General features: G+C 66.3%; 24 protein-coding genes (1 of these 24 only partly in view). 14 read left to right on the top strand and 10 right to left on the bottom strand.

Annotated features, from left to right (window positions below; genetic code table 11):
• Positions 1–214, bottom strand: a 214-nt coding sequence (locus JV551A3_RS22205) for a sigma factor (protein ID WP_268939209.1), incomplete at its 3' end; no start/stop codon positions are given.
• A 400-nt stretch (positions 215–614) separates the two neighbouring features.
• Here JV551A3_RS22205 and JV551A3_RS22200 point away from each other — a divergent pair.
• Positions 615–13,568 carry a non-ribosomal peptide synthetase gene (locus tag JV551A3_RS22200; protein WP_133974245.1) on the top strand — a complete coding sequence of 4,318 codons (12,954 nt, stop codon included), beginning with the start codon at positions 615–617 and terminating at the stop codon, positions 13,566–13,568.
• Positions 13,569–13,920: 352 nt separating this feature from the next.
• Here JV551A3_RS22200 and dsbG read toward each other — a convergent pair whose 3' ends face one another.
• Genes dsbG through dsbD form a run of 3 tightly spaced genes read right to left on the bottom strand, consistent with a single transcriptional unit; the run spans position 13,921 to position 17,232 of the window.
• The gene (gene dsbG, locus JV551A3_RS22195) at positions 13,921–14,679 is read right to left on the bottom strand and encodes a thiol:disulfide interchange protein DsbG (protein ID WP_133974243.1); all 759 of its coding nucleotides are present in this window, start codon (positions 14,677–14,679) and stop codon (positions 13,921–13,923) included.
• Position 14,680: 1 nt separating this feature from the next.
• A complete protein-coding gene (locus JV551A3_RS22190) occupies positions 14,681–15,517 on the bottom strand; it encodes a TlpA disulfide reductase family protein (protein WP_133974241.1) in 837 nt (278 codons plus the stop codon).
• Positions 15,517–17,232, bottom strand: coding sequence for a protein-disulfide reductase DsbD (gene dsbD / locus JV551A3_RS22185; RefSeq protein WP_133974240.1), 1,716 nt, complete (start codon positions 17,230–17,232; stop codon positions 15,517–15,519). The genes JV551A3_RS22190 and dsbD overlap by 1 nt, the downstream gene beginning before the upstream one ends.
• Before the next feature lie 326 nt (positions 17,233–17,558).
• On the opposite strand from dsbD, the gene JV551A3_RS22180 reads away from it, so the two are divergent.
• The 8 genes from JV551A3_RS22180 to JV551A3_RS22145 all read left to right on the top strand — a co-directional run bounded on the left by JV551A3_RS22180 (position 17,559) and on the right by JV551A3_RS22145 (position 27,451).
• The gene (locus JV551A3_RS22180; RefSeq protein ID WP_133974239.1) at positions 17,559–20,390 is read left to right on the top strand and encodes a xanthine dehydrogenase family protein molybdopterin-binding subunit; all 2,832 of its coding nucleotides are present in this window, start codon (positions 17,559–17,561) and stop codon (positions 20,388–20,390) included.
• Positions 20,383–20,919 (top strand): (2Fe-2S)-binding protein, encoded by a 537-nt coding sequence (locus JV551A3_RS22175; RefSeq protein ID WP_133974237.1) that lies wholly within the window; start codon positions 20,383–20,385, stop codon positions 20,917–20,919. The genes JV551A3_RS22180 and JV551A3_RS22175 overlap by 8 nt, the downstream gene beginning before the upstream one ends.
• Before the next feature lie 2 nt (positions 20,920–20,921).
• A complete protein-coding gene (locus tag JV551A3_RS22170) occupies positions 20,922–22,133 on the top strand; it encodes a cytochrome c (RefSeq protein ID WP_133974235.1) in 1,212 nt (403 codons plus the stop codon).
• A gap of 2 nt (positions 22,134–22,135) precedes the next feature.
• Positions 22,136–23,107, top strand: a complete 972-nt coding sequence (locus JV551A3_RS22165) for an XdhC family protein (protein ID WP_133974233.1) — start codon at positions 22,136–22,138, stop codon at positions 23,105–23,107.
• Positions 23,104–23,667, top strand: a complete 564-nt coding sequence (locus JV551A3_RS22160) for a nucleotidyltransferase family protein (protein WP_133974231.1) — start codon at positions 23,104–23,106, stop codon at positions 23,665–23,667. The genes JV551A3_RS22165 and JV551A3_RS22160 overlap by 4 nt, the downstream gene beginning before the upstream one ends.
• Positions 23,668–23,849: 182 nt before the next feature.
• Positions 23,850–24,533, top strand: coding sequence for a response regulator (locus tag JV551A3_RS22155; protein WP_133974229.1), 684 nt, complete (start codon positions 23,850–23,852; stop codon positions 24,531–24,533).
• Positions 24,530–25,852, top strand: coding sequence for an ATP-binding protein (locus tag JV551A3_RS22150; protein WP_085691602.1), 1,323 nt, complete (start codon positions 24,530–24,532; stop codon positions 25,850–25,852). The genes JV551A3_RS22155 and JV551A3_RS22150 overlap by 4 nt, the downstream gene beginning before the upstream one ends.
• A 207-nt stretch (positions 25,853–26,059) precedes the next feature.
• Positions 26,060–27,451, top strand: coding sequence for an aspartate aminotransferase family protein (locus JV551A3_RS22145; RefSeq protein WP_133979123.1), 1,392 nt, complete (start codon positions 26,060–26,062; stop codon positions 27,449–27,451).
• A gap of 194 nt (positions 27,452–27,645) precedes the next feature.
• Here the strand turns inward: JV551A3_RS22145 and JV551A3_RS22140 are convergent, their stop codons facing one another.
• Positions 27,646–28,767, bottom strand: a complete 1,122-nt coding sequence (locus tag JV551A3_RS22140; RefSeq protein ID WP_133974225.1) for a cupin-like domain-containing protein — start codon at positions 28,765–28,767, stop codon at positions 27,646–27,648.
• A gap of 140 nt (positions 28,768–28,907) precedes the next feature.
• Between JV551A3_RS22140 and JV551A3_RS22135 the strand changes: the two genes are divergently transcribed.
• Positions 28,908–29,876 carry an alpha/beta hydrolase gene (locus JV551A3_RS22135; RefSeq protein ID WP_133979121.1) on the top strand — a complete coding sequence of 323 codons (969 nt, stop codon included), beginning with the start codon at positions 28,908–28,910 and terminating at the stop codon, positions 29,874–29,876.
• Positions 29,877–30,009: 133 nt separating this feature from the next.
• On the opposite strand, the gene pvdN is transcribed toward JV551A3_RS22135, so the two are convergent.
• The gene (pvdN, locus tag JV551A3_RS22130; protein WP_133979119.1) at positions 30,010–31,296 is read right to left on the bottom strand and encodes a pyoverdine-tailoring periplasmic protein PvdN; all 1,287 of its coding nucleotides are present in this window, start codon (positions 31,294–31,296) and stop codon (positions 30,010–30,012) included.
• A 17-nt stretch (positions 31,297–31,313) separates the two neighbouring features.
• On the bottom strand, positions 31,314–32,660 hold the full coding sequence (locus JV551A3_RS22125) for a dipeptidase (RefSeq protein ID WP_133974219.1): 1,347 nt from the start codon (positions 32,658–32,660) through the stop codon (positions 31,314–31,316).
• A gap of 345 nt (positions 32,661–33,005) precedes the next feature.
• Here JV551A3_RS22125 and pvdP point away from each other — a divergent pair, with 345 nt between their 5' ends.
• Positions 33,006–34,631, top strand: a complete 1,626-nt coding sequence (gene pvdP / locus JV551A3_RS22120; RefSeq protein ID WP_133974217.1) for a pyoverdine maturation tyrosinase PvdP — start codon at positions 33,006–33,008, stop codon at positions 34,629–34,631.
• 163 nt (positions 34,632–34,794) lie between these two features.
• Here pvdP and JV551A3_RS22115 read toward each other — a convergent pair whose 3' ends face one another.
• Genes JV551A3_RS22115 through JV551A3_RS22105 form a run of 3 tightly spaced genes read right to left on the bottom strand, consistent with a single transcriptional unit; the run spans position 34,795 to position 39,354 of the window.
• Positions 34,795–36,213 (bottom strand): efflux transporter outer membrane subunit, encoded by a 1,419-nt coding sequence (locus JV551A3_RS22115; protein ID WP_133974213.1) that lies wholly within the window; start codon positions 36,211–36,213, stop codon positions 34,795–34,797.
• 3 nt (positions 36,214–36,216) lie between these two features.
• Positions 36,217–38,181, bottom strand: coding sequence for a MacB family efflux pump subunit (locus JV551A3_RS22110; protein ID WP_133974211.1), 1,965 nt, complete (start codon positions 38,179–38,181; stop codon positions 36,217–36,219).
• Positions 38,182–39,354, bottom strand: coding sequence for an efflux RND transporter periplasmic adaptor subunit (locus JV551A3_RS22105; RefSeq protein ID WP_133974209.1), 1,173 nt, complete (start codon positions 39,352–39,354; stop codon positions 38,182–38,184). It abuts the gene before it with no gap.
• Between the two features lie 356 nt (positions 39,355–39,710).
• Here JV551A3_RS22105 and JV551A3_RS22100 point away from each other — a divergent pair, with 356 nt between their 5' ends.
• The 3 genes from JV551A3_RS22100 to JV551A3_RS22090 all read left to right on the top strand — a co-directional run.
• Positions 39,711–40,187: a sigma-70 family RNA polymerase sigma factor gene (locus tag JV551A3_RS22100; RefSeq protein WP_133974207.1), complete on the top strand. Its 477-nt coding sequence runs from the start codon at positions 39,711–39,713 to the stop codon at positions 40,185–40,187.
• Between the two features lie 168 nt (positions 40,188–40,355).
• Positions 40,356–40,835: a histidine kinase gene (locus tag JV551A3_RS22095; protein WP_133974205.1), complete on the top strand. Its 480-nt coding sequence runs from the start codon at positions 40,356–40,358 to the stop codon at positions 40,833–40,835.
• Between the two features lie 72 nt (positions 40,836–40,907).
• Positions 40,908–42,120, top strand: partial view of an MFS transporter gene (locus tag JV551A3_RS22090; RefSeq protein WP_133974203.1) — the 5' portion only. It continues 110 nt past the right edge of the window; 1,213 of the gene's 1,323 nt are visible here — the first part of the coding sequence; the start codon lies at positions 40,908–40,910; its stop codon lies off the right edge, out of view.

Raw genomic sequence — 42,120 nt, 5'->3', positions numbered from 1 at the left:
GCACGATCTGGAACAGGTAGCTCAGCTGCGCCTTGAACGACGAAGTGATCTGCGGGGCGGCGCTGAGTGGGAAAAAGGCGTCCTGCACCACATCTTCGGCGCGCGATCGGCAGCCGGTGATGCGGGCAGCGATCTTGACCAGGATGTTGCGGTTGTCGACGAAGGGCTGGAGTAATGGTGAATCGCACTTACTTGTGGATAGTTGTTCCGCCATGGAAATCACCTTGTCACAGAGGGGAAAGGACGCACCCAAATTTGGGAAGCTTCCTACGACGGGCGACAAGCTATTCAGAATGATAATGATTGTCAAATGCGAAATGTAATTGGTTTCATGTAATTTCAGTTCTAAGGCGCAGGGATCGCTGGGCGCATTGTCGGGGCATTTTCAGCGCCTGTGAGATCGAGCGCCGCCCGCGCGGCGCTGGATCTGCCAGGCGCCACACCTCTCAAGGCATAAACCCACCAACTTTCACACAACCCAAAACCCCCAACCCCGCTAATTTCTCCCCCCGCCCATCCGTTCCCCTGTGTACACCTCAGGCCGCCACATGCCGCTGCGCCCACGTTCGCGCAGCAGCCGGCCCGACCCAACCAGACACTGGCAGGAACACCCCATGACGGACGCCTTCGAACTCCCGCTCTCGCTGGTCCAGGCCCTGGCGCAGCGCGCCGCGCAGACCCCGGACAAAGTCGCCTTGCGCTTTCTGGCCGACGCGCCCGGCGAGCAGGCGGTGCTCAGCTACCGGGACCTCGACCAGCGCGCCCGCACCATCGCTGCTGCCTTGCAAGCCCGGGCCGGCTTCGGCGACCGCGCGGTGCTGTTGTTCCCCAGCGGGCCAGATTATGTGGCGGCGTTCTTCGGCTGCCTGTATGCCGGCGTGATTGCGGTGCCGGCCTACCCGCCGGAGTCCGCGCGCCAGCACCACCAACAGCGCTTGCTTTCGATCATCGATGACGCCGAGCCGCGCCTGCTGCTGACCGTCGCGGCGCTGCACGACAGCCTGCAGGGCCTGGAGGCCCTGACAGTGGCCAACGCTCCCGAACTGCTGGCGGTGGATGGCCTGGACCCGGCGCTGGCCGCGAAATGGCGCGAGCCCGCACTCAAGGGTGATGACATCGCCTTCCTGCAGTACACCTCCGGCTCCACCGCACTGCCCAAGGGTGTGCAGGTCAGCCACGGCAACCTGGTGGCCAACGAGCAACTGATCCGCCAAGGCTTTGGCATCGACCTCAACCCCGACGATGTGATCGTCAGCTGGCTGCCGCTGTACCACGACATGGGCCTGATCGGCGGCCTGCTGCAGCCGATCTTCAGCGGCGTGCCTTGTGTGCTGATGGCGCCGGGCTACTTCCTGGCCCGGCCGCTGCGCTGGTTGCAGGCCATCAGCGAATACGGCGGCACCATCAGCGGCGGCCCCGACTTCGCCTACCGGCTGTGCAGCGAGCGGATCAGCGAGGCCTCCCTGGCCGGGCTCGACCTCAGCCGCTGGCGGGTGGCCTACTCCGGCTCCGAGCCAATCCGCCAGGACAGCCTGGCGGCCTTTGCCGACAAGTTCCAGGCCTGTGGCTTCGACCCGCAGAGCTTCTTCGCCAGCTACGGCCTGGCCGAAGCGACCCTGTTCGTCAGCGGCAGCCGCCGTGGCCAGGGCATCGCCGCGCTGGAGCTGGACGCGCAAGCCTTCGCCGCCAACCGTGCGGAACCTGGCAAGGGCAGTGTGCTGATGAGCTGTGGCTACCCGCAGCCCGGGCATGCCGTGCGCATTGTCGAACCACAACGCCTGCAAGTGCTGGGCGACAACCAGGTGGGCGAGATCTGGGCCGGCGGCCCGAGCATCGCCCTGGGTTACTGGCGCAACCCTGAAGCCAGTGCCCGCACCTTCGTCGAGATGGACGGCCAGACCTGGCTGCGTACCGGCGACCTGGGTTTCATGCGCGATGGCGAAGTGTTCGTCACCGGGCGCCTGAAAGACATGCTGATTGTGCGTGGGCAGAACCTGTACCCGCAGGACCTGGAAAAAACCCTCGAGCGCGAAGTGGATGTGCTGCGCAAAGGCCGGGTGGCGGTGTTCGCCGTCGAGCAGCAAGGCGAGGAGGGCATCGGCGTGGCGGTGGAAATCAGCCGCAACGTGCAAAAGGCGATCAAGCCCCAGGAGCTGATCAATACCCTGCGCCAGGTGGTCGCCGACGCCTGCCGCCAGGCCCCGGCCGTGGTCCTGCTGCTGAACCCGGGCGCGCTGCCCAAGACGTCCAGCGGCAAGCTGCAACGTTCGGCCTGCCGTCTGCGCATGGACGATGGCAGCCTGGACTGCTACGCCCGTTTCCCTGAGGTGAGCGAGCCCGTTGCCAGGACGGTAGCTGGTGATGACCTGCAAGCGCGCATCGCCAGTGTGTGGCGCGACATCCTCAAGGTCGAAGCGGTGGCGGCAGACGACCACTTCCTGCTGCTGGGCGGCAACTCCATCGCCGCCACCCACGCCACCGCACGCCTGGCCGATGAGATGGGCGTCAACCTGGGCCTGCGTACCCTGTTCGAGGCGCCGGTACTGGCCGACTATGCCCAGGCCGTGGCCGCGATCATCGCCCAAGGCGGTGGCCGGGGCGGTGCCATCGCCACCCTGCAACGCACCCAGGCGCTGCCCCAGTCGCTGGCGCAGAACCGCCTGTGGCTGCTATGGCAGTTGGACCCGCAGTCGGCGGCCTACAACATTCCGGCCGGCCTGCAGTTGCGCGGTGAGCTGGACGAAAGCGCCCTGCAAGCGGCCTTCCAGGCGCTGGTGGCGCGCCACGAATCACTGCGTACCCTGTTTGCCGAAGAGAACGGCCAGGCCCTGCAGCGCATCCTGGTGCAGCAGCCGTTCGACCTTCGCCGCCTGGACCTCGAAGGCCAGGCCGCCGAGCAGGTCGCCGCCCAGCGTGAAAGCGAAGCTCGCCAGCCGTTCGACCTGACCCGGGGGCCGTTGCTGCGGGCGACCCTGGCGCGCCTGGGCGATGAACATCATCAGCTGTGGGTGACCCTGCACCATATCGTCGCTGACGGCTGGTCGCTGAACATCCTGCTCGACGAATTCGCCAAACTGTACGCCGCCCATTGCCAGGGCCTCGAGGCCAACCTGGCACCGCTGACCCTGGGCTATGCCGACTACGGCACCTGGCAGCGGCAGTGGCTGGCCGCAGGCGAAGCCGAGCGTCAGCTGCAGTACTGGCAGGCGCGCCTGGGGGAGGAACTGCCGGTGCTCGACCTGTGCACCGACCACCCGCGCGCCAGCCAGCGCGACCACCGCGCCGCCCGCTTCAGCCTCAAGGTACCGGCCAGGCTCACCGAAGCGCTAAATGGCCTGGCTCGCGAGCAGCAGGCCAGCCTGTTCATGGTGCTGCTGGCCGGCTGGCAGGCGCTGCTGCACCGCTACAGCGGCCAGGCCGATATCCGTGTCGGCGTGCCCAACGCCAACCGCCCGCGCCTGGAAACCCAAGGCATGGTCGGCTTTTTCATCAATACCCAGGTGCTGCGTGCGCAACTCGATGGCCGCCTGCCGTTCGACCAGATGCTGGCCCAGGTGCGCCAGGCCACCCTGGATGCCCAAGCCAACCAGGACCTGCCGTTCGAGCAGCTGCTCGAAGCCTTGCCCGAGGCTCGCGAGCAAGGCCTGTTCCAGGTCATGTTCAACCACCAGCAACGCGACCTGTCTGCCCTGCGCCGCCTGCCGGGCCTGCTGGCCGAAGAGCTGCCGTGGCACAGTCGTGAAGCCAAGTTCGACTTGCAGCTGCACAGTGAAGAAGACCACCAGGGCCGCCTGAGCCTGGCCTTCGACTATGCCGCCGAATTGTTCGATGCCGGCACCGTCAAGCGCCTGGCCCAGCACCTGCTGGCCCTGCTCGAGCAGGTGTGCGCCGAGCCGCAGCTGGCGCTGGGCGAGGTGCAATTGCTCGATGAGCCGGGCCGCGCGCAACTGCTGAGCTGGGGCGAGGCACCAGCTGTGACGCCGCAGCGGCTGCTGGTCGAGCAGCTCAATGACCAGGCACGCCTGACCCCGCAGCGCACCGCCCTGGTATGGGACGGTGGCAGCCTGGATTACGCCGAGTTGCACCAGCAAGCCAACCGTCTGGCCCACTACCTGCGTGATAAAGGCGTCGGCCCCGACACCTGCGTGGCCATCGCCGTCGAGCGTTCGCCGCAGCTGCTGGTCGGCTTGCTGGCCATTCTCAAGGCCGGTGGTGCCTATGTGCCGCTGGACGTCGATTACCCGGCCGAGCGCCTGGCCTACATGCTCGCCGATTGCAATGCGGGCCTGTTGCTGAGCCACAGCAGCCTGCTGGGCAAGCTGCCACAGGTTGACGGCGTCAGCGCCATCGCCCTCGACCAGTTGCACTTGGACAGCTGGCCAAGCCATGCCCCTGGCCTGCGCCTGCATGGCGACAACCTGGCCTATGTGATCTACACCTCCGGCTCCACCGGCCAACCCAAGGGCGTGGGCAATACCCACGCGGCACTGGCCGAGCGCTTGCAATGGATGCAGGCCAGCTACGCGCTGGACGACAGCGACGTGCTGATGCAGAAGGCGCCGATCAGCTTCGACGTTTCGGTGTGGGAGTGCTTCTGGCCACTGGTGATCGGTTGCAAGCTGGTGCTCGCCGGCCCCGGCGAGCACCGCGACCCGCAGCGCATCGCAGCGTTGGTGCAGGCCCATGGCGTGACCACGCTGCACTTCGTGCCGCCGCTGTTGCAGGTGTTCGTCCAGGAGCCGCAGGCGGGTGCCTGCACCAGCCTGCGCCGGCTGTTCTCCGGTGGCGAAGCGCTGCCCGCCGCGCTGCGTGACCGCGTGCTGCAAGTGCTGCCGCAGGTGCAGTTGCACAACCGCTATGGCCCGACCGAAACCGCCATCAACGTCACCCACTGGCACTGCCAGGCTACCGATGGCGAACGCTCGCCGATCGGCCGCCCGCTGGGCAATGTGCTGTGCCGTGTGCTGGACGACGAGCTGGAACTGACCGCCCCCGGTGTGCCGGGCGAGCTGTACCTTGGCGGTGCAGGCCTGGCCCGTGGCTACCTGGGCCGCCCGGGCCTCACCGCCGAGCGCTTCGTGCCCCAGGCCGACGGCAATGGCGAGCGCCTGTACCGCAGTGGCGACCGCGCCCGCTGGCAGGTGCAGACCGAGGCGCTGGAGTACCTTGGTCGCCTCGACCAGCAGCTCAAGGTGCGTGGCTTCCGGGTCGAGCCCGAGGAAGTTCAGGCCTGCCTGCTGGCACAAGCGGGGGTCGAACAGGCGCTGGTGCTGATTCACAAGGATGCCGTAGGTGCGCAACTTGTCGGCTACTACAGTGGCAGCGCCCAGCCTGATGCGTTGCTGGCAGTGCTGGCTGAGCGACTGCCGGCCTACATGGTGCCGGCACAACTCATCCCGCTGGCGCAGATGCCACTGGGCCCCAGCGGCAAGGTCGATCGCAAGGCATTGCCGGCCCCGGTGTGGCAGCAGCGGGAGCACGTCGAGCCGCAAACCGGGTTGCAGCAGCAGGTCGCCGGCATCTGGCGCGAGGTACTCAACCTGCCGCGCATCGGCCTGCAGGACGACTTCTTCGCCCTCGGTGGCCATTCGCTGCTGGCCACTCAAATTGTCTCGCGCACACGTCAGGCCTGCGATGTCGAGCTGCCGCTCAAGGCCCTGTTCGAAGCCAGCGAGCTAGGCGCTTTCTGTGCCGAGATCGCGCGTATCCGCGCTGCCGGCGAACGCAACCTGCAAGGCGCAATCGCCCGCGTCGACCGCCGCCAGGCGGTGCCGCTGTCGTACTCGCAGCAGCGCATGTGGTTCCTCTGGCAAATGGAGCCGGACAGCCCGGCGTACAACGTCGGCGGCATGGCGCGCCTGCGCGGCACCCTGCATGTGGATGCCTTCGAGCGCGCGTTGCAGGCGCTGGTGGTGCGCCACGAAACCCTGCGCACTACCTTCCCCAGCATCGATGGCGTGCCGTACCAGTGCGTGGCCGAAGACAGCGGCCTGCACCTCGACTGGCAGGACTTCAGCGCCTTGCCCGCCGATGTCCGCCAACAACGCCTGCAACAACTGGCCGACGACCAGGCGCACCAGCCGTTCGATCTGGAGCGCGGCCCGCTGCTGCGTGCATGCCTGGTCAAAGCCGAAGAGCGCGAGCACTTCTTCGTGCTGACCCTGCACCACATCGTCACCGAAGGTTGGGCCATGGACATCTTCGCCCGCGAACTGGGCGAGCTGTACGAGGCCTTCGTCGATGACCGCGAATCGCCGCTGGCGCCGCTGCCGGTGCAGTACCTGGACTACAGCGTGTGGCAACGGCAATGGCTGGAAAGCGGCGAGGGTGCGCGCCAGCTGGCCTACTGGCAGGCCCGCCTGGGCGACGAACACCCGGTGCTGGCGCTGCCTGCCGACCGCCCGCGCCCGGCAGTGCAGAGCCACCGTGGCGAGCTGTACCGCTTCGAGCTCGACCCGGCGCTGGTCGCCCGCGTACATGCCTTCAACAGCCAGCGCGGCCTGACTTTGTTCATGACCATGACTGCCACTCTGGCCGCCTTGCTGCACCGCTACAGCGGCCAGCGTGACCTGCGCATTGGCGCGCCGGTGGCCAACCGCATCCGCCCGGAAAGCGAAGGGCTGATTGGCGCGTTCCTCAACACCCAGGTGCTGCGTTGCGAGCTGGACGGCCAGATGAGCGCCGCACAGTTGCTGGAGCAGGTACGCCAGGTTGCCATCGAAGGCCAGTCGCACCAGGACCTGCCGTTCGACCAGCTGGTGGAAGCCCTGCAGCCACCGCGCAGCAGTGCCTACAATCCGCTGTTCCAGGTGATGTGCAACGTGCAGCGCTGGGCCTTCCAGCAAAGCCGCCAACTTGCCGGCATGCAGGTGGATTACCTGGTCAACGACGCCAGCGCCACCAAGTTCGACCTGTACCTGGAGGTGACCGACCTCGACGGCCGCCTGGGTTGCTGCCTGACCTACAGCCGTGACCTGTTCGACGAACCACGCATCGCACGCATGGCCGAGCACTGGCAGCAATTGCTGGCCGGCCTGCTCGACAACCCGCAACAGCGCCTGTGCGAGCTGCCGATGCTGAGCAGTGCCGAGCAGAAGATGCTAGCGGGCCAATTGCAGGGCGAGCCGAATTTCGCTCTCGACCAGACCGTGCACGGCCTGTTCGCCGCCCAGGCTGCGCGCACGCCACACGCTGGCGCGTTGACCTTCGCTGGCCGGCACATGACCTATGCCGAACTCGACCAGCAGGCCAACCGCCTGGCCCGTGCCCTGCGCGAGCGTGGCGTCGGCCCGCAGGTGCGGGTGGGCCTGGCGCTGGAGCGCTCGCTGGAAATGGTCGTCGGCCTGCTGGCCATCCTCAAGGCCGGTGGCGCCTACGTGCCGCTCGACCCCGAGTACCCGCTCGACCGCCTGCGCTACATGATCGAAGACAGCCGCATCGGCCTGCTGCTCAGCCAGCGCGCGCTGCTGCAAACCCTTGGGCAGCTGCCCGAAGGCGTGGCGCGCTGGAGCCTCGAGGACGACAGTGCCAGCCTTTCGGCCTACAGCGATGCGCCACTGGACAACCTCAACCTGCCGCAGCACCAGGCGTACCTGATCTACACCTCCGGTTCCACCGGCAAGCCCAAGGGCGTGGTAGTCAGCCACGGCGAGTTCGCCATGCACTGCCAGGCGGTGATCGACGCCTTCGGCATGCGCAGCGACGACTGCGAGCTGCATTTCTATTCGATCAATTTCGATGCCGCCAGCGAGCGCCTGTGGGTGCCGCTGTTGTGTGGTGCCCGGGTGGTGCTGCGCGCCCAGGGGCAGTGGGGCGCCGAAGACATCTGCCAGCTGGTGCGCGAGCAACAGGTGAGCATCCTCGGCTTCACGCCCAGCTACGGCAGCCAGTTGGCGCAGTACCTGGCCGGGCAGGGCGAGCAGTTGCCAGTGCGCCTGGTCATTACCGGTGGTGAAGCGCTGACCGGTGAACACCTGCAACGCATCCGCCAGGCCTTCGCGCCGCAGCAGTTCTTCAACGCCTACGGGCCGACCGAAACCGTGGTCATGCCGCTGGCCTGCCTGGCACCACAGACATTGTCGGCGGAGCTGGGCAGTGTACCGATCGGCCGCGTCATCGGTAGCCGCACGGCCTACATTCTCGATGAAGACCTTGCCCTGTTGCCGCAAGGCGGTATTGGCGAGCTGTATGTCGGCGGTGCCGGCCTGGCCCAGGGTTACCACGACCGCCCCGGCCTCAGTGCCGAGCGCTTCGTCGCCGACCCGTTCGGCAGCGAAGGCGGGCGCCTGTATCGCACTGGTGACCTGGTGCGCCTGGGCAGCGATGGCCTGGTCGAGTACGTCGGCCGCGCCGACCAGCAAGTGAAGATTCGCGGTTTCCGCATTGAACTGGGCGAAATCGAAAGCCGCCTGCAGGCGCATGCCGATGTCGACGAGGCTGTGGTGCTGGCCCTCGACCTGCCCGGCGGCAAGCAACTGGTGGGTTACCTGGTATGCCGGCAGGCCGCTGCCGATAGCGAGGCCCAGGGCCTGCTGCGCGACGCGGTGAAAGCCGATGCCCGCCAGCACCTGCCGGACTACATGGTGCCGGCGCACCTGGTGCTGCTCGACAGCCTGCCGCTGATGGGCAACGGCAAGCTCGACCGCCGTGCGCTGCCGCTGCCGGACCTGGAGCAGGCGCGCCAGCAGTACCTGGCGCCTGGCAACGAGGTGGAAGCGCAGTTGGCCCAGATCTGGCGCGACGTGCTCAACGTTGCCCAGGTTGGCGTGCAGGACAACTTCTTCGAACTGGGCGGTGACTCGATCCTGTCGATCCAGGTGGTCAGCCGGGCCCGTCAGGCCGGCTTGCAGTTCACCCCGCGCGACCTGTTCCAGCATCAGACCATCCAGACCCTGGCGGCCGTCGTTCAGCGCAGCGAAGCCGCCAGCAGCATCGAGCAGGGCCAGCGCCAGGGCCAGGCTGGCCTTACGCCGATTCAGCACTGGTTCTTCGACAGTGAAGTACCACAGCCGCAGCACTGGAACCAGGCTGTTCTGCTGGAGGCGCGCAAGCCGCTGGATGAGGAAGTGCTGGAGCAAGCCTTGGCCGCCCTGGTGCAGCACCACGACAGCCTGCGCCTGCGCTTCAGCCAGGCCCAGGGCCGGTGGCAGGCCGAATATGCTTCGCCTGCCACCGGCCAATTGCTGCGGACAGCCACGGTCGCCGACTTCGCCGATTGCCAACCGCTGTACACCGACCTGCAACGCAGCCTCGACCTGCAGCAGGGCCCGCTGTTGCGTGCCTTGCTGGTAAATGACGGGCAGGGCGGCCAGCGCCTTTTGCTGGCTATCCATCACCTGGTGGTCGATGGCGTGTCGTGGCGCGTGCTGCTGGAAGACCTGCAGGCGCTGTACCGTGGCCAGCCACTGCCGGCCAAGACCCACGCCATGGGCGACTGGGCCGCACGCCTGGCCAGCTATGCAGGTAGCGATTCGCTGCGCGACGAACTGGGCTGGTGGCAAGGCCAGTTGGGCGGTGTGCGCCGCGAACTGCCTTGCGATCACCCGCAGGGCGGCAACCTGCACCGCCACGCCCGTACCCTGGCCATCGGCCTGGATGTGGCGCAGACCCGGCAGTTGCTGCAACAGGCCCCGGCGGCCTACCACACCCAGGTCAACGACCTGCTGCTGACCGCGCTGGCGCGTGCCCTGTGCCGCTGGAGCGGCGACGAAGAAGTGCTGGTACAGCTTGAAGGCCATGGCCGCGACGGGCTGTTCGAAGACATGGACCTGACCCGCAGCGTCGGCTGGTTTACCAATGCCTACCCGCTGAGCCTGCGCCCGTTGCCAGGCGACGACGATGCGGCGCGGGCAGGCTCGATCAAGCGCATCAAGGAGCAGCTGCGCCAGGTGCCGCACAAAGGGCTGGGTTACGGCGTGCTGCGCTACCTGGCCGATACGGCCGGGCGCGAGCGGATGGCGGCCTTGCCGCAGGCACGCATCACCTTCAATTACCTGGGCCAGTTCGATCAACAGTTCGACAGCACGGCGCTGTTCCAGCCGCTGGACGCCCCGGCCGGCCTGGCCCACGATCTCGATGCACCGCTGCCCAACTGGCTGAGTGTCGATGGCCAGGTGTATGGCGGTGCCCTGCAATTGCGCTGGACCTTCAGCACCGAACGCTACGACGAGCGGACCATCGCCTGCCTGGCCGAAGCCTATCGCCAGGAGCTGCTGGCGCTGGTCGAGCATTGCCTGGCTGATGGCAACGGCAGTTTCACGCCCTCGGACTTCCCGCTGGCGCACCTGACCCAGGCACAGATCGACGCGCTACCGGTACCGGCCGCGCAAATCGAGGACGTCTACCCGCTGACGCCGATGCAGGAGGGCATGCTGCTGCATACCCTGCTGGAGCCGGGCACCGGCCTTTACTACATGCAGGACCGCTACCGCATCAACAGCGCGCTCGACCCCGAACGCTTCGCCCAGGCGTGGCAGGCGGTGGTGGCGCGCCACGAAGCGCTGCGCGCATCGTTCAGCTGGAACACCGGCGAGGCGATGCTGCAGATCATCCACAAGCCGGGCAACACACCGGTGGACTACCAGGACTGGCGTGGCCTCGACGATGACGCCCAGGAGCAGCGCCTGCAAACCCTGCACAAGCAGGAACGTGAGGCTGGTTTCGCCCTGCTCAGCGAGGCGCCGTTCCACTTGCGCCTGGTGCGTGTGGCCGACGAGCGCTACTGGTTCATGATGAGCAACCACCACATCCTCATCGATGCCTGGTGCCGCTCGCTGTTGATGAACGACTTCTTCGAGATCTACCAGGCCCTCGGCGAGGGGCGCCAGGTCCGCTTGCCGGTGCCACCGCGCTACCGCGACTACATCGGCTGGCTGCAACGCCAGGGCCTGGACGATGCGCGAGCCTGGTGGCAGGCCAACCTGGCCGGCTTCGAACGCGCCACCACCATCCCCAGCGACCGCCCGCTGCGCCATGACCATGCCGGTAGCGGCATGATCGTCGGCGACTGTTACACCCGCCTGGCGGTGAGCGATGGCGTGCGCCTGCGCGAGCTGGCCCAGGCCCACCAGCTCACCGTCAACACCTTCGCCCAGGCGGCTTGGGCACTGGTGCTGGCGCGCTACAGTGGCGACCGCGACGTGGCCTTTGGCGTGACCGTGGCCGGGCGCCCGGTAAGCATGCCGCAGATGCAGCGTACCGTCGGCCTGTTCATCAACAGCGTCGCCCTGCGCGTGCAATTGCCGGTGGCGGGTGAGCGCTGCAGTGTGCGCCAGTGGCTGCAAGGCCTTCTGGAACGCAACATGGAGCTGCGCGAGTACGAATACCTGCCGCTGGTGGCGATCCAGGAATGCAGCGAGCTGCCCAAGGGCCAGCCACTGTTCGACAGCCTGTTCGTGTTCGAGAACGCGCCGGTGGAAACTGCCGTGCTCGACCACGCCCAGCACCTGAATGCCAGCTCCGACTCGGGGCGTACCCACACCAACTTCCCGCTTACAGCAGTGTGCTACCCGGGCGATGACCTTGGCCTGCACCTGTCGTTCGACCAGAGGTACTTCGACTACCCGACCGTCGAGCGCCTGCTGGCCGAGTTCAAGCGCCTGCTGCTGGCGCTGGTGCAAGGCTTTGAAGGGGAGATGAGCGCACTGCCGTTGCTGGGTGCTGAAGAGCAGCGCTTCCTGCTGGAGGACTGCAACCGTACCGCACGCGCCTATCCGCTGGAGCAGAGCTACATTGCGCAGTTCGAGGCGCAGGTGGCCGCACATCCGCAACGTACCGTGGCCCGCTGCCTGGACGCCGCCTACGACTATGCCGGCCTGAACCTGGCGGCCAACCGCCTGGGCCATGCCTTGATCGCGGCGGGTGTGAACGTGGACCAGCCGGTGGCACTGCTGGCCGAACGCGGGTTGCCGCTGCTGGGCATGATCGTCGGCAGCTTCAAGGCCGGCGCCGGCTACCTGCCACTGGACCCGGGCCTGCCGGCGGCGCGCCTGCAAAGCATCATCCAGCTCAGCCGTACACCCGTGCTGGTGTGCAGCGCGGCCTGTGCCGAACAAGGGCGGCTGTTGCTGGATGAGCTGGAGCTGACGACGCGGCCGCAGTTGCTGGTCTGGGAAGACATCCAGGCCAGCCCGGTGGCCAGCCACAACCCCGGCATTCACAGCGGGCCGGAGAACCTCGCCTATGTGATCTACACCTCAGGCTCCACCGGCTTGCCGAAGGGGGTGATGGTCGAGCAGCGCGGCATGCTCAACAACCAGTTGAGCAAGGTGCCGTACCTGGCGCTTGGCGAGCAGGACGTGATCGCTCAGACGGCCTCGCAGAGCTTCGACATTTCGGTGTGGCAGTTCCTTGCCGCGCCACTGTTCGGCGCCAGGGTGGAGATCGTGCCGAACGCCATTGCCCATGACCCGCAGGCCCTGCTGGCGCATGTGCAGGCCACCGGCATCAGCGTGCTGGAAAGCGTGCCGTCGCTGATCCAGGGCATGCTGGCCAACGACCACCAGGCCCTTGATGGCCTGCGCTGGATGCTGCCGACCGGCGAAGCCATGCCACCGGAGCTGGCGGCGCAGTGGCTGCAGCGCTACCCCCAGATCGGCCTGGTCAACGCCTATGGCCCGGCGGAGTGCTCCGATGACGTGGCGTTCTTCCGCGTCGATGCCGCCTCGACCCGTGGCAGCTACCTGCCGATCGGCACGCCGACCGACAACAACCGGCTGTACCTGTTTGGCGAGGACCAGGCGCTGGTGCCGCTAGGTGCGACAGGTGAGCTGTGCGTGGCCGGCACCGGTGTGGGCCGGGGCTATGTCGGCGACCCGGTGCGTACGGCGCTGGCGTTCATCCCTCACCCTCATGGTGCTCCGGGTGAACGCCTGTACCGCACCGGCGACCTGGCGCGGCAGCGCCCGGACGGGGTGCTGGAGTATGTCGGGCGCATCGACCATCAGGTGAAGATCCGCGGCTACCGTATCGAACTGGGCGAGATCGAAGCCCGCCTGCACGAGCAGGTCGAGATCCGCGACGCTGCCGTTGGCGTGCAGGAGGGCGCCAATGGCAAGCACCTGGTGGGTTACCTGGTGGCGCATCAGGGCGTTGCAGCCGACGCTGCGTTGCTGGAACAGCTCAAGCAGCGCCTGCGTGCCGAGTTGCCGGAGTACATGGTGCCACTGCACTGGGGCTGGTTCGACAACCTGCCGCACAACGCGAACGGCAAGCTTGACCGCAAGGCCCTGCCGGCCATCGACATCGGTAACCAGCACAGCCAGGCCTACCAGGCGCCGCGCAACGAGCTCGAGGAAGTACTCGCCGGTGTATGGGCCGATGTGCTCAAGGCCGAACGAGTGGGGGTGCACGACAACTTCTTCGAGCTGGGCGGGCATTCGCTGCTGGCCACGCAGATCGCCTCGCGGGTGCAGAAGCAGCTGCAGTTGAACGTGCCGCTGCGGGCGATGTTCGAGTGCAGCACGGTGGAGGAGCTGGCGGTGTATGTGCGGGGGCTGCAGGGCAGTGTGCTGGATGACGCCAAGGTAGACCGGCTCAGTGACCTGATGGCTGAGCTGGAGGGGTTGTGACCTGAGCAGTTGAGGTCTGCGCCGTCCCTGGTGGGAGATTCTTGCCCCATCAGGTTGCCTCATTGCTCCTACTGGTCCTGTGCATGCCTGGAAGTCGGTGCTGACAATGTGGTAGCAACTGTCTTGGATATCTCCTCAAGCCAGCACTGGCCCTTGTAGGAGCGGCCTTGTGTCGCGATGGGCCGCGCAGCGGCCCCGGCTATCTTTGCTGCGAAGCTGAAACCCTGGGGCCGCTTCGCGCCCCATCGCGACACAAGGCCGCTCCTACAGAGACGGCGTTGTTCTCGAGTTTGGCGCTGCACCTGTGGGAGCGGGCATGCCCGCGAAGAGGCCGGTGCAGGCACCGTAACTTTCAACGCTTGCCGAGAATCTTCCCAAGCAACTCCGGCCGCGGCGCGCCTTGCTGGCTCTGCAGGTTGCCCTGGTCATCCTGATAGAAGATCGCCGGGGTCGCCTGCAAGCCCATCTCTTCCATCAGCGCCATGTTCGCTGCGAGCTTCTGCTGCACCGCCTCTGGCACCTGTGCCAATGGTTTCAGTGTGCTGGCCTTACCGGCCTTTTCATGTTCCTGCAGTGCCTTGGCCGGGTCTTTTGCCGCCAGCAGCGCCGCCGACTTGCCTGGGCTGTCCTCGCGGATGATGCCGACCATGATATGGCGCAACTGCACCTTGCCCGACTCCACCCACGGGCGCGCCTGTTCCCAGAACATGTTGCAGTACGGGCAGTTGGGGTCGCTGAACAGGTACACCTTGCGTGGTGCATCGTCCTTGCCGTCGGCGATCCAGGCGGTTTTTTCCATCTTGGCCCAGATTTCCTTGCTCATCGGCGCATACACCAGCTTTTTCAGCGGCTCGGCACTGAGGTCCTTGCCCTGTTCGTCGAACAGGCTGCCGACCAGTACGTGCTTGCCGTCAGGGGTGAGGTAAAGCGCCAGGCCGTTATTCTGATACTCGGCGGCATACCCGCGCAGACCGTTGGGGGCGTCGAAGCTGCCTTTGATCACGGCGCCCTTGGCTTGCAGTTGTTGAATCGCCTTGGGCAGCTCTTCGGCCTGTAGGGTGGGGCTAGCCAGCAGGGCCAGGGACAGGGGCAGCAGTGCAGTCAGTCGCATGTCAGTTTCCTTGTGCGGCAGGGGCGGGCGCGGTGGCCCGGTCGAAAGGCTCCAGGGCGTGGCGCAGGCTGGCCTTGGACAGCTCGCCCAGATGGCTGCCGACCAGGCGCCCGTCGGCGTCGTAGAACAGGGTGGTAGGCAGGGCCATGGAGCCGACGCGCTGGGCCAGCAGGCCGGTGCCGTCGAACAGCACGTGGGTCAGGCTCAGGCCGGTGGTGGCGAGGAAGGTGCTGACGTTTTCCGGGGTCTCGCCCTGGTTGACGAACAGGAAGGTCACATGCGGGTAGGCGCTTTGCGCCTGTTGCAGCACCGGCATTTCGCGTCGGCAGGGTGGGCACCAGGTGGCCCAGATGTTGATGACCAGCGGTTTGCCGCGGTAGCTGTGCAACGCCACGGATTGGCCGTTGGCCTTGCGCAGGCTCAAATCGGGTAGTTCGGTGCCCTTGCTGTACAGGTGACCACCGAGGCTGGCCAGGCCCCAGAACAGCGCGCCGCTGAACAGCGCCCAGCCCAGCGGTCGGCGCAGCCCCGGATGGCGCCAGCCCTGCCACAACGCGCCGAGCACGATGCCGGCAAGGCCCGACCAGAACAGGAAACCACCATCACGGATGTCGATGACCTGCAGCGGGTCGTCCTGGTACATCGGCCAATAGGCCAGCACGAAGCCGGCGCGTGCGCACAGCAGGCCGATCAGGAACAGGTTGAACAGTGCCGATTCCGGGCTCTCGCCGCCACGCCGGGCGACCCACCAGCCGACCATGCTGGCGATCACCAGGGCGGTGAGCATCAGCAGGTGGTTCAGGGCCATGGTCAGTGGCCCGAGGGTTACGGTCAGCATCAGCCTTGGCTCCTGGTCTGGGTCCAGTGTTGCAGGAAGGCGGCCGCATCCACTTCACCGGTGATGCGCCGCGCGCGGCGTTCGTCGCCTTCCGGGCCGATCCAGATGATGCTGGGCGGGCCGGGTACCTGATAGCGCTGCAGCAAGGCCTGGCTGGCCGGGGTGTCGGCGGTCACGTCCAGGCGCAGCAGGTGCACGCCGGCCAGGCCGGCCTGCACGTCGCTGCGAGCGAACACTTGTTTTTCCATGACCTTGCACGACACGCACCAGTCGGCATAGTAGTCGAGCATCACCCACTGGCCACGGGCCTTGGCCGCATCCAGTTCGCGTTGCAGGTCTTCCGGGCGGCTGACAGTGACAAAGGCGTCCTCGGCCTGCTGGCCGGTAGTTGGCGCAGCACCGCCAGCGGCGAATGGGCGCAGCGGCTGCCAGAGGTCGTCGCCACCGGCCGCTGCCCCCACCAGTAGCAGGCCGCCCCACAGGGCACCCAGCAGCGGCACTGCGCGTAACGCCGGCAACCGCTGCAAGGCCGGCCAGGCCGCCCAGGCCAGGGCGATCAGCAAGGCGCCGCTCAGGGCGAGCAGCAGCGCTGCGGGCAGCAGGCCGCGCACGGTGTACAGCGCCATGCCTAGGAACACGAAGCCAAATACGCCCTTGACCCGGTTCATCCAGGCGCCCGGGCGCGGCAAGTAGCGGTTGCCCAGGGTCACCAGCAACAGCAGCGGCACGCCCATGCCCAGGCCGAGGCTGAACAGCACCAGCGCCCCCTGCAGCACGTCGCCGCTCTGGGCGATGTACAGCAGCGCGCCGGCCAACGGCGCGGTCATGCACGGCCCCATCAGCAGGCCGGACAGCGCGCCCAGCAGCGCGGCGCCATACAGGTTGCCGCCACGGGTGCCTTGCCCGGCACGGTCGAGGCGATCGCGCAAGGCGGCGGGCAATTGCAGCTCGAAGGCACCGAACATCGGCAGGGCCAGCAGTACGAACAGCCCCGCCAGGCTGCCCAGCAGCCAGGGTTGCTGCAGCCAGGCCTGCAGGCTGGCACCCAGCAGCGCGGCGACCACGCCCAGGGCGGCATACACCAGGGCCATGCTCAGTACATATACCCCGGCCAATATCCAGCCGCGCCGGGCACTGGCGCCATTGCCCAGTACCAGCCCGGCGAGGATCGGCAGCATCGGCAGCGAGCAGGGGGTAAAAGCCAGCAACAGGCCCAGGCCGAAGAACGCCAGCAGGCTCCAGGCCAGGTGCCCTTTTTGCAGATCGCTGGCCAGGGCCTGGTCACTGGCTTGTTCGGCCGCCGGCGCCACACTGCCGCCCAGGTCGATCAGCGTGGTTTGCGGCGGGTAGCACAGGCCGGCGTCGGCACAGCCCTGCCAGCCCAGGCGCAGCTGGCCCTGGGCATCGGCCGGGAGTAGCAGTTCGAGTTGGTCGCGGTAAACCGCACTGTCGCCGAAGAACTCGTCGTGGTGGTTGAGGGCAGCTGGCAGTTGCGGGTGCTGCGCGGCAGGCAGGCCGTCGAACTTCAGGCGCTTCTGGTACAGGTAGTAGCCAGGCTGGATCTGGAAGAACAGGCGCATCTGGCCATCGGCCTGGCGGTCGTGAGTAAGCACGAAGGCCTGGTTGACCGGCAGGAAGTCCGGTTTGACATCGAACGGGTTGGCCTGCGATGGGCCGGCCAGCAGCAGTGTCAGGAAGAGCAGGAGGACGCGCATGTCTTCGCCTTGGCAGTACGTTGAAAGGGGTCATGCTGGCTTGGGTCGATTAACCCAAGGTTAACTCTGGTTTTTGGTCAAGGGGGGGCATCAGGGCTTGGAGGTGTATGCCTTGGGATTGTCTGCGTCTGGGAGATCCCCCGACGAACTCCTACCAGCCACAGCGCGAATTCCGCCCCACATCCCATATATGTCGCGACATATTGTCTGCTTGACTTTGCCTGCGACACCACAATTGCTGTAAAGTTGACGCACAGGTCAGCTTTTTGCGAGCTAGTACCAGAATCAAAAAAAGGGCAGACCCCCTGCTGCCCAGAGGATCAAGCATGTCCAACCGTGATATTTCCAGGCGCGCCTTCCTGCAAGGCGGCCTGATAGCTGGTGTCGGCGTGACCATGGCGCCGCTCGGCAGCCAGGCGTTCGCCGCGCTGATGGAAGAACGCGTCACCACCTCGCCGCAGAAGTGGATGAACCATGATGGCAAGGCGCGTTTTCGTAACGATGCCTTGTCCAAGGTGTGCGGCGACAAGGTGTTCGCCCGCGACATCCGTGCCAAGGACATGCCCGGCTGGCCCGCGCAGCAGGGCCATGCGCTGCTGCTCAAGGCGACCAAGGCCGACCGTATCTATGCCGGCCATGACCTCAGCCTGCTTGGCGCCGACCTGCAACCGGACCGCATCGTCACCGCTGCCGACCTGGAACGGGACGGCATCGCCTGGCCCGAGGCCCACTCGCCCGACCCGCTGCTGCCGCCCGGCAAGGTGCCGATGTTCATCGGCCACCCGGTGGCAATCCTGATCTGGCACGACTTCGAGCGCTTCCGCCAGGCCAAGCGCAAGCTGCAGTTCAACGACCAGGCGATCCGCTATGGGGCCCAGGCGCCGCTGTACCAGCGCGACCCCTACGGCAGCTTCCGCTTCGTGCGCGTGGGCGGTGCCACGCCTTTCGACGACGATGAATTCTCCAGCCTGAAGAATTCCATGCTGTTCCCCACCATCCTCAACCGCAAGCCGGTGTGGTCGAAGCAGCCCAACCAGCATGGCGACCTGACCGAGCAGGGCCTGTTCTACGCCAAGCGGATGGCCGAGCAGTTGGACAACCCGCCCGAGGACTGGCTGGTGTTCGACGAGCGCTACAAGACGCCGTCCATCGAGCCGGCCGCACTGGAGCCGGACAACGGCAACGGTTGGTACGACCCGGCCAGCGGTACGCTGCATTTCGTGGTCGCGACCCAGTGCCCGTTCGAAGTGGCGCAGGAATGCGTGCACATGATCAAGCCGTCGCGCTTCGCCCTGAACACGCTGAACATGCACCCGGGCTATACCGTGGGCTACGGCTCGAAAGACAACAACATCTTCGTCTTCTACGCCGCCGTGGCCGCCTTGTATGGCGCCGGTGTACCGATCCGCCTGGCCAACGACCGCTACGAGCAGTTCCAGAGCGGCATCAAGCGCCATGCCTTCGATATCCGCTACCAGTTGGCGGTGGACAAGAAGGACAACAGCTTCAAGATCTTCCGCGCCGACATGAGCTGCGACGGTGGCGGGCGTATCAACTACAGCCCGTCGGTGGCAGCGGTGGGCGCCACGGCGGCCCAGTCGATCTACTACATGCCGCAGAACGACCTTTCGGTCACTGCCTATCATTCCCGGGGCGTCGAGGCCGGCTCCATGCGTGGCTACGGTACCCTGCAGACCATGGCCGCCACCGAAATGATGGTGGATGAAATCGCCGGGCGCCTGGGCGTCGATGCCATCGACCTGCGCCGTGCCAACGCGCTGAAGTCGGGCATGAAGAACACCCAGGGTGCGGTCCCGGCCGGCGCCCTGCGCCTGTACGAGATTCTCGACAAGGCCGCCGTGCACGACTGGTGGCGCAACCGCGACGCGCGCAAGCAGCAGATGGATGCCAAGGACCCGGACCACTGGTATGGCGTGGGCTTTGCCATCTGCCAGAAAGACTTCGGCACCGGCTCCGAAGCTCCGATGGCCAGCATCGAGTTCAGCCGCGACGGGCGCATCAGCCTGCGTCACATCGGCACCGAGCTGGGAACCGGCATGTCCACCTCCCAGGCCCTGGTGGTCAGCGATTTCCTCGGTCGCTCTGCCGACGAGGTGAAGACCGCGGTCACCGAATGGCCGGAGCTGCAGCTGACCACCAGCGGCAACCCGTACCTGATCAGCCAGCCCGAGCAGGATGCCGCGCTGCGCAACCCGCGTTGGGTCGGCAAGCTCGCTTCGCCATCGTCGGCGACCAACTCGGCGTTCTACTTCAGCCATGCCACCCGCGAAGCGGCACGCGTGCTGTTCAATCACGGTCTGTGGCCGGCGGCCATGGCCATCTGGAGCCAAGGCCCTTACGGCGGCCAGGCCAACCCGCTGGTGGTGCGGCGCGAGAATGCGGTGTGGGTCAACGGCGAGCTGACCGGCAACGGCCTGTCACCGATCCCGTTCGCCCAGCTGGCCCAGAAGGCCCATGACATGGGCCTGGTCACCGGCGTCAGCGTGCACGGTTTCAACCGCTGGAGCTGGGCCGAGGCCGACTTCGTCATCGACGGCGTGCGCGAGCGCTTCCCGCTCGACGCGGTGGCGGTGAAGTACGGCGATGGCGCGGTGAATGCCAAGAAGGCGCAGATGAGCAGCCACGGCTACCACCTGCTCGACCGGCAGAACGCCGCCTACCCCGATACCCAGCTGAACAACGCCATGGTTACCTACTACAGCCCGGTGGCGACCATTGTCGAAGTCAAGGTGAACAAGGGCACTCACGAAGTGCAGGTGCTCAACCATCACAGCTGGGTCGAGTGCGGCCGGGTGCTGGTGCCGGAACTGGTCAAGGGCCAGCTCGAAGGCGGTATCGCCATGGGCATCGGCCATGCCTTGACCGAAGAAATGCCGCTGTACGAGGGCGGGCCCGGGGAGGGCGACTGGAACTTCAACCGCTACCGCCTGCCGCATGCTCGCGATGTGGCGGTGTGGCAGCAGACCAGCGAAATCCTCCCGCCGCTGTCACCGACCGACCCGTCCAAGGGCATCGCCGAGGTGGTGATGATCCCAGTCGTCGGTGCCATCGGCAATGCCGTCGCGCATGCCATTGGCAAGCGCGTGCGCGATCTCCCCATCACCCCAGCCCGTATCAAGGAGGCCCTCAATGGCTAACCGTCCACTGCAACTGACCCTCAACGGTCAACCGGTCGGCCCGGTCGAGGTCCCTGATGACCTGGCGATGATCGACTACCTGCACGAACACCAGAACCTCACCGGCTCGCGCCTGGGCTGCGGCCAGGGCATCTGCCATGCCTGTGTGGTGATCGTCGACAACCCTGACGGCACCAGCGAGGAGGTGCGCACCTGCATTACCGGTGCGCATTACTTCGAGGGCAAGAAGGTCCGCACCATCGAGGGCCATGCCCAACAGGACGAGGCCGGCAACCTGACGCTGAACCCGATCCAGCAGAAGTTCGTCGACCTGTTCGCCTTCCAGTGCAGCTACTGCGCGCCGGGCTTCGTCAATGCCGCCACGGTGCTGGTGGAAACCGCCCAGCGCCAGCCGCTGAAGAAGAGCGAGGTGGAAGACCGCATCGAGGCGAGCCTGGGCCATCACATCTGCCGTTGCACTGGCTACGTGCGTTACTACGACGCTACTCGCACGGTGCTCAACGACCTCGGCCTGGTGAAGGAGGGTTGAGCATGGGTCTTGTTCGTAGCGCACTGGCGCTGGCTCTCGGCCTTGCCTTTACCTCGCTTGCCCAGGCAGCCGACCAGGCGCAGGTCAAGCGCGGGGAATACCTGGCCCGTGCGGCCGACTGCATGGCCTGCCACACTGCCGAAGGCGGCGCGCCGTACGCTGGCGGCCTGCCGATTCATTCGCCGTTCGGCACCATTTACGGCAGCAATATCACCCCGGACAAGCAGTACGGTATCGGCAACTACAGCGCCGACGAATTCTTCGCCGCGGTAACCGAGGGCAAGCGCAAGGACGGCGCCAACCTCTACCCGGCGATGCCGTACACCTCGTACCACCTGATCAAGCGCGAAGACTCGGACGCGATCCTTGCCTACCTGATGACGGTGCCGCCAATCAACCGCCCGGCACCACAGACTGCATTGCGCTTTCCGTTCAACGTGCGCCAGGGGCTTAGCGGCTGGAACATGCTCTACGGCAAGAGCGTGCAGTTGCAACCGACCGAGGGCAAAAGCCCGGCCTGGCAGCGTGGGCAGTACATGGTCGAAGTCATGGGCCATTGCGGCGAGTGCCATACCCCGCGCAACCCGATCGGTGCGTTGCAGCAGGACCAGCGCCTGAGCGGCGGCCTGCTGGGTGGTTACCTGGCGCCGAGCCTGCTGGCCCAGGACCTGGCCGAGCGCGGCTGGACGCAGCCGGACCTGACCACCTTCCTCAAGCACGGCATCAGCGCTCAGGGCAGCATGTTCAACGAAATGTTCCCGGTGGTGCACCACAGCACCCAGCATCTGGAGGATGCCGACTTGGCGGCCATGGCCACCTACCTGCTGGGTGACCAGCCACCGCCGGCCAAGGCCATCCAGGCGGTGGCACTGGAGCAGATGAGCGAAAGCGCCAGGCGCGGCCGCCAGCAGTACCTGAACGTCTGCGCCGGCTGCCATGGGGTGGACGGCGAGGGCAAGCCGCACATCGCCGTGGCCATGCGCGGCAACACCGTGCTGCGTCAGGCCGACTCGCGCAACCTGGTCAAGGTGATCCTCGAAGGCATCCGTGAACAGCAGTTCACCGGCTTCGAGCGCATGCAGCCGATGCCGGGCTTTGCCGACAAGCTCGATGACCAGCAGGTGGCGGATATGGTCAACTACCTGCGCCAGGCCTGGGGTGGATTGCCCGGTGACCTGAGCGTACAGCAGCTCGCCGAGCTGAAGGTGGAGTAAAGGTGCAGCATCTCGATCTACAGGTGGTCCGCCAGGCGTTGCAGTGGTCGTGCGGAGGCCAGCGGGTGTGGTTGTGCACGGTGCTCGCTACCTATGGCTCGGCGCCCCGTGCGCCGGGCTCGCTGCTGGCGGTGAACGCCAGCGGGCAGTGGCTGGGTTCGTTGTCCGGTGGCTGCGTCGAAGACGACTTTCTCGAGCGGGTGGGGCGGGGAGCGTTTCCCGAACCGGTGGCCATCGTGCGTTACGGCGATGGCAGCGACTCGCGTTCGAGCATCCGCCTGCCGTGTGGCGGCGTGCTGGAAGTGCTGGTGGAAAACCTGCCGGCCGAATGCGACGTGCAGGCGCACCTGCGTGAGCTGGAGAGCGCATTGCAGGGCCAGCGCCGTGTGCTGCGTGAAGTGAGCCTGCCCGAGGGGACGCGCCTGCTTGTCGATGACCAAAGCCAGGGGCCGCGTGTGGAGCGTGAGGGTGCCTGTGTACGCTTGCGTGTGGGGGCAGCCCAGCGTCTGCTGCTGGCCGGTTACTCCAGCGTCGCGCATTTCTGTGCCGAGTTCGGCAAGGGCATGGGCTTCGAAGTCATCCTCTGCGAGCCGCGTGACGAAGTGCTCGACGGTGTACGGCTGGATGGCATCGAGGTACGCCGCGAGCTGCCATCGGAGTTCATTGCCCATGGCGGTTGCCATGCCGACACCGCAGTGGTGGCGCTGACCCACGACCCGAAGATCGATGACCTGGCGATGCTCGAAGCGGTGCGCACCGAGGCGTTTTATATCGGTGTGATGGGGTCCCTGGCGACCTCCGACAAGCGCCGTGAACGCCTGCGGCGGATCGGTGGCCTGGGTGACGTCGAACTGGGCCGCATCCACGCCCCGATCGGCCTCAACCTGGGCAGCAAGACCCCGGCCGAGATCGCTTTGGCGGTGCTGGCCGATATTCTGCGGGTGCGCAATGGCATCGAGAGGGCGGCGCTGTGAGCGTGGTTGCGCTGGTGCTGGCGGCAGGAAGCGGCCGGCGTTTTGGTGCCGACAAGCGCCGGGCGACGTTGGCTGATGGTCGCAGCCTGCTGGCCCATAGCGTGGAGCGGGCTCGGGCGGTATTCGATGATGTGCGCGTGGTGTTGCGCGCGGGCGAGTGGGGCGAGGATTTTGCCTTGCCTGGCGATTGCCTGGTGATCGTCAGCCCGGACGCGGCGTCGGGGATGGGGCATAGCCTGGCGGCAGGCGCCAGGTCGTTGGGTGACAGCCAGGCGCAGGCGGTGGCGATCTTGCTGGGTGATATGCCTTGGATCGAAGCGGCAACCTTGCGTCGTTTGGCGGAAGCCGCCAGTACATCGAAAATCGTATTGCCACGGCATGCTGGGCAGCAGGGGCACCCGGTGATTTTCGGGCGGGAATTCTGGCCGGGGCTGGGGCAGCTTGCCGGGGATGAAGGGGCTCGGTCGGTGGTGCAAGCGCATCGGGATTGTTGTGTGGTGGTTGAGGTGGAGGATGCGGGGGTTTTGCTGGATGTGGATACGCCGCAGGGGCTGCTTTAGGCCCTGGTGTTCGCCACAACATGTCTAGCGCCTGTCAGATCGAGCGCCGCGCGGGCGGCGCTCGATCTCACAGGCGCTGAAAGGGTCAAGGTGAACACCCCCCCAACCAACAAAAAGGTCCATAATCCCCCCTTAATCCGCCCAAGGTGCAATGCCAGCCACACCATTCCGGGAGCCCCACCATGCACGTTCTGCTCTGTGAGGACGACGACCTGATCGCCGCCGGCATCTGCGCCGGCCTTGCCGCCCAGGGCCTGACCGTGGACCGTGTGGGCAACGCGGCCGATGCACGGGCGATGCTGCAGGCGGCGCAGTTCGATGTGATGATCCTCGACCTTGGCCTGCCTGACGAAGACGGCCTGAAGCTGTTGCGCCGCCTGCGCGAGAAAGGCGAGACACTGCCAGTGCTGGTGCTCACCGCCCGTGATGCGGTTACCGATCGGGTCGATGGCCTGCAGGCTGGCGCCGACGATTATCTGCTCAAGCCATTCGACCTGCGCGAGCTGGCCGCACGCCTGCACACCCTGCTGCGGCGGGTGGCCGGGCGGGCGGTGAATGTGATCGAGCACGGCCCGCTGCGCTATGACCCGAGTAGCTGCGAGGCAACCTTGGCCGGCCAGCCGGTCGACCTGTCCCGGCGTGAACAGGCATTGCTCCAGGCGCTGTTGCAGAATCCCGGGCGGGTTCTGTCCAGCGAGCAGCTCAAGGATTGCGTGTACGGCTTCAGCGACGAAGTCGAAAGCAATGCCCTGAACGTGCATATCCACCATCTGCGGCGCAAGCTGGGCAACGGCATCGTCGAGACCGTGCGCGGCCTGGGCTACCGCCTTGGCCCGGCCCAGGCGCCGGAGCAGGCCGCATCATGAGCCTGCGGGTACGCCTGAGCCTGATCCTGGGCAGTGCCTTCGTGATCATCTGGGCGCTCGCCGCCGCGTGGATGCTGCGCGACCTGCGCCAGCAGATGATGTTCTCGCTCGACCAGCGCCTGGTGGCCTCGGCGCGCATGGTCGCCGGGTTGATCGACCAGTTGCCGCAGCCGCTGACTGCCAAGGGCGGTGAGGCGCACTTTTCCGCCGATCAGTTCAGCGTGCCGGACGGCATGGCCTGCCAGGTCAGCTCGCTGCGTGGCGAGATTCTCGCCAGCAACCACAAGCACGATGGCGTCATGGACGATGAACGCAGCGGTTTCCGCGACCAGACCATCGACGACGCGCTGTGGCGCACCTTCACCTACAACCATGGCGATGTGCGTATCACCACCGCCGACCGGCACATGGAGCGCGAGGCGCTGAACCAGTCGATCCTGCTGGCGGCCTCGGCGCCGGTGCTGATGGCCCTGCTTGGCAGCCTTGGGTTATTGTGGATCGGCCTGGGCAAGGGGCTGGAGCCGCTCAACCGCATGCGCGATGCCCTGCGCCGCCGGCGCGCGGACAGTGTCGAGCCGCTGCAGGTGGCGGGCATGCCCAGCGAACTGCAACCGTTGCTGGAAACCCAGAACCAGCTGTTCCTGCGCATTGCCCAGACCATCGAGCGTGAGCGGCGCCTGACCGACGATGCCGCGCATGAACTGCGCAGCCCGCTGACGGCGATCAAGACCCACCTGCAGGTAGCGCGGATGACCGATGGCGCCGTGCGCGAGCAGGCGCTGGAGCATGCGGAGCAGGGGGCCGACCGCATGCACCGCACGCTGGAGCAATTGTTGATGCTGGCGCGGGTGGAGGGCAGCCTGTCGTTTGAGGATGGCGTGCAGTGCAGCGCCGAGCAGGTGGCCCGGCAGGCGGTGCAGGATGCCGGTGGCGGTGACAACCGACGCATCGTGCTGCGCTTGCCTGAAGCAGCTACGCAGATCTACCTGGGCATGCCCGCGCCGCTGGCGGTGGCGGCGCTGCGCAACCTGCTGGACAACGCCTTGCGCCATGGCGGCGACGAGGCGGTGGAGCTTGAGGTGCAGATGGCTGATGGCCAGGTGGGCTTCATGGTGCGCGACCATGGGCCGGGGATTGCCGAGGCGGACCTGGAGCACCTGACCGAGCGCTTCTGGCGCAACGGGCAGAGTGGTGGATGCGGGTTGGGGCTGGCGATCGTGCAGGCGATCGTGCAGCGTTGTGCCGGTAGCCTGAAGTTTGACAGCCGCAGTGATGGGTTGCGGGTGTTGTTGCAGGTGCCGGCGCGCTCGGCCAGCTGATCTTCACTGTCTGTGCCGGCCCTTTCGCGGGCTTGCCCGCTCCCACAGGGATCAGACCCTGTGCAGTACCTGTGGGAGCGGGCAAGCCCGCGAAAGGGCCGGCACAGGCAGAGTAAAAAACAGTAACAACCGCTAAATCCTCCCCGCACTCAAGCGTTTCCCAAGCGACGAACACCCGCACTTTCGCTTGCTTGCGAGGATTCACCCATGCCCACCGCTTCCTGCCTTGCCCAGGTCCCGCCGGCCAGCGCGCCGCGTGCCTTGTACGAGTTCACCGATTCACCCTTGCTGCAACGCCAGCAACAACAGGAATCCAACGCCCGCAGCTACCCGCGCCGTATCCCGCTGGCACTCAAGCGCGCCCGTGGCATCCATGTGGAAGATGTCGAAGGCCGCCAGTTCATCGACTGCCTGGCCGGCGCCGGCACCCTGGCGCTTGGCCACAACCATCCGGTAGTGGTCGAGGCGATCCAGCGGGTACTGGCCGATGAGCTGCCGCTGCACACTCTGGACCTGACAACGCCGGTCAAGGACCGCTTCGTTCAGGACTTGTTCGGCGTGCTGCCCGAGGCGTTGCGTCGTGAAGCCAAGGTCCAGTTCTGCGGCCCGACCGGTACCGATGCGGTGGAAGCAGCGCTGAAGCTGGTGCGCACCGCAACCGGCCGCAGCACCGTGCTGGCCTTTCATGGCGCCTACCACGGCATGAGCCAGGGGGCGCTGAGCCTTATGGGCAGCCATGGGCCGAAGCAACCGCTGGGGGCCTTGCTCGGCAACGGTGTGCAGTTCATGCCGTACCCCTACGACTACCGTTGCCCGTTCGGCTTGGGCGGCGAAGCCGGGATCAGGGCCAACCTGCATTACCTGGAAACCCTGCTGCTCGACCCGGAAAGCGGCGTGCCGCTGCCGGCGGCGGTGATTCTCGAGGTGGTACAGGGCGAGGGCGGGGTCATCCCGGCCGATATCGAGTGGCTCAAGGGTGTACGACGCATCACCGAGCAGGCTGGCGTGGCGTTGATCGTCGATGAGATCCAGAGCGGGTTTGCCCGCACCGGGCGCATGTTCGCCTTCGAGCATGCCGGCATCGTCCCGGACGTGGTCACCCTGTCCAAGGCCATTGGCGGCAGCCTGCCGCTGGCGGTGGTGGTGTACCGCGACTGGCTGGACACCTGGAAGCCGGGCGCCCACGCCGGCACTTTCCGTGGCAACCAGATGGCCATGGCGGCGGGTTCGGCGGTGATCGATTACCTGGTCGAGCATCGCCTGGCCGAGCATGCCGAGGTCATGGGGCAGCGCCTGTGCCAGCACCTGCAGCAGTTGCAGCGGGATTATCCGCAGTTGGGTGATGTTCGCGGGCGGGGGCTGATGCTCGGGGTGGAGCTGGTGGCCCCACAAGGGCAGCGTGATGCGCTTGGGCATCCGGCGGCTAACCGCGAGCTGGCGGCGAAGGTGCAGCGCGAGTGCCTCAAGCGCGGGCTGATCCTGGAGCTCGGTGGGCGGCATGGGGCGGTGGTGCGCTTCCTGCCGCCGTTGATCATCAGTGGCGAGCAGATCGACGACGTCGCGCAGCGGTTTGCCGAGGCGTTGATCGCGGCGGTCTGATCGGTTGCCGGGGCCGCTGCGCGGCCCTATCGCCGGCAAGCCGGCTCCCACAGGTACAGCGCAAGCCTTCAGGTCAGCGCAGTCGCTGTGGTAGCTGGCCCCACAGGTACAGCGCAAGTCTTCCGGTCGGCGCGGTCCCTGTGGGAGCTGGCTTGCCGGCGAAAGGGGCGCGCAGCGCCCCCTGGTAATCCCGACTACCAACCGCGCCCGGAACTCACCCAGAAGTTCACCGAGAGCGAGGTGGTCACAGACTCCACCTGGTGGAACCACCCTTCGGGCAGGAACAGCAGGTCACCGGCCTGCAGCATCACGCGCAGGAAAGGCACTTCGCGCGCCGCCGGAAAACGCTGGTAGTCCGGGGCATCGGGGTTGAAGTCGCAGCCGTCCAGGCCGCCCTTCGGGCTGGTCGACCAGGTGCCCAGGGCTGGGCGATGGTGCGGCGCGGCGAGGATGAACGATTTCTGCCCCCATACCTGCGCGAACAGGTTGTCGGTGTCGTCGCGGTGCAGTGGCGTCAGGGTGCCCTTGGGGCCGATCCATATGCGCGGTGCAATGAACTTCTCGCGGGCGAAGTACTGCGGGTAGCGAATCAGCGTCAGCAGTTTTTCCGGCACGATGTTGTTGCCCATGTAGGCCGGGGTTTCGCCGGGTTTGGCAGGGGTGTCCAGCGAGGCGATGAAGTCAGCCATGGAGGTGGAGCGGAAGTCACGGTCGGTGGAGAAGGTCTTCTTCACGTAGTCGCCGTGCCGGGTGATGCCCTGCAGTTCGGCGAAATGTTCCAGCGAAGCTTCGCGGCCCATGGTGAACAGCGGCCAGTCCTGCAGGGCATCACTGATGACCACCGGCGCCCCATGCTCCAGGTATTCGCGCTGGAAGCGTGCCAGCGACATGTCGGCGCGGGCAATGCGTGCCACCTCGCGCTGTGCCGGTTGCGCGGCCGACACCCGTTCGCTGAAGCGTGCCGGTGTCGGGTAGCGTTGGTTCATCGATACCTTGGCCGCCGGCGCGCCGCGGCGGGCGTTGCTGATGATCTGCGGCAGCAAGGTGGCCAGGCCCATGTTGCCGCTGATCTTCAGGCGGGCGCTGGCGAACAGTTCTTCGACGTTGGCGGTGCCGCCCATGATGCCGATGAAGTCACGCTCGGTCACCTCGATGGTGACGTCCGGGGCGCTGTGCCGACCCGCACCGGTGCGGCTGCTGTCGCGCACCTCCGACCAGAAGGCCAGGTCCTGGCTGAAGACGAACTGGAAAACGCCTTCGATGCCGACGGCATGGGCGTTGGCGAACAGTTTGCTGAGGATGCTCTGAAGGTCCACGGTATGCCTCTGGCGGTCTTTCGTTGTGCAGGGGTAACGAATGCTCGCACCAACGATTTAGCCGTGTGCACGGGTAATTTTTCGGCATGCTGCTACGTCCCGTAGGGAGGCTCGAGTCACATTTCACCCAAGGAACCCACATGGCACTGCACCCTGATCTGGCGGCATTTCTGGAACTGGTCGAATTTGGCCGGCTGACGGGCAGGAGCCTGCCCATGCACGCGATGGACGTGGCCCAGGCCCGTACCGAGTTCGAGGGCAGCTCGCAGGTACTCGACCCGAGCCCGCCCGGCAACGTCACGGCCAGCGAGTTGCAGATGACCGCGCGCGACGGTGCCCGCCTGGCTGCTCGTCTGTACCGCCGGGGCGATGCTGGGCCTGCCTTGCAGCCAGTGATCCTGTACCTGCATGGCGGCGGCTATGTGGTCGGCAGCCTCGACTCGCATGACTCGGTGTGCCGCCGCCTGGCGGCCTTGGGCGAGTTTGCGGTGCTGGCGGCGGACTACCGGTTGGCACCGGAACAGCAGTTCCCGATGGCCCTGCACGATGCGCTGGACGCCGCCAACTGGCTGGCTGAGCAGGCGGCGTCGCTGGGCCTGGACAATCGCCGGGTGGTGCTGGCAGGGGACAGCGTGGGCGCGAGCCTGGCGGCGGTGCTGGCCATTACTGCTGTGGAGCAGCCCGAGGCGCTGGCGTTCAAGCCGCTGGCACAGTTGCTGTTCTATCCGGTGACCGATATCTCCTGCCAGCGTGAGTCTCATCGCGAGCATGCCGAGGGTTACCTGCTGGAGACGCTCACCCTGGAGTGGTTCTACCAGCACTATGCGCCGCAGTGCGAGCAGCGCCTGGACTGGCGGGTATCGCCGTTGCTGTCGACGCTGCGCCAGCCTTTGGCACCGGCTTACCTGTTCGTGGCCGAATATGACCCGTTGCATGATGAGGGCATGGCCTATCGTGACTGGCTGGTGGCAGGCGGGACAGCGGTGACCTTTGCCCGGGTGGAGGGGTTGACCCATGACTTCTTGCGCATGTCGGGGATCGTTGAGCAGGTGGACGGGATTTACCGGGATGTGGGGGAATGGTTGAAGTGGGTCGGCGGCGAGTCCTGACTTGAGATTGCCGGGGGCGCGTTGCGCCCCTATCGCCGGCAAGCCAGCTCCCACAGGTACTGCACAAACCTTCAGGTCTGTTGGATATCTGTGGGAGCTGGCTTGCCGGCGATAGGGCCGGTACAGGCAACCTTCAAGCGCGCAGGTAGCGCTTCAACATCTCCACCAACCGCTCGATCTCTGCCTCGGTATTCAACAGCCCAGGCGCCGTCCGCACCACCGGCCCCACATCCCGCGACACCGCATCCACCACGATGCGCTGGCTGTTGAGGTAGCGGGCCACCTCGTCAGCATCCCGCCCCGTCACCCGGAAGAAGGTGAACCCCGCCGAATACTGCGTGCTGCGCGGTGTCACCAGATCAACCCCCGGCAGCGCTTCAAGCCGCTGCCTGAGATAGCCATTAAGCCCATGAATCCGCGCCTGCACCGCCGCCTTGCCCAGCTGCAGGTGCAGCTCGAACGCCTTGCCCAATGCCCAGCGGTGTTCGAACGCGTGGTAACCCCCGGGCGTCATCACCGTGGCAAAGTCCTCATTCTCGGAAAACGTCGCAATGGTCGGGTTCAGCTGCTTCAGTTCGGTGGACGCCGCGCAGATGATCCCGGTACCCCGTGGCCCGAACATCCACTTGTGCGTGCCGGCGATGAAGTAGTCGCAGTTGAGATCGGCAAAGCGCATGTCTTCGACGCCGAAGCCATGCACACCGTCGATCACGTAGATGATCTGGTCCTGCTCGTCACGCTGGCGATTGACCTCGCGCACCAGCGCGCCGATCTCGCCCACGGGCAGTTTCACGCCACTGCCCGAGTGCACCCAGGTCATGCCCAGCACCCGGGTTTTCGGCCCGATGGCCGCCGCGATGGTGGCCAGTACCTGGTCGCTGGTGACCTTGGCGGGGTCGTCGAACAGGCGCAACCGGTGCACCGGTGTGCCATCGCGCAAGGTGCGAAAACCCATGGTATGGCGGGCGGCCGAATGTTCGTGCACGGTGGTGAGAATTTCCTGCCCCGGGGCAATTTTCAGCCCGCCATAGATCAGCCCCAGGCCTTCGGTGGTGCTGCCGGTCAGGGCGATTTGCCGGGGCGTCACTTCGAGGTAGCGGGCTGCCCATTCACGCACGGCGGCTTCGTGCTTCCACTCCGACTGGCTGTCCCAGTCGACCATGCGGGCCGGGTGGCGGTCGAAGCGGGCACGCAGCGCCTCGATGGCTTCGCGCACGGGCCGTGGGTGCGAGGTGATCAGGAAGTTGGCAAAGTGTGCGTACGCCGGGTCGAGCTCGAACAGGTTGCGAAACGCGGCCCAGTCGCTGGCGGTCGCAGGGGGTGCAGTTGCCGCATGGGCGGCCGGCAGCAGTGGGCCTGTGAGGGGCAGGGCGGCCGCAAGCAGGCCGGCCTGCTTGAGAAAGGTGCGACGATCGTTCATCAAATGGCTCGCTAGGGTCAGGGGGATGAGGTGGCGACAGGTTGCGCGGCGCTCTGCACCTGCTCCCACACCCGCAGGAAGTTGCCGCCCCAGAGCTTGGCGATATCCGCTTCGGAGTAGCCGCGGCTGATCAGTTCGGCGGTGACGTTGCGTGCTTCACTGGCGTTCTGCCAACCGTCGATGCCGCCGCCTTCGTTGAAGTCCGAACTCAGGCCGACATGGTCGATGCCGACCTTGCGCACGGTGTAGTCGATGGCGTCGCCATAGTCCTTGAGCGTGGCCGGCGGTTCTTCCTCGAGAATGCCGTACAGCGCGTTGGCGTATTGGCCGACCTTCTGCTCGGGCCAGCCGGCGATCACCGGGTCACCGGGCATCAGTGCGTAGTCGAGGTTGGCCAGTGGCGGCAGGTCGTAGCGGGCGCGCAGGGCGTTGAGTTTGTCCTGGGTCTTGCTGCTCAAGGGCTTGAGATAGGTGGAGAAGGCCACCAGCTGGATCACGCCGCCGCTGTCCTTGATCAGTTGCAGCTCCTTGTCGGAGAGGTTGCGCCTGATATCGACCATGGCCCGTGGCGCCGAGTGCGAGGCCACCACCGGCGCGCGACTCAGGGTAACGGCCTGGGCCAGCGCCTTGCTGGACATTTGCGACACATCGATGATCACGCCCAGGTCGTTCAGGCGCTGCACGGCGCGCTTGCCGACTGGCGACAGGCCGTCCAGGGCATCGGCGGTGTCATTGAAGAACGGCAGTGGGCGCGAGGAATCGGCCCAACTGTTGTTGCCCACGTAGCTGAAGCCGAACATGCGCACGCCGCGGGCGGCCCAGCGGTCGAGTTCCTCTATGTCATCGCCGAACGCATAGGCATTGAGCATGCTGAGGAACACTGCGAACTTGCCTTCGCCGTGCAGGCGCCGCATGTCTTGCGGCGTATAGGCAATACCCACCTGCTGCGGGAAGTCGCGGGCCATGGCGGTGATGGCGTTGTAGCGCACCTCCTGGGTGTGGCGGGCGGCTTCAACGAAGCCTGGGGTGGGGCGGTGCGGGCCACCGTCACCGGTCCAGGATTCCGGCCAGGCGAAGATGGTCAGGGCCGCGCCGGACAAACGCCCGCGTGCGGCCTTGGCCAGGTCGAAGCGGCCATTGCCATCCTTGTCGGCCTCGCTGCCTTCGGTGCCGAAGGTCAGCGGCAGGGTGACATGGCTGTCGAACGAGATGATGCGTTCCTGCAGGTCGTTGGCCTGGCGGGTCAACTCCCTGGAGTAGCCGGCGGGTGTGGCGAAGTAGTGCCAGGCGGCAAACCCGGCGCCAGCGGCAACCGCCGCGGCCAGGCTGATAAACAGGGCTTTCTTCCAGCGTGGAGTCGTCATCTTGATCTCAATAGGTTCACCGTCGAGGGATGGGCACAGAGGCCGCCGCTACCTGCAGTGAACGAGCGCGCACCCGGGAAATTTAGCCGCTATCAGGTCGCTGGCGCAGGGCCCTGTAGGAGCGGCCTTGTGTCGCGATAGGGGTGCGCAGCGCCCCCATAATCTTTGCACCTCTGCAAAATTGCCGGGGCCGCCTTGCGGCCCTTTCGCGACACAAGGCCGCTCCTACATTGACCGAGTTGCCCTCAGGGCAGGGGTGGCAAGCCGCTAAATTTCACCTGCCGTGCAACGTTCTAGCCTTGGACGGGCCGTGCTCCATGGCCGCAATGAATGCACAGGTATGCAATGACGATTTCCCGACGCGGTTTCATCGCCGGTGTGGCATTGACGGGTGTGGTGGTGCCCGGTGCGCTGGGGGCGCTGTATGTGCAGCGCCAGCGTGCCGCCGAGGAATTCCCGGAAACCCCTGGCGAGGCCGTCGTCGAGTTGGCCGATACCCGCCTGCAGCAGCTGGGCGATACACTGCGCGGCATCTGGCGCTGGACTCTGCAGGGCAGGGATGCGGGGCTGGACGGTCTACCCACGGGTGAACTGGAGCTGTTCCTGGATGTGACGACCAGCGGGCGGGCCCTGCGCGGTTACCTGGATACCCCCGAGCGCCTGCGCGGGCCGGAAGAGCCGCGCTACCGCGTGGTAGGCGACCTGTTGGCGGACAAGCCGGGCACCCTGCGCTGGCGCCTGTTTTCGGCCCAGGCCCGCTATGAATGCCATAGCGTGCTCGACGAGGTCTGGGGCCGGTTCGGCAACGCCGGGCCGGCGACCCTCAGCGGGCGCATTGCACGCCTGGACCGCGCGCTGACACTGCCCGTGGAGGACAACCAGTTCCTGGCCTTGAAGCGCAGCTTCCCCGAGGCGCGCGAGCGTACCCCGCTGAACCCGCAACTGCTGGCCTGGCTGACCGCCCCGGAGCATCGCCTGTTCCACCAGCTGTGGCACTCGTCGCGGGACAAATGGCACAAACTGAGCAAGGACAAGCAGGGCGCCCTGCGTGGCCTGGGCTGGCAGCCCGGGCCGCGTGACCGCGAGCGTGACGCGCGGGGCCGGCACAAGGACCGCAACGGCTCGGGCGAGGATTTTTTCTTCATGCATCGGCACATGCTTGGCAGTGCCCGCGCCTTGCAGGACTTGCCGTCATGGACGCGCTTCCCGTTGCCGCAGCCGGAACTGGAGCGCGACCGGGCCGGCTTCGCTCGCTACTTCGACAACCATGACGGCAATGCCCTGCCGCCCACCTGGCTGGCCAGCGGTGATGCGGAATACACCCAGTGGGTACGCGACATCAAGACACCGGATACCTTCCATGGCAACTTCCAGGTCTGGGAGTCACGTTACACTGACCCGGAGTACCTGAGCACCTTGACCCTGGGCCAGTTCGGTTCGGAAGTGGAACTGGGCCTGCACGACTGGCTGCACATGCGCTGGGCATCGGTGCCACGCGACCCCTCCAACGGCATGCCGGTGCCGACGGCACGCACGCCGGATGATTTTGCCGAACGCTGGTTCGCCGAGCAGAACGATTTTCTCGGTGATCCGTTTTCATCCCATGTGAACCCGGTGTTCTGGCACTTTCATGGTTGGATCGACGACCGCATCGAGGACTGGTTCCACGCCCATGAGCGGCTGCATCCGGGCGAGGTACGGCGCCTGGAAGTCAATGGCGTGCCATGGTTTGCGCCAGGTCGCTGGGTGGAGGTGGCCGACCCGTGGTTGGGACCGGATACCCATGGCTGCTCGACGGTGCCGGGTTTGCGCCCCGGGCGCAGTGTAGAGATGGACCCGGAGACGATGAAGCTGGCGTTGCGCATCATCTACAGCGATGACGACCTGCTCGACAAGCTGCGGCCCAAGGTGCCGCAGCGGCCGTGGTATGCGCGCAACCTGAAGGTGGCGCAGCGCTCGCGTTCCGATTAAGCAAATCGGGGCCGCTTTGCGGCCCTTCGCGGGCTTGCCCGCTCCCACAGGTTTGGCGCTGAGTTCAGGCAACACGCGCTCTCTGTGGGAGCGGGCGAGCCCGCGAACACCGGCAAAGCCGGTGCCATGCGGCGCGTGGCATGAGTCGCCGGCAAGTCGTCTTCTACAACGGATCGTGCAGGGGGTCGACCTGCCACCCACCCCCCAAGGCCTTGTACAACGCCACGCTACCCTGCAACCGGGCCAGGCGCAGTTGTGCCTGCTGGTCCTGCGCCGCATACAAGGTGCGCTGGGTTTCCAGCACGCTCAACAATGTCTCCGCCCCCGCGCCATAACGCTGCTGCGCCAGGTCGAACGCCAGGCGTGCCTGCTCTACCTCTTCATCCTGCCACTGCCGCTGGTGGTCCACGCCCCGGATCGCATTGAGGGCTTTCTCGACGTCGGCGAAACCGGCCAGGATGCTGCTGCGGTAGGTCTCCAGCAACTCCATCTGTTCAGCCTCGGCCAGTTCACGCGCGGCACGCAGCCGGCCGTTGTTGAAGATCGGCGCGACCAAGCCGCTGGTGAGGGTGTAGTAGGAGCTGTCGAACAAATGGGCAAAGGTATTGGCGCCAGCCCCCAGGTTGGCCCCGAGGGTGAGCTTGGGCAGCATGGCGGCGCGGGCGACCTGCACGTTGGCGCTGGCGGCGGCCAGCCGTGCTTCTGCCGCGGCAATGTCCGGGCGGCGGGTGAGCAGTTCGCTGGGCACGCCGCTGCCAATGGCGGGCCATTGCAGGGTGTTGATCGCGTCCTGGCTGGCAGGTAGCGACTGCACCGGGTCGCCGAGCAGGGTCGCCAGGGTGACCCGGCTGTCTTGCCACTTCTGTTCCAGTAACGGCAGCTGGCGTTGCTGCGCGGCCACCAGGCTGCGCTGCTGGGCCAGTTCCAGGCGCGTGGCGGAACCGCTGCGCTGGCGTGCTTCGACCAGGCCCAGCACGTCTTGGGCATTGCGCAGGTTGAGGCGGGCAATGCGCAACTGCTCCTGCAGGGCCAGCCCCTGCAGGTAACTGTCAGCCACCGCGCTGACCAGGGTCAGCTCCACGGTCTGGCGGTCGAAGCGGCTGGCATCCAGGTTGCGCAGGGCATTTTCGCGGGTCGCCCGCAGGCCTCCCCAGAAGTCGATTTCGTAGCTGGCGCTGAGCTGCATGTCGAACGAGGTGCTGGTGGGTTCGCTGCGGCTGACATCCAGCTGGTCGTAGCCGTCGCCGTGCAGCAGGCGCTGGCGGCTACCGTCCAGGCCCAGCTTCAGCTCCGGTAGCAGCGGCGCGCCGGCAATGACGGCACGGGCCTGGGCCTGGCGTACCCGCGCCGTGGCGGCAGCCAGGTCGTGGGCATTGTGCAGGGCATGCTGCACCAGGCGGTCGAGTTCGCGGCTGGCGAAGGCTTGCCACCACTGTGTCGTTGGCAGTTGTGCAGAGGGTGATGCCACTTCGCCTTGCCAGGCGGCTGGCGCGGCGATGCCGCTGGCGGGTGTTGGCGGCGTGCTGCAAGCGGCGAGGCATATGCATAAGGTCGACAGGCTGATGCGGCTAGGCAGAGTCATGGGTTATTCGCTGGTAAGGGCTTTGACCGGGTCGAGGCGGGCGGCTTTGCGCGCTGGCATGAAGCCGAACACGATGCCGGTAACGACGGCGCAGGCGAAGGCGCCGAGCATGGCGGGCAGGGCAAAGGCCACTGCCACTTCAGCCAGCATCAGGCCGCCACCGATGGCCAGGGCCAGGACGATGCCGGCCAGGCCGCCGACCATCGACAGCATCACCGCCTCGCTGAGGAATTGCCGCAGGATGTCGCGCTGGCGCGCGCCGGTGGCCATGCGAATGCCGATTTCACGGGTGCGCTCGCGCACGGTCATCAACATGATGTTCATCACGCCGATGCCGCCCACCAGCAGCGAGATCGCTGCGATCGCCCCCAGCATCAGCGACAGGCTGTTCTGCGTGCGCGCCTCGGCCTGGATCAGCGCCGCGTCATTGGTCAGCTCGAAGTCCTGGCGGCCGTTGTGGCGCTGGCGCAGCAGCTTGTCGATGGCCGCTTCGGCTTCGTTGACCCGCGTGGAGTCGAGGGCAGCAACAGCGATGTAGTCCGGGTCGCGCTGGCCGAACAGGCGGATGGCTGCAGCGGAGTAGGGCACCACGATGCGCCCGTCGCTGTCCTGGTCGCCAGAGCTGGCGCCCTTGCCGGCCAGGATGCCGACCACCTGGAACGGCACATTGCCAATCAGCAGGTACTGCCCCAAGGGGTCGCGCCCAGGGTCGAGCATCTTTTCCCGCACTTTCTGGCCGATCACCGCCACCGCGGCAGCGTTGGTTTCATCGGCGTCGGTGTAGAAGCTGCCTTGCACCGCCGGCCAGTTGAAAATCTCGGGGAACCCGGTGTTGTTGCCACCCACGTAGAACCGCTGGCTGTTGTTGCCGTGGCGCACCATCATCTTTTCGCCAATCACCGGCATCACGTGCTTGACCTGCGGCAGTTGGCCGATTGCAGCGACATCGTCGAGGGTGATGGTGCCGGCCTGCTCGCCCAGGCTTGCCGGCTTGCCGTTGAGGTAGAGGATGTTCGAGCCGAAGGCTGCCATCTGCGCCATGACCTGGCGCTTGCTGCCTTCGCCCACGGCCAGCATCACCACCACCGAGGCCACGCCGATGACGATGCCCAGCAGGGTCAGGGCGGTGCGGAAGCGGTTGACCCACATCACCCGCCAGGCCGCCTGCAGGGCTTCGAGCAATTCGCCTTTCCACGCGCCGTGCAAGGTCGCGCCACGGTCCAGGCGCTGGCGCAGCTGGTCGGCCTGCAGCCCGCGGCCGTTGTCGACGGTAGGTGTTTCGGCGGCCGAATCGCTGATGATCAACCCGTCACTGATTTCGATCACGCGTTGCGCCCGCGCCGCGACGTTGCGGTCATGGGTGATCAGGATGATCACGTGGCCCTGGCTGGCCAGCTCGTCGAGCAACGCCATCACTTCGGTGCCGCTGTGGCTGTCGAGGGCGCCGGTGGGTTCGTCGGCGAGGATGATATGCCCGCCATTCATCAACGCCCGGGCAATCGACACCCGTTGCTGCTGGCCGCCAGACAACTGGTGCGGGCGGTTGCCGGTGCGGCTGGCCAGGCCCAGGCGGCCGAGCAGGGCGCTGGCACGGGCGTGGCGTTCGTTAGCGGCGATGCCGGCATAAATGGCCGGCATTTCGACGTTTTCCTGGGCCGAGCCCGAGGGGATCAGGTGGTAGCCCTGGAACACGAAGCCAAACGCCTCGCGGCGCAGCCAGGCCAGTTCGTCGCTGCCCAGCTCTGCCACATCCTTGCCGGCGAAGCGATAGCTGCCGGAAGTTGGGCGGTCGAGGCAGCCGAGGATATTCATCAAGGTCGACTTGCCGGAGCCAGAGGCACCGACGATGGCGACGAACTCGCCGGGATGGATGCGCAAGCTGATGCCATGGAGGATATCGACCTTGGGCGTTTCGACGCCGCCGTAGGATTTACGGATGTCGACCAGCTCGATCAGGGGTGTGCTCATTCAACCTCCGCTGACGCCAGGGGCGCCGATCACCAGGCGTTCGCCTTCGTTGAGGCCGTCCAGCACCTGCACCCGCAGGCGGTCGCTGAGGCCGGTGCGCACCTGGCGCTGTTCCACCTTGCCGTCGGCGGTCAGCACATGCGCCAGGCGCAGGCCATCGCCGTCGTCCAGCGCGGCCAGTGGTACGGTCAGCACCTGGCTGGCTTTGCCGGCGACAAAGAACACCTGCGTGGTCATTTCGGCCATCAGTGCGCCGTCCGGGTTGTCGACATCCAGCAGCACGCTGTACTGCACCACCTGGCTGCCGGCACTGCCATTGCTGACGCTGGCCGGGCTGCCGCCGCCCTGGCTGGCTTGCTCCAGTGGCTTGGGCGGGATCGGCAGCACTTGCCGAACGGTGCTGGTCCAGCGGCGTTTGCCGCCGGCCAGGGTGGTGAAGTAGGCGGTCATGCCCGGCGTGACCTTGCCGATGTCGGCTTCTGACACCTGGGCCCACACGGTCATCGGCGAGAGCTTGGCGATGCGCAGGATCAACGGGGTTTGCTGTTGGGCATTGAGGGTTTGCCCTTCACGGGCATCCACCGCCACTACCGTGCCATCCATCGGCGCGTAGATGCGCGTGTAGCCCAGCTCGGCCTCGTCGCTGCGCAGGCTGGCCTGGGCCTGGCGAATCTGCGCCTGGAACATGTCGATGCGCGCCTGGGTGACTTTCAGCTGTGCGGCGGCCGTTTGCATGTCCTCGTCGCGGGTGGCGCCGGCGGCGGCCAGGTCCTGTTGGCGTTTGAGCTGCTGCCGGGCCAGTTGGAACTGCGCGCGTTGTTCGGCCAGCTGGGCCTTGAGGTTGTCGATCGAGTAGCGGCCGGCATCCAGCCGGGCCTGCTGGGTCGAAGGGTCGATCTCGACCAGCAGCTGGCCTTTGCGCACCGTGTCGCCGACCTCCACGTGCAGGGTGTGGATCTGCCCCGACGCCTGGGCACCGACGTCCACGTAGCGCCTTGGTTGCAGGGTGCCCAGTGCGGTGACGCTGCTTTCGATGTCGGCGCGGGTCACGGCAACCGTGCTGAGCGGCTGTGCGCCATAGGGCAGGGCCTTCCAGGCCAGCAGGCTGCCCAGGCCGAGCAGGCCCAGGCCGGTGAGCAGGAGCCGGCGACGGGTGTTGGTTAAAGGTCTCATGCAGACATCCAGCCGAGGGGGTGCCAGATAGACGAAGGTGGCAGAGGGGGATTTAGCACGGAGGGTTTGGCGAGATCTCTGTGGGAGCGGCCTTGTGTCGCGAAAGGGGTGCGTAGCGCCCCCAGGAACTTCGCATCATTGCAATATTGCCGGGGCCGCTTTGCGGCCCTTTCGCGACACAAGGCCGCTCCCACGAACGGGCGCATACACTTGGGGCGGCGACGGCGTTGCTCCATGCACCTTGTTGCTGAGAATAATTATAATTTGTAAGATCGCACGCTGACATCACTCGGTCCCGCGTTGCTGCCTGAAAGGGCTTTCTGGCATAGGCTGGCAGGACGATCTCAGGTAACGTCGTGGAACATTACTATCGCGAACTGGTGGGCTTCCTTTCCGCGCGCCTGGGCAATCGTCAGGCCGCCGAAGACGTGGCGCACGATGCCTATCTGCGGGTGCTGGAACGCACCGACGCCGAGCGCATCGAGCACCCGCGTGCCTTCCTTTACCGCACCGCGCTCAACCTCGTGGTCGACCGCCACCGGCGGCATCAGGTACGCCAGGCCGAGCCGCTGGAGGTGCTGGACAGCGACGAGCGCTGGCACACCCCGGCGCCGACCTACAACATGCAGTTCGACCAGCGGCTGGCGCTGATGCAGCGCGCCCTGGGTGAGCTGAGCAAGGTCTGCCGCGACTGCTTCCTGCTGCGCAAGCTGGAAGGTCTGTCACACCAGCAGATTGCCGAGCACCTGGGGATTTCCCGCAGCCTGGTGGAAAAGCACATCGTCAATGCCATGAAGCACTGCCGGGTGCGCATGCGCGAGTGGGAATCCTGAGCGCCGGGTTGAATGTAGATGAAAATTCCGTCAGTCGATCACTTGATTTCCGCGGTTTTCCCGACTTCTATCAAAGAAGACCCCTGCCAGGCGTAGCCTTGGCAACAGCCGTTACTGGCGCAGTATGGTCATGGAGCCTACCCATTACCCAACTGCCCAGGTCCCGCCATGGCCAACAAGACCCTGCGCATCCTCATCGCCGACGCACACCCCTGCCAGCGCCTGCAGCTGGAGCGGCTGCTCAACGGCCTGGGTTACTACCGGATAGCGCCAGTGGACAGCTTCGAGGAGCTGCAGCGCCTGGTGCTGAGTGCCTTGCAGCCTTTCCACCTGTTGTTGGGCAATATCGAGCTGGCCAGCCATGCCGGGGTCGATCTGGCGCGCTTCTGTCGCGTCAGCACGCAGATCCAGCATGCCCTGCTTTATCACTCTACCCAGTTGCAGGTGCCATTGGTGCCGCAGACCGAGCGCCAGGCCGTCAGCCTGAGCCTGCCCCAGGCGCCCGACAACGAGGCACTGGAGGCATTCATGGCGATCATCGATACGCCGCTGCTGGTCGGCAAGCCGCCGCTGCCGGGCAGCATGCCGGCTGCTACGGCGCGGCCACGGCCCCGGGCCAATTTCGTCAATAGCATGTTCAGCCGCTAAAGCCGCCGCGGGCGGGGCAAGGGGGCAGCTATTTGCTATCCTCTTGCCCTTTGCCGATTTGCGGACCCTGCCATGACTGCCATCGATACCGCTCGCCCGCCCCGGTTCAGCCGCGGCGACCACCGGACCCTGGGCCTGGCGGCGTTGGGCGGCGCGCTGGAAATCTACGACTTCATCATCTTCGTATTCTTTGCGCTGACCCTCAGCCAGCTGTTCTTCCCGCCCGAGATGCCCGAATGGCTGCGCCTGCTGCAAAGCTTCGGAATCTTTGTCACCGGCTACCTGGCGCGGCCGCTGGGTGGCATCCTGATGGCGCATTTCGCCGACCACCTGGGGCGCAAGCGGGTGTTCAGCCTGAGTATCCTGATGATGGCCCTGCCGTGCCTGTTGATCGGGGTGATGCCGACTTACGCCGACATCGGCTATGCCGCGCCGCTGATCCTGCTGGCCCTGCGCATCCTGCAGGGCGCGGCGGTGGGCGGCGAGGTGCCGAGCGCCTGGACCTTCGTCGCCGAGCACGCGCCAGCCGGTCGCCGCGGCTACGCCTTGGGCTTCCTGCAGGCCGGGCTGACCTTCGGCTACCTGCTGGGGGCGTTGACCGCGACCTTGCTGGCACAGCTGTTCACCCCGCAGGAAATCCTCGACTACGCCTGGCGCTATCCGTTCCTGCTCGGCGGGGTATTCGGCGTGATCGGCGTGTGGCTGCGTCGTTGGCTCAGCGAAACACCGGTGTTCCTTGCCCTGCGCGCGCGCCAGCAGCAGCCGGTGAGCTTCCCGCTGCGGCGGGTACTGGGCGAACACCGCCGGGCGTTGGTACCGGCGGCGCTGCTGACCTGTGTGCTGACGTCCGCCGTGGTGGTGCTGGTGGTGATTACCCCGACGGTGATGCAGCAGCGCTTCGGCATGACGGCGGGGCATACCTTCGCTCTGAGCAGCGTGGGCATCGTCTTCCTCAATATCGGTTGCGTGCTGGCCGGGTTGCTGGTCGACCGCGCGGGCGCCTGGCGCGCACTGATGCTCTACAGCCTGCTGCTGCCGCTGGGCATCGGCGCGTTGTACGCCAGCCTGGTGGGGCAGTGGGGCATGACCTGGCTGGCCTATGCGCTGGCGGGGTTGAGCTGCGGTGTGGTGGGAGTGGTGCCGTCAGTGATGGTCGGGTTGTTCCCGGCCGAGATCCGCGTGTCGGGCATTTCCTTCACCTACAACGTGGCCTACGCACTTTGGGCCAGCACCACACCGCTGGCGCTGATTGCGCTGATGCCGTGGAGCCCGTGGGTGTGTGTCG

The sequence above is a fragment of the Pseudomonas inefficax genome (genome assembly GCF_900277125.1).
Lineage (GTDB): Bacteria > Pseudomonadota > Gammaproteobacteria > Pseudomonadales > Pseudomonadaceae > Aquipseudomonas > Aquipseudomonas inefficax.
Note: the sequence above shows the minus strand (reverse complement) of the source record. Positions and strands in the feature narration are given on the sequence as shown.

Coding starts and splice junctions, on each gene's coding strand:
- JV551A3_RS22200 (WP_133974245.1), top strand. CDS start 615: ATGACGGACGCCTTCGAACTCCCGCTCTCGCTGGTCCAGGCCCTGGCG.
- dsbG (WP_133974243.1), bottom strand. CDS start 14,679: ATGCGACTGACTGCACTGCTGCCCCTGTCCCTGGCCCTGCTGGCTAGC.
- JV551A3_RS22190 (WP_133974241.1), bottom strand. CDS start 15,517: ATGCTGACCGTAACCCTCGGGCCACTGACCATGGCCCTGAACCACCTG.
- dsbD (WP_133974240.1), bottom strand. CDS start 17,232: ATGCGCGTCCTCCTGCTCTTCCTGACACTGCTGCTGGCCGGCCCATCG.
- JV551A3_RS22180 (WP_133974239.1), top strand. CDS start 17,559: ATGTCCAACCGTGATATTTCCAGGCGCGCCTTCCTGCAAGGCGGCCTG.
- JV551A3_RS22175 (WP_133974237.1), top strand. CDS start 20,383: ATGGCTAACCGTCCACTGCAACTGACCCTCAACGGTCAACCGGTCGGC.
- JV551A3_RS22170 (WP_133974235.1), top strand. CDS start 20,922: ATGGGTCTTGTTCGTAGCGCACTGGCGCTGGCTCTCGGCCTTGCCTTT.
- JV551A3_RS22155 (WP_133974229.1), top strand. CDS start 23,850: ATGCACGTTCTGCTCTGTGAGGACGACGACCTGATCGCCGCCGGCATC.
- JV551A3_RS22150 (WP_085691602.1), top strand. CDS start 24,530: ATGAGCCTGCGGGTACGCCTGAGCCTGATCCTGGGCAGTGCCTTCGTG.
- JV551A3_RS22145 (WP_133979123.1), top strand. CDS start 26,060: ATGCCCACCGCTTCCTGCCTTGCCCAGGTCCCGCCGGCCAGCGCGCCG.
- JV551A3_RS22135 (WP_133979121.1), top strand. CDS start 28,908: ATGGCACTGCACCCTGATCTGGCGGCATTTCTGGAACTGGTCGAATTT.
- pvdN (WP_133979119.1), bottom strand. CDS start 31,296: ATGAACGATCGTCGCACCTTTCTCAAGCAGGCCGGCCTGCTTGCGGCC.
- JV551A3_RS22125 (WP_133974219.1), bottom strand. CDS start 32,660: ATGACGACTCCACGCTGGAAGAAAGCCCTGTTTATCAGCCTGGCCGCG.
- pvdP (WP_133974217.1), top strand. CDS start 33,006: ATGACGATTTCCCGACGCGGTTTCATCGCCGGTGTGGCATTGACGGGT.
- JV551A3_RS22115 (WP_133974213.1), bottom strand. CDS start 36,213: ATGACTCTGCCTAGCCGCATCAGCCTGTCGACCTTATGCATATGCCTC.
- JV551A3_RS22110 (WP_133974211.1), bottom strand. CDS start 38,181: ATGAGCACACCCCTGATCGAGCTGGTCGACATCCGTAAATCCTACGGC.
- JV551A3_RS22105 (WP_133974209.1), bottom strand. CDS start 39,354: ATGAGACCTTTAACCAACACCCGTCGCCGGCTCCTGCTCACCGGCCTG.
- JV551A3_RS22095 (WP_133974205.1), top strand. CDS start 40,356: ATGGCCAACAAGACCCTGCGCATCCTCATCGCCGACGCACACCCCTGC.